This is a genomic window from Streptomyces sp. NPDC048257, assembly GCF_043201855.1.
Classification (GTDB): domain Bacteria; phylum Actinomycetota; class Actinomycetes; order Streptomycetales; family Streptomycetaceae; genus Streptomyces.
On record NZ_JBICZI010000029.1, the window covers coordinates 1 to 57,671 of the forward strand.

Annotated in this window: 44 protein-coding genes and 2 pseudogenes (1 of these 46 running past the window's edge); 33 read left to right on the top strand and 13 right to left on the bottom strand. The window is 73.4% G+C overall.

The window, feature by feature from the left end; translation table 11 throughout:
• Nucleotides 1-335: 335 nt before the first annotated feature.
• Nucleotides 336-659, bottom strand: coding sequence for a hypothetical protein (locus tag ACGFZK_RS33300; protein WP_393852585.1), 324 nt, complete (start codon nucleotides 657-659; stop codon nucleotides 336-338).
• Between ACGFZK_RS33300 and ACGFZK_RS33305 the strand changes: the two are divergent.
• From ACGFZK_RS33305 to ACGFZK_RS33330, 6 genes and pseudogenes are all read left to right on the top strand, one after another.
• Nucleotides 561-761 (top strand): annotated as a pseudogene (locus ACGFZK_RS33305) (hypothetical protein); the annotation flags it as partial. The gene ACGFZK_RS33300 and the pseudogene ACGFZK_RS33305 overlap by 99 nt on opposite strands.
• 82 nt (nucleotides 762-843) lie before the next feature.
• Nucleotides 844-1,260, top strand: a complete 417-nt coding sequence (locus ACGFZK_RS33310; RefSeq protein WP_393852586.1) for an alpha/beta hydrolase fold domain-containing protein — start codon at nucleotides 844-846, stop codon at nucleotides 1,258-1,260.
• 23 nt (nucleotides 1,261-1,283) lie between these two features.
• Entirely contained in the window at nucleotides 1,284-2,054 is a 771-nt protein-coding gene (locus tag ACGFZK_RS33315) for a tyrosine-protein phosphatase (protein WP_393852587.1), read from the top strand.
• 69 nt (nucleotides 2,055-2,123) lie between these two features.
• Nucleotides 2,124-2,402 carry a hypothetical protein gene (locus ACGFZK_RS33320; protein ID WP_393852588.1) on the top strand — a complete coding sequence of 93 codons (279 nt, stop codon included), beginning with the start codon at nucleotides 2,124-2,126 and terminating at the stop codon, nucleotides 2,400-2,402.
• Nucleotides 2,378-2,542 carry a hypothetical protein gene (locus ACGFZK_RS33325; RefSeq protein ID WP_393852589.1) on the top strand — a complete coding sequence of 55 codons (165 nt, stop codon included), beginning with the start codon at nucleotides 2,378-2,380 and terminating at the stop codon, nucleotides 2,540-2,542. Before ACGFZK_RS33320 ends, ACGFZK_RS33325 begins: the two co-directional genes overlap by 25 nt.
• Before the next feature lie 192 nt (nucleotides 2,543-2,734).
• Nucleotides 2,735-3,652: an aminoglycoside phosphotransferase family protein gene (locus tag ACGFZK_RS33330; protein WP_393852590.1), complete on the top strand. Its 918-nt coding sequence runs from the start codon at nucleotides 2,735-2,737 to the stop codon at nucleotides 3,650-3,652.
• 38 nt (nucleotides 3,653-3,690) lie between these two features.
• Here ACGFZK_RS33330 and ACGFZK_RS33335 read toward each other — a convergent pair whose 3' ends face one another.
• Nucleotides 3,691-4,281, bottom strand: coding sequence for an isochorismatase family protein (locus ACGFZK_RS33335; RefSeq protein ID WP_393852591.1), 591 nt, complete (start codon nucleotides 4,279-4,281; stop codon nucleotides 3,691-3,693).
• Nucleotides 4,282-4,480: 199 nt separating this feature from the next.
• On the opposite strand from ACGFZK_RS33335, the gene ACGFZK_RS33340 reads away from it, so the two are divergent.
• Entirely contained in the window at nucleotides 4,481-5,470 is a 990-nt protein-coding gene (locus tag ACGFZK_RS33340; protein ID WP_393852592.1) for a GlxA family transcriptional regulator, read from the top strand.
• Between the two features lie 23 nt (nucleotides 5,471-5,493).
• Here the strand turns inward: ACGFZK_RS33340 and ACGFZK_RS33345 are convergent, their stop codons facing one another.
• Both ACGFZK_RS33345 and ACGFZK_RS33350 read right to left on the bottom strand, forming a co-directional pair.
• A complete protein-coding gene (locus ACGFZK_RS33345; protein WP_393852593.1) occupies nucleotides 5,494-6,249 on the bottom strand; it encodes an anti-sigma factor domain-containing protein in 756 nt (251 codons plus the stop codon).
• Nucleotides 6,246-6,830, bottom strand: coding sequence for a sigma-70 family RNA polymerase sigma factor (locus tag ACGFZK_RS33350; RefSeq protein WP_393852594.1), 585 nt, complete (start codon nucleotides 6,828-6,830; stop codon nucleotides 6,246-6,248). Before ACGFZK_RS33350 ends, ACGFZK_RS33345 begins: the two co-directional genes overlap by 4 nt.
• Before the next feature lie 785 nt (nucleotides 6,831-7,615).
• On the opposite strand from ACGFZK_RS33350, the gene ACGFZK_RS33355 reads away from it, so the two are divergent.
• From ACGFZK_RS33355 to ACGFZK_RS33365, 3 genes are all read left to right on the top strand, one after another.
• On the top strand, nucleotides 7,616-9,205 hold the full coding sequence (locus tag ACGFZK_RS33355; RefSeq protein WP_393852595.1) for an SDR family oxidoreductase: 1,590 nt from the start codon (nucleotides 7,616-7,618) through the stop codon (nucleotides 9,203-9,205).
• Between the two features lie 87 nt (nucleotides 9,206-9,292).
• Nucleotides 9,293-10,672 carry a cryptochrome/photolyase family protein gene (locus ACGFZK_RS33360; RefSeq protein ID WP_393852596.1) on the top strand — a complete coding sequence of 460 codons (1,380 nt, stop codon included), beginning with the start codon at nucleotides 9,293-9,295 and terminating at the stop codon, nucleotides 10,670-10,672.
• 45 nt (nucleotides 10,673-10,717) lie between these two features.
• Complete coding sequence (locus ACGFZK_RS33365) at nucleotides 10,718-11,014, top strand: hypothetical protein (RefSeq protein WP_393852597.1); 297 nt, start codon at nucleotides 10,718-10,720, stop codon at nucleotides 11,012-11,014.
• Here ACGFZK_RS33365 and ACGFZK_RS33370 read toward each other — a convergent pair.
• On the bottom strand, nucleotides 11,002-12,009 hold the full coding sequence (locus ACGFZK_RS33370) for a MerR family transcriptional regulator (protein ID WP_393852598.1): 1,008 nt from the start codon (nucleotides 12,007-12,009) through the stop codon (nucleotides 11,002-11,004). The two genes, ACGFZK_RS33365 and ACGFZK_RS33370, sit on opposite strands and share 13 nt — an antisense overlap.
• 97 nt (nucleotides 12,010-12,106) lie before the next feature.
• On the opposite strand from ACGFZK_RS33370, the pseudogene ACGFZK_RS33375 reads away from it, so the two are divergent.
• The 9 genes and pseudogenes from ACGFZK_RS33375 to ACGFZK_RS33415 form a co-directional block, all read left to right on the top strand.
• Nucleotides 12,107-12,682 (top strand): annotated as a pseudogene (locus tag ACGFZK_RS33375) (sigma-70 family RNA polymerase sigma factor); the annotation flags it as partial.
• A 152-nt stretch (nucleotides 12,683-12,834) separates the two neighbouring features.
• Complete coding sequence (locus ACGFZK_RS33380; RefSeq protein WP_393852599.1) at nucleotides 12,835-14,100, top strand: NAD(P)/FAD-dependent oxidoreductase; 1,266 nt, start codon at nucleotides 12,835-12,837, stop codon at nucleotides 14,098-14,100.
• A complete protein-coding gene (locus ACGFZK_RS33385) occupies nucleotides 14,097-14,873 on the top strand; it encodes a DUF1365 domain-containing protein (protein ID WP_393852600.1) in 777 nt (258 codons plus the stop codon). The genes ACGFZK_RS33380 and ACGFZK_RS33385 overlap by 4 nt, the downstream gene beginning before the upstream one ends.
• On the top strand, nucleotides 14,870-16,219 hold the full coding sequence (locus tag ACGFZK_RS33390) for a class I SAM-dependent methyltransferase (RefSeq protein ID WP_393852601.1): 1,350 nt from the start codon (nucleotides 14,870-14,872) through the stop codon (nucleotides 16,217-16,219). The genes ACGFZK_RS33385 and ACGFZK_RS33390 overlap by 4 nt, the downstream gene beginning before the upstream one ends.
• A complete protein-coding gene (locus ACGFZK_RS33395; RefSeq protein WP_393852602.1) occupies nucleotides 16,216-17,031 on the top strand; it encodes a DUF1295 domain-containing protein in 816 nt (271 codons plus the stop codon). Before ACGFZK_RS33390 ends, ACGFZK_RS33395 begins: the two co-directional genes overlap by 4 nt.
• A complete protein-coding gene (locus tag ACGFZK_RS33400) occupies nucleotides 17,028-17,687 on the top strand; it encodes an alpha/beta fold hydrolase (RefSeq protein WP_393852603.1) in 660 nt (219 codons plus the stop codon). The genes ACGFZK_RS33395 and ACGFZK_RS33400 overlap by 4 nt, the downstream gene beginning before the upstream one ends.
• A gap of 268 nt (nucleotides 17,688-17,955) precedes the next feature.
• A complete protein-coding gene (locus ACGFZK_RS33405; protein ID WP_393852604.1) occupies nucleotides 17,956-19,140 on the top strand; it encodes a sensor histidine kinase in 1,185 nt (394 codons plus the stop codon).
• Entirely contained in the window at nucleotides 19,128-19,802 is a 675-nt protein-coding gene (locus ACGFZK_RS33410; RefSeq protein WP_393852605.1) for a response regulator, read from the top strand. The genes ACGFZK_RS33405 and ACGFZK_RS33410 overlap by 13 nt, the downstream gene beginning before the upstream one ends.
• Nucleotides 19,803-19,909: 107 nt before the next feature.
• Nucleotides 19,910-22,867 (top strand): AAA family ATPase, encoded by a 2,958-nt coding sequence (locus tag ACGFZK_RS33415; RefSeq protein ID WP_393852606.1) that lies wholly within the window; start codon nucleotides 19,910-19,912, stop codon nucleotides 22,865-22,867.
• 15 nt (nucleotides 22,868-22,882) lie between these two features.
• Here the strand turns inward: ACGFZK_RS33415 and ACGFZK_RS33420 are convergent, their stop codons facing one another.
• From ACGFZK_RS33420 to ACGFZK_RS33430, 3 genes are all read right to left on the bottom strand, one after another.
• Nucleotides 22,883-24,454: an ATP-binding cassette domain-containing protein gene (locus tag ACGFZK_RS33420; protein ID WP_393852607.1), complete on the bottom strand. Its 1,572-nt coding sequence runs from the start codon at nucleotides 24,452-24,454 to the stop codon at nucleotides 22,883-22,885.
• Nucleotides 24,451-27,174 carry a class III lanthionine synthetase LanKC gene (gene lanKC, locus ACGFZK_RS33425; RefSeq protein ID WP_393852608.1) on the bottom strand — a complete coding sequence of 908 codons (2,724 nt, stop codon included), beginning with the start codon at nucleotides 27,172-27,174 and terminating at the stop codon, nucleotides 24,451-24,453. The genes ACGFZK_RS33420 and lanKC overlap by 4 nt, the downstream gene beginning before the upstream one ends.
• Nucleotides 27,175-27,279: 105 nt before the next feature.
• Complete coding sequence (locus tag ACGFZK_RS33430) at nucleotides 27,280-27,405, bottom strand: class III lanthipeptide (protein ID WP_199815919.1); 126 nt, start codon at nucleotides 27,403-27,405, stop codon at nucleotides 27,280-27,282.
• Between the two features lie 626 nt (nucleotides 27,406-28,031).
• Here ACGFZK_RS33430 and ACGFZK_RS33435 point away from each other — a divergent pair.
• From ACGFZK_RS33435 to ACGFZK_RS33465, 7 genes are all read left to right on the top strand, one after another.
• Nucleotides 28,032-28,847: a WD40 repeat domain-containing protein gene (locus tag ACGFZK_RS33435; protein ID WP_393852609.1), complete on the top strand. Its 816-nt coding sequence runs from the start codon at nucleotides 28,032-28,034 to the stop codon at nucleotides 28,845-28,847.
• Between the two features lie 143 nt (nucleotides 28,848-28,990).
• Entirely contained in the window at nucleotides 28,991-29,665 is a 675-nt protein-coding gene (locus tag ACGFZK_RS33440) for a hypothetical protein (RefSeq protein WP_393852610.1), read from the top strand.
• A gap of 189 nt (nucleotides 29,666-29,854) precedes the next feature.
• Nucleotides 29,855-29,986, top strand: a complete 132-nt coding sequence (locus tag ACGFZK_RS33445) for a hypothetical protein (protein WP_393852611.1) — start codon at nucleotides 29,855-29,857, stop codon at nucleotides 29,984-29,986.
• A 377-nt stretch (nucleotides 29,987-30,363) separates the two neighbouring features.
• Nucleotides 30,364-30,966, top strand: coding sequence for a hypothetical protein (locus ACGFZK_RS33450; RefSeq protein ID WP_393852612.1), 603 nt, complete (start codon nucleotides 30,364-30,366; stop codon nucleotides 30,964-30,966).
• A gap of 145 nt (nucleotides 30,967-31,111) precedes the next feature.
• On the top strand, nucleotides 31,112-31,588 hold the full coding sequence (locus ACGFZK_RS33455) for a hypothetical protein (protein ID WP_393852613.1): 477 nt from the start codon (nucleotides 31,112-31,114) through the stop codon (nucleotides 31,586-31,588).
• An 86-nt stretch (nucleotides 31,589-31,674) separates the two neighbouring features.
• Nucleotides 31,675-32,229: a hypothetical protein gene (locus ACGFZK_RS33460; RefSeq protein WP_393852614.1), complete on the top strand. Its 555-nt coding sequence runs from the start codon at nucleotides 31,675-31,677 to the stop codon at nucleotides 32,227-32,229.
• Nucleotides 32,230-32,409: 180 nt separating this feature from the next.
• Complete coding sequence (locus ACGFZK_RS33465; protein ID WP_393852615.1) at nucleotides 32,410-33,426, top strand: serine/threonine-protein kinase; 1,017 nt, start codon at nucleotides 32,410-32,412, stop codon at nucleotides 33,424-33,426.
• Nucleotides 33,427-33,466: 40 nt separating this feature from the next.
• Here the strand turns inward: ACGFZK_RS33465 and ACGFZK_RS33470 are convergent, their stop codons facing one another.
• The 5 genes from ACGFZK_RS33470 to ACGFZK_RS33490 form a co-directional block, all read right to left on the bottom strand.
• On the bottom strand, nucleotides 33,467-33,709 hold the full coding sequence (locus ACGFZK_RS33470) for a response regulator transcription factor (protein ID WP_393852616.1): 243 nt from the start codon (nucleotides 33,707-33,709) through the stop codon (nucleotides 33,467-33,469).
• A gap of 191 nt (nucleotides 33,710-33,900) precedes the next feature.
• A complete protein-coding gene (locus ACGFZK_RS33475; protein WP_393852617.1) occupies nucleotides 33,901-36,339 on the bottom strand; it encodes a SpoIIE family protein phosphatase in 2,439 nt (812 codons plus the stop codon).
• Between the two features lie 128 nt (nucleotides 36,340-36,467).
• The gene (locus ACGFZK_RS33480; RefSeq protein WP_393852618.1) at nucleotides 36,468-37,238 is read right to left on the bottom strand and encodes a 4'-phosphopantetheinyl transferase family protein; all 771 of its coding nucleotides are present in this window, start codon (nucleotides 37,236-37,238) and stop codon (nucleotides 36,468-36,470) included.
• On the bottom strand, nucleotides 37,235-41,890 hold the full coding sequence (locus ACGFZK_RS33485) for a type I polyketide synthase (RefSeq protein ID WP_393852619.1): 4,656 nt from the start codon (nucleotides 41,888-41,890) through the stop codon (nucleotides 37,235-37,237). Before ACGFZK_RS33485 ends, ACGFZK_RS33480 begins: the two co-directional genes overlap by 4 nt.
• Nucleotides 41,891-41,954: 64 nt before the next feature.
• On the bottom strand, nucleotides 41,955-44,204 hold the full coding sequence (locus tag ACGFZK_RS33490) for an MMPL family transporter (RefSeq protein WP_393852620.1): 2,250 nt from the start codon (nucleotides 44,202-44,204) through the stop codon (nucleotides 41,955-41,957).
• Between the two features lie 309 nt (nucleotides 44,205-44,513).
• Here ACGFZK_RS33490 and ACGFZK_RS33495 point away from each other — a divergent pair, with 309 nt between their 5' ends.
• From ACGFZK_RS33495 to ACGFZK_RS33525, 7 genes are all read left to right on the top strand, one after another.
• A complete protein-coding gene (locus ACGFZK_RS33495; protein WP_030384091.1) occupies nucleotides 44,514-44,789 on the top strand; it encodes an isoamylase early set domain-containing protein in 276 nt (91 codons plus the stop codon).
• Between the two features lie 257 nt (nucleotides 44,790-45,046).
• Complete coding sequence (locus ACGFZK_RS33500) at nucleotides 45,047-46,105, top strand: FecCD family ABC transporter permease (protein ID WP_393852621.1); 1,059 nt, start codon at nucleotides 45,047-45,049, stop codon at nucleotides 46,103-46,105.
• A complete protein-coding gene (locus ACGFZK_RS33505; RefSeq protein ID WP_393852622.1) occupies nucleotides 46,102-47,217 on the top strand; it encodes a FecCD family ABC transporter permease in 1,116 nt (371 codons plus the stop codon). Before ACGFZK_RS33500 ends, ACGFZK_RS33505 begins: the two co-directional genes overlap by 4 nt.
• Before the next feature lie 38 nt (nucleotides 47,218-47,255).
• The gene (locus ACGFZK_RS33510) at nucleotides 47,256-48,095 is read left to right on the top strand and encodes an ABC transporter ATP-binding protein (RefSeq protein WP_393852623.1); all 840 of its coding nucleotides are present in this window, start codon (nucleotides 47,256-47,258) and stop codon (nucleotides 48,093-48,095) included.
• Between the two features lie 112 nt (nucleotides 48,096-48,207).
• Nucleotides 48,208-49,269, top strand: a complete 1,062-nt coding sequence (locus ACGFZK_RS33515) for an iron-siderophore ABC transporter substrate-binding protein (protein WP_393852624.1) — start codon at nucleotides 48,208-48,210, stop codon at nucleotides 49,267-49,269.
• Entirely contained in the window at nucleotides 49,266-51,059 is a 1,794-nt protein-coding gene (locus ACGFZK_RS33520; protein WP_393852625.1) for an ABC transporter ATP-binding protein, read from the top strand. Before ACGFZK_RS33515 ends, ACGFZK_RS33520 begins: the two co-directional genes overlap by 4 nt.
• Nucleotides 51,060-51,115: 56 nt before the next feature.
• Nucleotides 51,116-57,671 carry the 5' portion of an amino acid adenylation domain-containing protein gene (locus ACGFZK_RS33525; RefSeq protein ID WP_393852626.1) on the top strand. The gene runs 4,412 nt beyond the window's last position, so 6,556 of the gene's 10,968 nt are visible here — the first part of the coding sequence; the start codon lies at nucleotides 51,116-51,118; its stop codon lies off the right edge, out of view.

A 57,671-nucleotide genomic window follows, 5' to 3' on the forward strand; every position in this document is an offset into this window, starting at 1 on the left:
CCCTGCTCCGTCTGAACGTGGAGGCCCGTGACGAGGCCACCCTGGCCAAGATCCGCGACGAGGCCCTCGCTCTCATCCGCGCCTGACGCAGTCCCGCCAGGGCGGCCTTGGAGGCGCGGGGCCGGGTTGTCCGGCCGGCAGTCCGCTCAGGCGGACTGCCGGCCATCGAGCCGCCCGCCGCTCCCGCCGCTCCCGCAGGCCGCGCAGGCCGCGCAGGCCGCGCAGGCCCTGGTACGCGTACGCCGCGGACATCAGCGTCAAGTGATGGTGCCATCCGGGGAAAGACCGCCCCGCCCCGCGCACCAGGTGCAGCAGGTCGTCCATCCGGTGCCGGTTCATATGGGTGAGCCAGACCGGCCCGCCCACCCTCCGCCCCGGCCGTCGTTCGCCGAACAGCCGGTAGCGGTAGATCTGGTGCGCCGCACCGAATGGATGCGCGGAGTCGTGTACGGGTGGCTGGTGTTGCCCAGGCGGGCGAAGTCCGCCGCTGTGGCATCGCCGCCCTGCGCCAGGCCTGCCGCGCGGACCGCGAGGGTCGGCGGTACGAAGACCAGGAAGTCGTGGCGGCGGCGGCCGAGTACGTCGATCAGCGCGGCGGCGGCGCCGAGGCGGCTGAGGTCGGCGACCACCGGCGGATACGCCGACGAGGTGCGGGCCACGATCGAGGGAGCAGGACCGGCCGGCCGGCGCCCCCCGTCCTGGCCGTCGGCGGGGACAGCGCCGGCGGCACCCTCGCCGCCTCGGCCGCCCTCGTCTGCCGCGACCGCGGGATTCCGCTGGCCGCGCAGGTACTGGCGTACCCGCCGCTCGACCCCGGGTGCGCGGCGGCCTCCCTCCTACCTGATGGCGGCCTGGCAGGACTACCGGGACCCGGGGCTGCCGGTCGCCGCCGACGGCACACGGCTCCACAGCACCCCCTGCGAAGCCGCCGACCTGCGCGGCCTCGCACCGGCCGTCCTCCCCACCGGCGACCTCGATCCCGTCGCGGACGACGCGCACCGCTACGGGCGCCAGCTGCGGGCGGCGGCCGGAGTGGAGGTCGCCCTGCGGGAGTTCCGGCAGACGGGCCACGGGGCGTTCCCGGCGACCCCTCCGACCGCCAACGCTCGTACGCCCTCCTGGCCGGGGCCTCCGCCTTCCCCGCGCCCCACCCGCTGCCCGCGGTGGGGGGAAGCGCGTGACCATCCGCCGCCTTCCGCTCGGACTCCCGCCGGACGGTGTGGAGTTCGGGGGCGGGGGTGCGGCATGATCGCGGACTGAGTAGGAAACGAGGGGGAGATCCGATGGACCGGCACGTCGAGTTCGAGCGCCTGCACAACTTCCGGGACCTGGGCGGCTATCGCTCGGCCGACGGCCGGACCGTCCGGTGGGGGAACCTGTACCGGGCCGACTCGCTCGGCAAGCTGCGGGACGCCGACTGGGAGCGGTTCCTGGAACTGGGGATCGGCACCGTCATCGACCTGCGCTATCCGTGGGAGATCGAGGCCAAGGGGCGGGTACCCGAGGCGGGACGGTTCCAGTACCTCAACCTGAGCATCGAGCACCGGCCCTACGACCAGGCCGAGATCGACCCGGACGTCGACCCCTGGCGCTACCTCGCCGACCGGTTCGCCGAGGTGACCGAGGACGGGGTCGAGGAGATCCGGCAGGCCCTGGAGGCGATGGCGCAGGCGCCCGGCCCCGTCGTCTTCCACTGCACCTCGGGCAAGGACCGGACCGGGCTGATCGGGGCGTTCGTACTGACCCTGCTCGGGGTGGAACGGGCCGACGTCCTGGCCGACTTCGCACTCACCGAGCTGGCCACCGGGCGCCTCCTCGCCGACTGGCGGGCCGCCCACCCCGGCCGGGTCATGAAGTGGCCCGGCTACGGCCGCGCCCCCGCCGTGATCATGGAGCTGGTGCTGGCGGACCTGGAGACCCGGTACGGATCCGTACAGGGCTACCTACGGGACCGGGTCGGGCTGTCGGAGCGGACGGCGGAGCGGTTGCGCGCCCGTCTGCTGACCGGCGACGGGGCCCGCGCGGGCGCAGGCGGGGACGACCGCGCGACGTGAAGTCGCTCTGGTGGGGCCACCGGCGCATCTCCTACCATCGGGGCACGGGCGGGGGAGGGGGGTGCGCTCATGGCAGCGCACGTAGGGCGGCTGGAACGCTTCGTTGCCTGGGTGTTGCGGAACGCCGACGTCGTGGTCGCACTCGGCATCGCGATGGCGGTCGGACTCCTGGACGTCTCCGGTGACGTCATCAGTGACGACGTGGCCTCCGGCGCCACCCTCATCGTCCTCGGCCTCCTTGCGACGGGCTCCCTCGTGGAACGGGTGCGCCGCCCCGCGAGCATCCAGGAGGCGATGAGCGGGACCCGTCGGGCCCTAAAAGCATGGCCGGGGGCTGGGCGGCGCTGACACCGGCCGGCGGCTACAAGTACGAGGGCGATGTGGCCGGCGAGTTCTGGCACGTCGTCGGCATGACCCGGTTCACCCCGGGGGAGCTCGACGCGTACCTGCCGGGCATCCAGCGGCTGCCCCTCGGCGAGGAACTGTGACGGCGCACGCCACCGAACCGCTGACCGGACAACCGGACGGCTTCGGCGCTCAGGCCAGGGGGCTGGTGGCCATGTGGCCCGGCACGATGATCGAGGCCGCGGTGTCGAAATCGAGCACCTGCACGTCCACCTGCCCCGCGTGCTCAGGACCACCAACTTCGTCCGGTCCGACACCCCCTAGGGTTGATCCGCATGACCCACACCGAGATCGAGATGACCGCGGAGCTGGTCCGGGACCTGCTGCGCGACCAGCACCCCGACCTGGCGGACCGCCCCGTGCGGCTCGGCGCGCGAGGCTGGGACAACCAGCTGTGGAGGCTCGGCGACGACCTGGCCGTCCGGTTGCCCTGGGCGACGCGGTCCGCGGACGCCCTGCTGCGCAAGGAATACGCCTGGCTGCCCGCCCTCGCCCCAGGCCTTCCGCTGCCGGTTCCCGTACCGCAGCGCCTCGGTGAGCCCTCCGAACGGTTTCCGCGCCCCTGGACCGTCACCACCTGGGTGCCGGGTGCGCCCGCCGACCGAGCCCCCGCCACGAGCGCCACGGAGGCGGCCGACGCCCTGGCCGGATTCCTGACGGCCCTTCACGGCCCGGCGCCCGACGGGGCGCCCGTCGGCGGCCGCGGCCGCGGGGGACCGCTGGCGGAGTGCGCCGAACAGTTCGCCGAGGGACTTGCCGCGGCCACCGGGGCGGGACTGGTCCGTGACCCCGACGCCGTCCGCGCGGTGTGGGAGGACGCCGTCGCCGCGCCCGTCTGGTCCGGCCCGGCGCTGTGGCTCCACGGCGACCTGCATCCGGCCAACGTCCTCACCGAGGGCGGCACCTTCTGCGGTGTGATCGACTTCGGCGATCTCTGCGCGGGCGATCCGGCCTGTGACCTCGCGGCCCCGTGGGTGCTGCTGCCGGACGGTGCCGTCGACCGTTTCCACGCCGCGTACCGGCCGGCCGCGGACGCCGCGACCCTGCGGCGCGCCCGCGGCTGGGCGGTGCTCAGGGCCCTCGGCGGCATCCTCATCGGGGAGGCCGGCGTGCGCGGCCGTCCCGGTGGCAAGCCGACCTGGGGCCCGCCCGCCCACGCCGCACTGCGCCGCCTGGTGGCGACGGCTCGCTGAACGGGCGGCCCGAGCGGCCGGGTCGAACGGGCCGCGGCTCAGCCGAGGGAGGAGACGGACGGGACGACGACCCCGTAGAGGTCGGCGATCGTCGCGAGCGCGGCGTGGTGGAGCTGCTCGGCGGACACCTCGGCGACCGCCGTGCGCAGCGGGCGGGTCGCGCAGGCGTCGGCGACGACCGTGGGCCGGTTGCCCCGCAGGAACGCGCCTTCGGCGGTGAAGGTCACGCACATGTGGGTCATGAACCCGGCGACGATGACGTCCTTGTGGCCGGCCGCGTCGACGTGCTCGCCGAGGCCGGTGTCGACGAACGCGTTGGGGACCGTCTTGACGACCACCGTTTCGCCTTCGACGGGAGCGACCCGGGGGTGGATCCGGCCGATCTCGGCCCGGACGTCGTACGGGCTGCCCTCGCCGCCGTCGTTCACCACGTGGATGACCCTCGCCCCGGCCGCGCGGGCCGCGGTCAGCAGTGCCGCGGCGGCGTCGAGGGCGGGCTCCCACCCCGTCAGCTCCATCACGCCCCGGGTGTAGGTGTTCTGGTAGTCGATCAGGATCAGCGTCGCGTCGGCGGGCGAGGCCGGGGTGCGGTCGAGACCGCTCAGATCGCGCAGGGTCGTCTTGGACATGGAAATACCCTCCTGGGGTGGCGTGGTGGCGTGTGTCGAGAGGCTCCGGTCGCAGAGCGGCGGGCCGTGTTCTCCACGCTATGAGCCACCTCTGATGTCGGCAATGTCATCCAACCTGCAGAAACCGACATACGGTGGGCGGGACAGGGCCGGCCGCCGCCCACGCGCCGCCGCCCCCGCCCGCGCGAACGGAGACCCCTTGAGCACCGTCGAACGGTTCATCGTCGTCGTCCTCTTCGACGGCGTCGACCTGCTGGACGTCACCGGACCGCCCGAGGTGTTCGCCCTGCTCAGGCGCGAGGTGGGCGACGCGGCGGGCTACCGGGTCGCCCTGGCCGCCGAGACCACGGAGCCCGTCACCACCTCCGCCGGAGTCCGGATCCTGCCCGAAGTCACCTTCCGGGAGGTGATGGGGAGGAGCATCGACACCCTCCTGGTACCCGGCTCCGTCGAGGTCGACGGCCGGGGCCGCGTCCGCGCCCTCGCCGACCCCGCCGTGGTCGACCGCGTGCGCACCCTCGCCGCCACGAGCCGGCGCGTCGCATCCGTGTGCGTGGGCGCGCACATCCTCGCGGATGCCGGGCTGCTCGACGGCAAGCGGGCCACGACCCACTGGTCGACCGCGCGGCAACTCGCCGAAGAGCACCCCTCGATCGAGGTCGACGCGGATCCGATCTTCATCCGGGACCAGGGGGTGTGGACCGGCGCCGGGATCAGCGCCTGCCTCGACCTCTCGCTCGCCCTCGTCGCCGAGGACTTCGGCGAGGCCGTCGCCCTGCGCGTGGCCCGGCAACTGGTGATGTACCTGAAACGGCCCGGTGGGCAGAGCCAGTTCAGCGTCCCGCTCGAACCCCTCTCGACCACGCGGCGCATCGAGGACCTGCGCCACTACATCACGCGGAACATCGCCGGGCAGCTGACCGTCGCCGACCTGGCCGAGCAGGCTCATGTCGGCGAACGGCAGCTCACCCGGATCTTCAAGACGGAACTGGGGATGACCCCCGCCGCCTACATCGAATCGGCCCGCGTCGAAGTGGCGCGCAACCGCCTGGAGTCCACGGACGACACCCTCGAACGCGTCGCGACCGTCTGCGGGTTCCACACGACCGACACCCTCGTCCGCGCCTTCCGCCGCAAGCTCGACACGACACCGACGGAGTACCGCAACCGCTTCCGGTCCTCCGTCTGACGGCCCCCGGTCGGGCTGACGGCTCAGGCCGCGGGGAAGGCCAGCAGGGCCACCGGCGCCGAGGTCGGCCGTGGCGAGCCCCCCGCCGGTTCGACGGTGATGCCCATCCCCGACGCCGCGTCGACCGGGCCGGCGAGCAGGGTCGCCGCCGCCGGGGTGCCGGTGTCCAGCAGGCCCGCCGAGCGCATCCTCCCGCCGTCGTTGTACCAGAGCTGGTACACCTTCCCGCTGGGCGGCGCAGGCATACCGGAGGCCGCGAAGACCGCCTGGTTGCGGGAGGCCGAGACGACCACCGTGCCCACGGCGCCGCCCCGCAGCGGCGCGGTGTTCACCCGGGCGTCGGCCGACGCGAGGACCGCGCCGACGGCGTCGTTCGCGATGCGGGCCTGCAGTGCCTGCTGCCGGGCCTCCTCGGCGCGCTCGTACTGCGATACCGCCACACCGCCGAGCGCGACGGCCCCCGCGAGGCAGGCCGCCAGGGCCCAGTTCGACACCGGCCGCCAGCGGGGCCGTACGTGGCCTCCGCGCGCGGCCCTCACCGTCGCGGGCGGTTCCTGGCGGACCGTCGCGATCCGGCGCATCACCTCGTCCCGCAGCGCGGCGCTCGGCGGCGCGGCGACGGCGAGCCCGAGGCGCGTCACGGTCTCGGAGAGCTCCAGGACCTCCTGCGCGCAGGACGGGCAGTCGGCGAGGTGCCGCTCTACGGCGGCCCGTTCGCCCGGCTCCAGGGCGTCGAGCACGTACGCGCCCGTCAAGGTGTGCAGATCCACGGTGTTCACACGCCCACCCCCAGGCAGTCACGGAGCCGGATGAGGCCGTCGCGCAGCCGTGTCTTGACGGTACCCAACGGCAGGGCCAGCAACTCCGCGACCTCCCGGTAGGTCAGGCCGCGGTAGTACGCCAGAGTGACCGACTGGCGCTGCAGTTCGGTGAGGCCGCGCAGACAGCGCCGCACCTGCTCGCGCTCCAGCCGGGTCTCCACCTGCTCCACCACCTCGTCGTAGGCCGCGGTGTGCTCCAGCAGTGCCGCCCGCTTCTCCCGGTTGGACGCCGCCTGCTCGGAACGCACCCGGTCGACGGCCCGGCGGTGGGCCAGCGTCAGGACCCAGTTCATCACCGAGCCCCGCGCGGGCTGGTAGCGGGCGGCGGTCCGCCAGAGCTCGACCAGGACTTCCTGGGCGACCTCCTCCGACTGGGCCGGGTCCCGCAGCACGGTGCGGACGAGACCCAGCACGGGGCCGGAGACGGCCTCGAAGACGGCCGTGAACGCCTGCTGGTCGCCGCGGGCCACCCGGCCCATCAGCTCCGGCAGGTCGGGAGCGGCCGACGGGGGCCGGCCTATGCGCACGTTCTCTCTCACCGGGGAGGTCCTCCAGGAGTTCTCGGTTCCACAGCTCATTCGGAGCCGCGGCTCGGCCGGATGGGTCTCGGCGGACCGTGAGGTCCGGCAGGGGTCGGCAGTTGTCCGGTTGGCCGTACGGGGTGCCACTCCTTCCGGTGGCAGAGCCCTCCGGACGACGGCCCGCGGCGAAGAGGCGGCCCAGGCCGTGTCCACGGACCCAGGAGAGACCATGAGCATGCAGACCTTCCCTTCGCCGCGCCGCCCTCGCCGTGACCGCCGCGGTGCTGCTTCCGCTGGCGCTGTCCGCCTGTTCGGAGGAGAGTACGAGCAAGGAGGGCTCCGCCGCGCCCGGCGCCGTGTCCTCCCCGCGGCCCGTCGGCGACGCCGACGCGGTCGCGGGCGGTCCGTTCGGTCCGTCGTGCGCCTCGGTGCCCCAGGACGACGCGGGCTCCTGTCGACCCTGGTCGCGGCCGGGAAGAAGGCCGGACCGGTGGACACGCTGGACAACGGCCCGGGACATCACGGTGAAGGCGGACCCGGACGAGGTCCTGGCCAGCAGGGAGGCCCTGACCAAGATCCTCACGACCACCTGGCCCGGGCACGGAATACCGGGTGAACAGACTCCGCCGAGGTCGTCTGCGGCCACGTTCCCACGCCACCGTCCACATCGTCGACACGGTCCTCATGCCGCAGTATGCGCACCCCGCACGATCATCTCGTGGGCGGCGGTCCGTGCATCCGGCCGGACCGCGTCCCCGGAAGAACTCCGGGGGACACACCCCGACGGCGGATCGGAGCACTCCATGACGGACGCACAAGGACTCCCGGACCCGGGTGCCGACCAGGCCCCGGCCCCGGATCAGGCCCCGGCCCCGGGTTCGCGGTGCCTGGTCACCGGAGCCACCGGCTACATCGGCGGCCGGCTCGTCCCCGAGCTCCTCACCGCGGGCCACACGGTGCGCTGCCTCGCCCGCACCCCGGCGAAGCTGCGCGACCACCCCTGGGCCGGCCAGGCGGAGATCGTCCGCGGCGACGTCACCGACGCCGACTCGCTCGCCCCCGCCCTGCGCGACGTCGACGTCGCCTACTACCTCGTGCACGCCCTCGGCAGCGGACGCGACTTCGAGCGCACCGACCGCCGGGCTGCACGGAACTTCGCCGAGCAGGCCCGCGCCGCCGGCGTCCGCCGCATCGTCTACCTCGGCGGACTCACCCCGCGCGGCGTGCCCGACCGGGAGCTCTCGCCGCATCTGCGCTCCCGCGCCGAGGTCGGGCGCATTCTCCTGGACTCCGGGGTCCCCACCACCGTGCTCCGGGCCGCCGTCATCATCGGCTCCGGCTCGGCCTCCTTCGAGATGCTCCGCTACCTGACCGAGCGGCTGCCCGTGATGGTCACCCCGAGCTGGGTTCGCACCCGTATCCAGCCCATCGCCGTCCGCGACGTGCTGCGCTACCTGGTCGGCAGCGCCCGTATGCCCGCCGACGTCAGCCGCGCCTTCGACATCGGCGGCCCGGACGTCCTCACGTACCTCGAGATGATGCGCCGCTACGCCCGCGTGGACGGGCTGCCCCAGCGGCTCATCCTCCCGGTGCCGGTCCTCACCCCGCGGCTGTCCAGCCACTGGGTCGGCCTGGTCACCCCGGTGCCCCGGTCCATCGCCCGCCCCCTCGCGGAGTCGCTCAAGTACGAGGTCGTCTGCGACGAGCACGACATCGCCACCTGGGTGCCCGATCCGCCCGGCGCCCCCCTCGACTTCGACACGGCCCTGACCTACGCCCTCCAGAAGGTCCGCGACGCCCAGGTCCTCACCCGCTGGTCCTCCGCCTCCGTCCCCGGAGCACCGAGCGACCCGCTGCCCACCGACCCCGACTGGGCCGGCGGCAGCCTCTACTCCGACGTCCGCGAGTGCACCGTGGACGCCTCACCGCAGGCCCTGTGGCGGGTCGTGGAGGGGATCGGCGGGGAGAACGGCTGGTACTCCTTCCCGCTCGCCTGGGCCGTCCGCGGCTGGTTCGACCGCCTCGTCGGGGGCGTCGGTCTGCGCCGGGGCCGCCGGGACGCCGCACATCTGCGGGTCGGGGACTCGCTGGACTTCTGGCGGGTCGAGGAGATCGAACGCGGCCGGCTGCTCAGGCTCCGCGCCGAGATGCGGCTGCCCGGCCTCGCCTGGCTGGAGATGTCCGCCGACCACGACGAGGAGGGGCGGACGCGCTACCGCCAGCGGGCCATGTTCCACCCGCACGGCCTGGCCGGCCACCTCTACTGGTGGAGCGTCTCGCCGTTCCACGCCGTGGTCTTCGGCGGCATGGCCCGCAACATCGCCCGCACGGCCGAGGCGGACGCGGAAAGCCGCCGCCCCGCTGCATCCGCCGAGGCCGCACGCGCCGAATGACAGGGCAAGGCAAGACAAGGCCAGCCCAGCGACCGCCGCGCGGCACGCCCAGAGTCCGTCCGGTGGCCCGATGCCAGGAGCAGCACCATGAACGTCTCGGTCGTCCTGTTCACCTCGGACCTCCGTGTCCACGACCACCCGCCGCTGCGCGCCGCGCTGGGCCAGGGGAACGAGACCGTCCCGCTCTTCGTCCGGGACCCGGCGGTGGACCGCGCGGGCTTCGCTGCACCCAACCGGCTCGCCTTCCTGGCGGACTGCCTGGCCGGTCTCGACTCCGGACTGCGCGAACGCGGCGGCCGGCTCGTGCTGCGCTCGGGGGACCCCGTCGCCGAAGTGTGCGCCGTCGTACGGGAGACCGACGCCGACGAGGTGCACATGGCGGCCGGGTGCAGCGCCTTCGCCCTGCGCCGCGAGCAGCGGCTGCGCAGCGCCCTCGAGGCCGACGGGCGTCGCCTCTACGTCCACGACGGCGTCGTCACCGCCCTGCCCGCCGGGGCCGTGACACCGAGCGGATCCGATCACTTCGCCGTCTTCACCCCGTACTTCCGGCGCTGGTCGGGGGAGCGGCTGCGCGAACCGCTGGCGGCGCCCCGGGCGGTCCCGGTGCCCGGCGCGATCCGCTCCGAGGAGATCCCGTCGCGCGCGGCGGTTCCCTCCGTCTCCGCGGGCCTGGCCACCGGGGGTGAGCCAGAGGGCCGGCAGCGGCTGACGGACTGGCTGGGGAGGTACGCCGACCAGTACGAGGAGGGCCACGACGACCTTCCCGGCGACGTCACCTCCCGCCTCTCCCCGTACATCCACTTCGGCGCGGTCTCGGCGGCCGAGGCCGTGCACCGGGCGCGGTCCCGGGGCGGAGCGGGCGCCGAGGCCTTCGTACGGCAGCTGTGCTGGCGCGACTTCCAGTACCAGCTCCTCGCCGCCCGCCCCGGCGCGGCCACCCGGGACTACCGCACCCGGGCCGACCGCTGGCGCCGCGGCAAGGCCGCCGAGGCGGACCTGCTGGCCTGGAAGGAGGGCCGCACCGGCTATCCCGTGGTGGACGCGGCCATGCGCCAACTCGCCCACGAGGGCTGGATGCCGGGCCGGGGCCGGCTCCTCGCCGCGTCCTTCCTGACCAAGACCCTCTACATCGACTGGCGCGCCGGAGCCCACCACTTCCTCGACCTGCTGGTCGACGGCGATGTCGCCAACAACCAGCTCAACTGGCAGTGGGTGGCCGGGACCGGCACCGACAGCCGCCCCAACCGGGTGCTCAACCCGGTGATCCAGGGCAGGCGGTACGACCCCGACGGAGCGTACGTGCGGCGCTGGATCCCGGAGCTCGCCGGACTGCCGGGCCCCTCGGTCCACGAGCCGTGGCAGCTGCCCGGGCTGGAGCGGGCCCGGTACGACTACCCGGACCCGGTGATCGGCCTCCCGGAGGGGCTGGCCCGCTTCCGGCAGGCCCGCGGCAAGGACGGCCCGTGACACCACCGGCTGTCGGTGGTCACCGCCCGGTGCCAGACTGGACGGGTGTGCGCAAGCGGTCCGGTCCGGGCCCGGCGCGTGTCCGCCGCCGTTGCCGCCCTCGCCGTGTCGTGTGCGCTGGCCGCCGTGCTCACCTCCGACCACCCGTGGGACCTCGGCGTCGGTGGCGGATCGACCTGGCCGGCCTGGCTGGCCGCCCAGCGGCGCCTGGCCGAAGACCTGCACGCCCGGCACGTCGCCGACACCGACAGCGGCCACGGCATCGCCGTCGAGCGGCCGCAACCGGTCGCCCAGGCGATACGCGACGTGGTCGAACGGGCCCGCGCCGGTCAGGAGCGCTGAGGGGGCGCTGCCGCTCCCGCCGTCGCGGTCCCGGACAGTCCGCGCAGCAGGGCCAGGGCCTCCCGCAGCCCGCCGGGCCGCAGCATGCCCGGGGCGGGCGCGGGGCCCGCCCAGCCGGGGCCCGCGAGGAGGACCGTGGTCCGCGCCCGTGCCCCCTTGACCCCCCACGCGGTGTCCGCGACGTGCCGGGCCAGGGCGTGTTGCGCGGTGGAGCGGGCCTGCGCCCACAGCACGACCGCGGACGGGCCGATCCGGCGTACGGCCTGGACCAGCGCCTCGGGCGGCACGGCCGCCCCGAACATCCGGGCGGGCAGGCCCAGTTCGGCGAGACCCGCGGCGAGGGCCTCCAGGGGGAGCGTGTGCTGCTCGCCCGGAACGCACGCGAGCAGGATCGGGGGAGCGCTTGCCCGGGGCCCGGACAGCGCGCCGATGCTCACGCGGCGCAGTGCCGTCGAGACGTGCCAGGACAGCAGGTGCTCGACCTCGACGTACTGGTCGCCCGAGGTCTCCCACTTGCGCCCCACGGCGTGCAGGGTCGGCACCATCACCTCCTCCCAGGTGGTCACCAGGCCGTACTCGGTGATCAGCGAGCCCAGCATCTCGTCCATGGTCGGTGAATCGAGGCGGACGGCCGCCCGGCCCAGCCCCCGGCACTCCTGGCGCACGTCGCCGAGCGGCAGGCCGTTCCCCGATCCCGGCTGACGGACCGGCGCGGTGGGCGTGCCCGGCGCGGTGGCTCCCGACCCGGTCCGGGAGGCGCGCGCCGCCTCCGCGGGCGGCACCCCCGACGCGGTCAGCCGGCACATCTCCTGCAGGACGGCGACGTCCCCGGGGGTCCACCGCCGGTGCCTGCCGTCCTCGCGGGCGGCCGGCCCGATCCCGTACCGCCGGTCCCAGGAGCGCAGTGTCGTGGGGGCGACCCCCAGCCGACGTGCCACGGCCCCGGTGGTGACACCGTGCACGGCCTCGGCGGGCTGCTCTGCGGACTCGCTCATACCTCCATCATGCGACGCACAACCGATGCGAGTGGAATCGATGCGCGGGCGGGCCGGAATCTGGACGGGCACCGGTCCCCACCGAGGAGCAGTCGCCATGACCGCACAGAGCGTCACCGTCCGGCCGTCGCCCGCAGCCGTGGAGCGGCTGCTCGACCACGAGCTCGCCGAGGGTTTCGTACACGGCGACGAGCGGTGCCTGAGCGCCGCGTACCGCCGGTGGGGCGGGCTCGTCCACGCCCTGGCGGCCCGCACCCTCGGCGACTCCAAGGAGGCCGAGGACGTCCGCCAGCAGGTCTTCCTGGCCGCCTGGCAGGGCCGCGCCGGATACCGGCCGGAGCGCGGGCCGTTTCCCGGCTGGCTGGTCGGGATCACCCGGCGGAAGATCGCCGACGCCCTCACGGCCCGTACCCGGCGGCTCGACCTGGTCGCGGCCGCCGGCGCCGCCCTGCCGCCCCCGGACGAGCCCGTGGCGGGCCCCGAAACCGGCCTGGACCGGCTGCTCGTCACGGGCGAGCTGGCGAAACTGCCCCGCGCGCAGCGGGAGGTGCTGGCCATGGCCTTCTACGCGGACCTCACGCAGGCCCAGATCGCCGAGCGCACCGGCATGCCGCTCGGCACCGTCAAGAGCCACGCCCGGCGGGGTCTGCACCGGATGCGCCACCACCTCGGTGGCGAGGCGGGCGGCGTCGGCGGCGGAAGCGGTGGCGGCGGCCGGCCGGCGGCGCCCGCCGGAAACAAGATTCCCATCCGCGGGCCGTCCGGCACCGAAGTACCCGTGGAACACCCGGCACCGGGCCGTGCGGGGCAGGCGAGCGCGAGGGGTTGAGTGACGTGGACCGACGGAGGATCGCAGTGGTGGGCGGGGGCGTGGCCGGACTGACGGCCGCGCACGTGCTGCAACGCGCGTACGACGTGGTGCTGTACGAGGCGGACGACCGACTCGGGGGCCACGCCCACACCCATGAACTGCCCACCCGGGACGTGGGCACCGTCCACGTGGACAGCGGGTTCATCGTGCACAACGAGCGCACCTACCCGCATCTGCTCCGTCTGTTCCGCGAACTCGGCGTCACCACCCAGGAATCCGAGATGAGCATGTCCGTCCGCTGCGGCGGCTGCGGCCTGGAGTACGCGGGCGCCCGGGGCGCCGCCGGACTGCTCGGCGGAGGCAACCTGCTGCGCGGCCGCCACCTGCGCATGCTCGCCGAGATCCCGCGCTTCCACCGCGCCGCCCGCCGGCTGCTCGACTCCGAGGACGACGGCCGGACCCTGGGGGAGTTCCTCGGCCGGCACCGCTTCTCCCCTTATTTCGTCGGCCACTTCGCCATCCCGCTCGTCGCGGCCGTCTGGTCCTGCGCCGCGGACACGGCCCTCCAGTACCCGGCCCGTTACCTCTTCCGTTTCCTGGACCACCACGGACTGCTGTCCGTCAAAGGGTCCCCGAAGTGGCGTACGGTCACGGGCGGTTCGGCCGCCTACGTGGCCAGAGCGGCCAAGAACCTCACTTCCGTCCGCACCGGGACCCCGGTCCGGGCCGTCGTGCGCGCCGCCGACCACGCGCGCGTGCTGACCCCCGACGGCGACTCGACCCCGTACGCGGCCGTGGTCATCGCCGTCCACCCCGACCAGGCGCTGCGACTGCTGGCCGACCCGACCGAGGACGAGGTCCGGACCCTCGGAGCGTTCACCTACTCCCGCAACCCGACCGTGCTGCACGGCGACACCTCGCTCCTGCCCCGCTCCCCGCACGCGCGCGCCTCGTGGAACTACTGGCTCCCCTCCTGCGACGCCCGGCCCGAGACCGTCCAGGTCAGCTACGACATGAACCGGCTCCAGCGGCTGCCGACCGCCGAGCCGCACATCGTCACCCTCAACGCCCGCGGCCGGGTCGACCCCTTCGACGTGATCGCCCGCATGGTGTACGAACACCCGGTCTACACACCGCGGTCCGTCGCCGCGCAGCGGGAACTGCCCCGGCTGAACACGTCCGTGACCGCCTTCGCCGGCGCCTACCACGGCTGGGGCTTCCACGAGGACGGCTGCCGCTCCGGCGTCGCCGCCGCCGAGGCGCTGGGGGTGCGGTGGTGAACGGCACCCCCGGGCGACCGGCCCTGCCCCCGGCCCTGCCGCGCGTACCGGCCCTGTACGAGTGCACGGTGGCCCATGCGCGCACCTCGCCGGTCCACCACGCCTTCCGTCAGCGCACCTACCTGTGGCTCATCGACATCGACGACCCGCCCCGCATCCCCCGGGCGCTGCGCCCGCTGGCCCGGTTCGACCCCCGCGACCACTTCGGCGGCCGGGCACCCACCCTGCGCGCGGGCCTGGAGGCCCAGCTGTCCGCCCACGGGGTGGAGAACGCGGACGGCCGCGTCCTGATGCTCGCCCACGCCCGCGTCCTCGGACACGTCTTCAACCCGCTCACCCTCTACTGGTGCCACGACCGCGCCGGTACCCCGGTCTGCGTCGTCGCCGAGGTCCACAACACCTACGGCGAGCGCCACTGCTACCTGCTGCGCCCCGGCGCCGACGGACTGGCCGACGTCCCCAAGGACTTCTACGTCTCGCCGTTCTTCGCGGTCGAGGGCTTCTACCGGATGCGGCTGCCCGTCCCCGGCGACCGCCTCGACCTGACCGTGCAGCTGCGCCACGAGGACGGGACCTGCCCCTTCACCGCGACCGTGCGGGGCCGCCACCGCCCGGCGGCCGCCCGCGCCCTGCTCGGCGCCGCCCTGCGGCACCCCTGGTCCACCGCCCGGGTCTCCGCCGGCATCCGCCTCCAGGGCATCCGCCTCTTCCTCCGCGGACTCCCGGTCCGCCCCCGTCCCGTCCATCCCCCGCAGGAAGGCACCGCCCTGTGAGCGTCTCGTACTCCCCGGCCGTCGAGGGCGCGCCCGCGCCCGCACCCGCACCCGCGCCCGTCGACCCGGACCGCTGGCCCGACGTGGCCCGGCCGCCCCGTGCCTCGGCCCTGCGGAGCGCCGTCGCCGAGCGGATCATCGGCCGCGCGCTCGGCCGGCTCCCGCTGCGGGTACGGATCGGGGGCGGGGACCGGCTCGGGGGCGGGGACCGGCTCGGGGGCGGGGAGCTGCCCGGGCACCGTGTTCCCCGGCAGGCCGGAGCGCCGCCCACCCTCACCCTCCACGACCCCGGGGCCTTCCACCGCCGGATCGGCTCGGACGGCCTGATCGGCTTCGGCGAGTCGTACATGGCCGGGGAATGGGACAGCGACGACCTGGTCGGCGCGCTGACCGTGCTCGCCGCCCACGTCGACGACCTGGTGCCGGCGCCGCTGCGCCGGCTGCGCGAGGCCTGGGTGCGCAGGCGGCCGGAGCACCAGCGCAACACCCCCGAGGGCGCGCGGGAGAACATCCACCGCCACTACGACCTGTCCAACGAGCTGTTCACGCTGTTCCTCGACCGCAGCATGACCTACTCCTCGGCGGTGTTCGCCGCGTTCCCCGCCTCGGCCGCGACCTTCACCGCCGCCCAGCACCGCAAGATCGACCGGCTCCTCGACCTCGCGGACGTCGGACCGGGCACCCGTCTGCTGGAGGTCGGCACCGGCTGGGGCGAGCTGGCGGTGCGGGCCGCCTCCCGGGGCGCCCAGGTGCTGACCGTGACCCTCTCCGCCGAACAGCGCGACCTGGCCCGCGAGCGCATCGCCGCGGCCGGTCTCGGCGACCGGATCACCGTCGAACTGCGCGACTACCGGGATGTCGAGGGCTCCTTCGACGCCGTCGTCAGCGTGGAGATGATCGAAGCGGTCGGCGCCGAGTACTGGTCCACCTACTTCGCCGCCCTGCGCCGGCTCCTGGCACCCGGCGGCCGCGTCGCCCTCCAGGCCATCACCATGCCCCACGAGCGCATGCTCCTCACCGCCCGCACGCACACCTGGATCAGCAAGTACGTCTTCCCCGGCGGGCTCATCCCCTCCCGCGAGGCCATCGCCCAGGAGAGCGCGGCGGCCGGGCTGCACACACGGGCGGACGACGGCTTCGGCGCCCACTACGCGGAGACGCTGCGGCTGTGGCGCGAGGAGTTCGACCGCCGGGCCGACTCCGTCGCCGCCCTCGGCTTCGACCACACCTTCCGCCGCATGTGGGAGCTCTACCTCGCCTACTCGGAGGCCGGATTCCGCTCGCGCTACCTGGACGTACGCCAACTGCTGCTCACCGCCGACCCGGTGCCGCCGGAGACCCCATGACCCTCGACCCGTACGCGCTGTTGCCGGGCCTGGCCGTCGCGGCCGGCGCCGCGCTCGCCGTCATGCTGGTCACCTTCGCCGTCGCCACGGTCAGGGGCCTGCACCGGATCGTCGACGTCGCCTGGGGCCTCGCCTTCGCCGCGGTGGCGCTCACCAGCTGGCTGCTGTCGGCGGGGTACGGCGACGACGGCCGGCGTCTCGCTGTCGCCGCGGCGACCGTCGTGTGGGGTCTGCGCCTGGCCCTGCACATCGCCCGGCGCGGCCGCGGACACGGCGAGGACCCGCGCTACGCCCGCATGCTCGCCCGGGCGCCGGGCAGCCCCCGGCTGTACGCCCTGCGCAAGGTCTACCTCCTCCAGGGCGCGCTGGTCTGGCTCGTCTCGCTGCCGGTGCAGGCCGCGTCGTACGTGCCCGTGCCCCTCGGGCCGCTCGCCGCGCTCGGCCTGCTGCTGTGGGCGACCGGACTGCTCTTCGAGGCGGCCGGCGACTTCCAGCTCGCCCGCTTCAGGCAGCGCCCCGAGAACCGAGGAAGGATCATGGACCGCGGTCTGTGGAGCTGGACGCGGCACCCCAACTACTTCGGCGACTTCCTCGTCTGGTGGGGTCTGTACCTGCTGGCCTGCGCGACCTGGCAGACTGCGGCACTCACGCTGGTCTCACCGCTGGTGATGAGCGCGTTGCTGATCTGGGGCAGCGGCAAGAGACTGTTGGAGGCGCACATGGCAGACCGGCCCGGGTACGCCGCCTATGCTGCCCGCACCAGCGGGTTCTTCCCGCGCCCGCCGCGCCGCACGCCCGGGGAGGCGGGATGACGGCCGGAACGGAGCCGGGCACGGCGTCGACCGGCGAGGGCCGGGCGCTCGTGATCCGTAGGTCCCCGGCGATACCGGCGGCGGCGGTCCTGCTGCTGCACGGAGGGCGCGAGGACGGGCCGGAACCGCCGCCCCTTCTCAACCTGCCCGCGCTGCGGATGCGGCCCTTCGCGAGCGCCGTCGCCCGCGCGACGCGGGGGCGCGACGTCCTGGTGGCGGAGGTCCGCTACCGGCACCGGGGATGGAACGGCTCCCGCTGCGACGCGGCCCGGGACGCCGAGGCGGCCCTCGCACGGCTGCGCGGGCTCGCCGGGGACGTGCCCGTGGTCCTCGTCGGCCACTCGATGGGCGGCCGGGCGGCCCTGCGCGCGGCCGGTGCACCCCAGGTCCGCGGCGTGGTGGCCCTCGCCCCCTGGTGCCCGGCCGGCGAGCCGGTGGAGCACCTCGCGGGCCGCGGGCTCCGCCTGCTGCACGACGAGGCGGACCGGGTCACCTCGGCCGCCGAATCCTGGGACTTCGTACGCCGGGCCCGCCTCGCGGGCGCGGACGCCACCGGCATCCCGATGCCCACGGGCGGCCACGCGATGCTCCGCGACGCGAGCACCTGGCACCGCCGCACCGCCGAGCTCGTCACCACCCTGCTCGCCACCCCCTAGGGGGGGGGGGGGGGGGTCCTGCCGGCGATTCGCCGACGCTCCGCGACACAGGGCGCCGGGGCGGGGCCCGGCCGGGCCAGTGGCCGGCATTCCGTCGTCGGCATGGCCGGATAGGGCGGCGGGGCGACACCGGGAAACACCTTTCCGGCCGACCTGTGGTGGCCCCTCGGCCAAGCCCGTGAGCAGGCCGGTACGCGCCTATTTGACGTGCACCTGCTAGGGCAAAATGGCAGATGTCACGGGCAAATCGGTACGGGAAGGTGTGGTCTTGGCGTTGCTGTCCTTACCGGTACGGCGCATACGAGCACTACGGGGGACGAGCGGACTGGGATCGGGCCTGCACCGCGCCCAGTCCTTCATGATCGTGGCCACCCTGCTGTACCGGGCGAGCCATCTGACGGTCGGCGCCCTCGCCGTCACCCAGCGCCGGTCCGAACTCCCCCTGCAGTACGTGGGGTTCGCCGTGGCCCTGGGACTGAGCGCGCTGACCTACGGCGCCGCCCTGCGACGCGGCTGGTTCGACCGCCGGCACATCTGGGCGGACGTCCTGGTGACCGGCTGCGTGCTGCCGCTGGCCCTCTGCGCCTGGGGCGGTGTGCGCGAACCCCCCGCCATCGCCTGGGCCATGCTGCTCGGCGGATCCGCGAGCGCCGTCGCCGCCATCTCCCTCGAGCGGCTCCACGCCCTCACCGTCATCGCCCTCCTCGTGGTCACCCACTTCATCGGCTACCAGGCGGTGGGCGCGAGCCCGGCCGTGATTCTCGGCCATCTCAACTCGATCGTCTCCTCGGCCGTGATGACCTGGCTCTTCCGCTGGTACCTGCTCCGCCAGGGACGCCTCCTCGACGAGGCCAACGCCCGCGCGGTCGCCGCGGAGGCCCACAAGGCGCGCTACGCCGAGCGGCTGGAACACCACCGGGCGCTGCACGACACCGTCCTCGCCACCCTGACCACCCTGGCCTCCGGCTCGGTCGACGCCAACGCCCCCGAGGTGCGCGAACGGTGCGCGCGCGAGGCCGCGTACCTGCGCCGGCTGATCCAGCAGACCGCCGACGAGGTCCACCACCGGGAGATCGGCACGGCCCTGGAGGAGGCCGTCGGATCCGTCGAGAGCCTCCAGCTGCGGGTCACCGCCCAGTACCACGACCTGCCGCAGGTGCCGCCCGAGGTCGCCGCCGCACTCGGCGACGCCGTCCGCGAGGCCCTGAACAACGTACGGCGCCACGCGGGCACCGGACACGCCTATCTGACCGCCACCCGGAACCCGGACGCCCGCGGGGGAGCCGTCGTCACCGTCGTCGACCGGGGCCCCGGATTCGACCCCGACCGGTGCGAGCCCGGCCTCGGCCTGCGCGGCTCGGTCCACGGCCGGATGGCCGAGGTGGGGGGCCGGGCGACGGTGGACACCGCCCCGGGCGAGGGCGTACGGGTGGAGCTGCGATGGCCCGGGTGATCACCGTCTCGGTGGTCGACGACGACCGGATGCTCCTCGACGGCCTGCGGGCCTGGCTGGGCGGCGTACCGGAGCTGCGGCTCGTGGCCACCGCGGCCACCGTCGGGGAGCTCCTCGGCGCACCGGACGCGCAGCTCCCGTACGGCTTCGGCCGGGTGGGGTACGCCCCGCCCGACATCGTCCTGCTCGACCTCGTCCTGCGCGACGGGTCCGCCCCCGCCGACAACATCCGGCGCCTGCTGCGCACCGGGAGCCGGGTCCTGATGATCAGCACGGTGCCGGACCGTTCCCGGATCCTCGACGCCATCCGGGCGGGCGCCGACGGCTACCTGACCAAGGACCACGACCTGCCGACCCTGGTCGCCGCCATCAAGGACCTCGCCTCGGGCAGGGGAGCCCTCTCGGCGGAGCTCGCCTTCGCCTGCGCCTACGACGACAGCCCCGCCCGCCCCCGCCTCTCGCCCCGGGAACGGCAGATCCTGCTCGACTACGCCTCCGGACTCACCCTGAAGTCCGCGGCCCGGCGCGCCGGCATCACCGTCCACACCGCCAAGGACTACCTCGACCGGGTCAAGGCCAAGTACCAGCAGGCGGGCCGCCCCACCTACACCAAGCTCGACCTGGCCCAGCGGGTACGGGAGGACAGTCTCGACGCGGGCTGACCCCCCGCACAAGCCCCCCAAACGGACGGCTACAGGGGGCACCCGCGCCGTCCCTATCGTCATCCCCGGCGGCGCCTCGGAGAGCCCGCCGGAAAGGGGACGAGCCGGTGTCCATCTTCTGGCCGGCGCTGCCGGAGGACTGTACCGTCGCGGTCCGACCCGGCGGCCCGCACCCGAGACGAGGGGAACTCATCGGCCGCGGAACCGAGACGGGGCAGATCATGCTCGCGCTGGCCGCCGCCCGGTCCGGGCGCGGCGGGGCGCTCTTCGTCACCGGCGAGCCCGGCGTCGGCAAGACCCGGCTCGCCACCGAAGCCCTCGCCCTGGCCGCCGAGACCGACATGGTCACCGTACGGGGGCGGGCCAGCGTGGTGGGCCCGACCGTCCCGTACCGGCCCCTGATCGAGGCGCTGCTCCTGCTGGCCCGCGCCGGCCTGCTGCCGGACCCCGGCGAACTCGGCCGCTACGGGCCGGTGCTGGCCCGGCTGCTGACCGGAGCCCGGGACGCGGACGCCGACGCCGCCTCGCACCTCGTGGTCGCCGAGACGATGCTGCGCCTGCTCACCGTCGTCGGCGAACGGCGGGGCTGCCTCCTGGTCCTGGACGATCTGCACGACGCCGATCCCGGCACACTCGCGGTCGTCGAGTACCTCCTCGACCACCTCGGACAGCAACCGGCCGTACTCCTCCTCGTCACCGGATGCGCACCCTGTGCGGCCACCGAACTGACCACGCGGGCCCGCCAGCGCGGAGCCGCCGCGGTCCTCGGCCTCAGCCCCCTGAGCCGTCCCGACGTGCACCTGCTCATCGCGGCCGAGCTGCGCATCTCCCCGTCCGAGGTCTGCCCCGACCTCGTCCACCGCACCGTGGACGGCAGCGCCGGAATCCCCTTCGTCGTCAAGGAACTCGTCCACGACCTCGCCGGCCGCCCAGCCCTGCACGGCCACGACCCGCGGACACCCTCCGTACCGCCCACCGTCGCGGACAACGTCAGACGCCAGGCCGAGCGGCTCGGCCCGCTCGGCGTGGAACTCCTGGGCATGGCGGCCCTGTTCGGCCGGCGCTTCGCGCTGCCCGTCCTGGAGCGCGCGATCGGCCGCGACCACGCCGAGTTCTCCGCGGTCCTGCGTGCCGCCGTCGCCTCGTACCTGATCACCCCGGAGGGGCCGGGCACGCAGTGGTACACCTTCCGCTACCGGCTGGCGGCCGAGGCGCTGCTGGACGACCTCGGGCCGGGCGAGCGGGCCGGGTACCTGCGGCGAGCGGCGCGGGCGCTGACCGACCTCCACCCCGGGCTGCCCGCAGCGTGGTGCGAGCACGCCGCCCGGCTCCACGAGCACGCCGGCGACACCCCGCAGGCCATCCGCCTGTACTGCGAGGCGGCCGGGCGGGCCACGGGCGAGGGCGCCGTGCACCGGGCCGTGGAACTGCTCACCCGGGCCCACCGGCTCGTCGAACCCGGCACCGCACCCGAACTGCACGCCACGGTGCTGGAGCGGCTGCTGGACGCCGTCGCCTGCTCGGCGCGGTTCGACCGCCTGCCCGCGCCCGCCGCCATCCTCGACACGCTCGGCGGAGACGGCGGCGAGCACGACATCCCCGCGCAACGACGTGCCGGACTCCACGCCCGGCTGAGCGACATCGCCACCCTGACGGGCCGTCCCGCCGAGGCCCTGTGGCACCTCGACATCGCCCGCGCACTGCTCGGCAGCCGCCCGGCCGACGAGTACGCCGCCCTCGTGGACCTCTCCGCCGTGCACGTGGAACTGAGCCGGCTCGCCCCCGACCGGCTGCGCACCGCCACCCGGTACGCCCACGGGGCCCTGGAGGCCGCCCAGCGCGTCGACCTGCCGGACGTGGCGTGCAGGGCCCTGCTGCTGCTCGGCCAGCTGGCCCGGGAACAGGACGAGCCCACGGCCGCCGCCCACTTCAGGCGGGCCCGCGCCATCGCCCTCGCACGCCGGCTCCCCGTACCCCGCACGGCCGCCGACGTCCACCTGGCCACCGTCGCCGCGAGCCACGACGGCCTGCCGACCCGCATCGAGGAGGCCCGGCAGGAGGCCCTGCACCTGGGCCTGCTGCCGCTGGCCCACGAGACCGGATTCGTCCTCGCACTGGACCGGATCCAGCACGGCCGGTTCGACGAGGCCCGGGACCGGATCCGCGAGGCCGCGGCCGACGCGTCCCGTCTGGGACTGGGCCGCCCCCTGGCCATGCTGCGCCTCGCCGAGGCCGTACGGTACGCGCACCAGGGCCGCCGGGCCGAGATGCGCGGGGCGCTCGAGCGACTGGCCCCGCTGCTGGACGCGGCGCCCGGCGTGCGCGCGATGTCGTACGGGCTGGCGCGGGCCTTCTGCTCCCTGCTGGAGGAGCAGCACGAGGCAGCAGGGCAGGAGTTCGCGCAGGCCCTCGCCTACGACGCGGAGAACCCCGCCATCGGCGGATTCGGCAAGCACGGCATCATCCTGCTGCTCGGCGTGCTCGCCGGCCGCATGGGCCGGCGCCACCACGCCGAGGTCGCGCGGGCGAGCGCCGCCGGCACCCGCTGGAACCACCAGTTCACCGGCCTGGCGCACGCCGTGCTGCTCGGCCGCGAGGGCCGCCCCGACGAGGCGACGGCCGCCGCGGGCAAGGCACTGGAGGCGGCCGAGCCGTTCCCCATGGCACGCAGGCTCTGTCTGCGCCTGGTCGCGCAGTCGGCGTACGAGGACGGCTGGGGCACGCCGGTCGAGTGGCTGCGCGAGGCTGAGGAGTACTTCCACGGCGCCGGGCTCCACGCGGTCGCCGGAGCGAGCCGCGCCCTGCTGCGCGGAATGGGCGCGTCGGTCCGGCAACGGCGCACGGGCACCGAGCGGGTGCCGCCGGACCTGCGCCGGTGCGGGATCACCGTCCGCGAGTTCGAGGTGGCCCGGCTGGTCGCCGAACGGATCAGCAACAAGGACATCGCCGGGCGGCTGCACATCTCGCTGCGCACGGTCGAGAAACACGTGGCGAGCCTCCTGCAGAAGACCGGCCACCCGAACCGGACGGCCTTCGCCACCGCCGCCCGCGACCTGGTGGCCTAAGGGCTGTCCTGCCGGTCAGGCCGGGCTCGCGGTGCGGCCCGATCGACAAGACGCCCCCTGGGAGAGCCGGGCCAGGGGGTGTCCGGCCGTCAGGGTCACCACCCGGTCGAAGCGGCCGTCGAGATCGGCGTCCCCGTGGTGCACGACGAGCAGGGCGCGCCCCTCGGTCCGCTCGCGGAGCATCCGGAACACCAGCTCCCGGCCGCGGTCGTCGAGGTTCGCGAAGGGCTCGTCGGCGAGGTAGGCGTCCGCGTCCTCGCACAGCAGCGCCGCGACCCCGACGCGCTGGCGCTGGCCGGAGGACAGCTCCGAGGGCAGCCGGCCGGACGCCGCGGCCAGGTCCAGCGCGGCGCGCAGCCGCTCGTCGGGAACGAGGTCGCGCACCGGCAGCGGGGGCAGGTTCACCGGACTGGTCAGGCTCGCCACCCGGCGCGGCAGGGTGACCGACCCGGCGTCGGGGGCGAGCGTTCCGGCGATGATGTGCAGCAGGGTGGTCTTCCCGCAGCCGTTGGGGCCGCGCAGCAGCACGTGCTCGCCGGAACGCAGCTCGAACGCGTCGATCGCCACCCCGGACCCGTCCCCGTACACGACCCGGGCCCCGTGGACCCGTACCAGGGTTCCCTCCTCGTGGTACGGGATCTCCGTCGACTCCCGCAGGGACTCGATCCGTTCGAGGACGGCGGTGCTCCGGCGGGCCTGCGGGATCATGTTGATGAGGTCGAACATCCCGGTCACCGCCCGCCACAGCGAGTTGACGAAGGCGAGGAAGCTGCCGAAGGACATCCGGCCGGAGAAGACGAAGAAGGCACCGACGATCATCGACGCGGTGTCGGAGAGGTTCATCACCAGGTCGCTGAGGGTCCGCTGCCGTTGCCCCAGACGGAAGTTGACGAAGGTGATGCCGAGGAACCCGCGCAGCGCGTCCTGGTTCGCGGCCCGGGTGCCCGGCAGCAGCGACGGCAGTCCGCGCAGGGCCGCGTAGGCCTCCAGCGTCCGGGTCAGCGTGTTGACGTACCGGGCCTCCGCCTCGCGCTCGGGGCCGGTGTTCTCCTCGATCCGCCTGCCGAGCCGGTTGCTCACGAACACCAGCGGCGGCACGATCACCAGCAGGATGAGGCTGGCCTGCCAGGACAGGTACAGCAGCACACCGAGGAAGACGACCGAGGTGACCGCCTGCCGCGCGATGCGCAAGGACACGTCGACGGCCGGCAGGACACCTTGGGAGACGTCGTTGTGGATGCGGCTGACGTACGAGGCGTTCCCCGCCCGCGACACCTTCCGGCCGTCCAGGCCCAGCGTGCGGGCCAGCAGCTCGGTCTCCAGGACCAGCGTGAACGCGTTCTCGAACCGCTTGCGCCGGCAGGCGATCCAGTACCCCGTGGTGTTGAGGGTCAGCCCCAGCGCGAGGTAGGTCAGGCCGAGGACCAGGAAGCGCCGGAGGTCGGCGGTCAGGATCGCCTCGTCGAACAGGGCCTTCAGCAGCAGCGGGTGCAGCAGGGCCTCCAGCCCGCTCGTGGTGACCTCGGCGGCGAGGATCACCACGAACGGCGTCCGGTGGCCCCGCAGGGTGAGCCAGAGCTGCCTCACCGCCCGGCCTCGTCCAGCAGGAAGTCGGCGGAGCCCCCCGTGTTCACCCGGTGGAGCACCCGCAGCACGCCCGCCGAGCCGGTCAGGTAGTCGGTCGAGCAGCGCAGCAGCCCGTCACCCGGGAGACCCAGCAGCGGCGGCCGGCCGTCGGGGTGCGGCAGTCCGAAGCGTGCGGCGGGCTCGAAGAGGAAGACCTTCCGTACGAAGTCCAGCTGGCGCAGCGCCGTGTCCCGGTACGACCGGTCGCCGGTGAACCCGGCCGCGTCCAGCAGCGCGTCGGCGACCCCGGTCATCCCGAAGGCGTACCCCGGCATCACCGAGTACCGGACGTCCAGCCCGCGCAGGACGGTGCGGGCCGCGTCCGTGTCCCCGTAGCGCAGCAGCACCTTCAGCACGCCCGCGGAACCGACCTCGACGTACGGCTCCATCGTCCCCTCGTGCTCGAACATGACCGGGCCGCCGTCGTCGTCGATGGGCCGGGCGTGGGCCATCTCCCAGGCGAGCGCCTCCCGTCCGAGCCGCAGGTGGCGTGCCTCGCCCGTCACCTGGTGCATGCGCAGCAGGAACATCGCCACACCGGCCTGCCCGAAGCCCAGGCCGGTCAACGGCCCCTTCGCGGTGAACTCGTTCAGCCAGTGGGTCCGCCCGCCATCGCGCTGCGCCGTTTCGTGCAGCGCCTGCGCGCACTCCTGCGCCGCGGCGAGGTCGCGGGGGTCGTGGCTGCGCAGGAAGAAGCGCAGGTTCGTCATCCCGACCCCGGAGAGGCCGTAGTAGAAGGTGTGGTCGCCCTTCTCCACCGCGCGACGGTTGGCCTGCGTCAGCAGCTCCCTCGCCTGGATGCCGAGGCCGAGGGAGTCGGCCGCCCAGGCGATGCCCGACAGGCCGTTCATGAGGCCGTCCGGGTACCGGGCCGGATCGATACCGGCCAGCCTGCGGCTCAGCCAGGCGCGCCATTCGGGCCGGACCGGGACGCCGCTGGCGTGCAGCGCCCACAGGACGCCGCTCGCGCCGAAGCCCAGGCTCAGCGGGTTGGTGACGTGGGCGAAGGGGTCCACGGGGAAGAGCGTGTCCCGGGCGGTGTCGGCGGTGGCCAGGACGAAGGAGGCCACCCCCGCCTCCGCGTCCGCCAGCCCCAGCTCCTCCTCGACGACCGGGGGCTCCGGTGCGGCCTCGACCCGGTCGAGCAGGTCGTCGGCCTCGTCCTCCAGGGCCGTCAGCAGGTCCGTGAGGCCGATCCGGTCCCGGGCCAGGTCGGTGATCAGCCCGTGGACGCGCTCCGGCCAGCCCAGTCCCTCGGTGATGAAGATCCGGTACAGGTCGAGGACGTCCTCGCGCAGGTACGACATGGCGGCGATCGGGAAGACGAAGTAGGCCATGGTGGAGGCGAGGGCGTACCGGTCGCCCTCCGGCCCGTACGCCTTGAAGCGGTTGCGGGAGAGGCTGAACCCCGGGGTGTAGAGCTCGACCGGCTTCTCCAGCGCCGCATCGCCGCTCACACCGCTCACACCGTTGTGCTCGACGGTCCCGGCCAGCCGGCAGGCCTCCAGGTCGACGATGGTCACCTCGTGGGTGTCCGGGTCGATGAGCAGGTTCGCGGCGGTGAAGTCGGCGAGGATCACACCGCGCTCGTGCGCGGCCCCGATCGCGCGCGCCAGCCCGCGGAAGACGGCGAGGAAGATCCGCAGGTACTCCCGGGACTGCTCGACGTCGAACCCCGGGCGTGCGAGCGGGTTGCGTTCGAGCAGCACGGAGCGGATGTCGGAGCTGTCGACGAACTCCTCGGCGATGTAGTGGTGTTCCCAGTGCCGGAACTTCGCGATCGGCGCCGGGTACGAGCCGATGCCGTCCAGCCGATTCAGGAACATCCACTCGCGGCCGAGGATGTCCACGGCGTCGTGGTCCTGGCGGGGGTTGATGTTGGTGTGCGGGCGGGCCTCCTTGAGGAGCACCGGGCGGTCGTCGCTCTCGGTGTCCTCGGCCGTGTACACGCCGCCGCTGTTGGAGAACTGGATCGCGCCGGTCACCCGGAAGCGCCCCCCGAGCAGCTCGTTCTCCCCCTCGTCCTCGTCCCCGTCGGGCTTCCAGTCGTCGAACGGCCAGGGCACCCAGTCGGGCTGTGCGTGCCCCGGGCGCCGGTCGTCGGGGACGGGACCGTCGGGTCCGAGGATCCGCGGCCGCCTGCGCCCGAGGACGTCGACGCTGTGGGTGTCGAGGAACTGGCCGTAGCGGAAGTAGAGCGCCTTGCTGTCCCGGTACCGCAGGTCCGACAGGACGTAGGCGCCCTCGACGCCCTCCAGGAGGCGGGCCAGGTCGGCCAGGCACGTCCTGAACTCGTCGTCGTCGCGCGGGTAGACGGTGACGAGCTTGCCGCCGCTGCCCCGGGAGATGGACTTGGAGTTGAGCATCTCGAAGATGTTGAGATCGAGCGCGATCTTGAAGTCGATCTCGCGTTCCGTCAGGTGCCCGATCACCGAGGCGGCGACCTCGCGCACGTGGCGGTGGCTCGACGACACGTGGATCTTCCAGCCCTGCGCAGGAAGGGCCCGGTTGTGCCGGTGGCTCCACCAGATGCCGCTGCGGACGAACCGTGCCCGCGTCCCCTCGTCGAACGCGGCGAGGAAGTGGTCCGCGTTCGGCTCGTAGAAGACGTCGAGCGGGTCGAAGAAGAGGGTGTCGTTCCACGCGAAGAGGAAGCGGTAGACCCAGCGTTCGTTGCGCATGTCAGCTGTCAGCCTCTGTGATCGTCCGCGGGACCGCCGGCGGCGGCCGTGGGGAACGGCGGGTCCGTGCGGGGGCGTGCCGAGCCCCCGCACGGACCCGACGGGTCAGTTCGGGTTCTCCGGCTCGTGCGGAGACTTGCAGCAGTTGCTGTTGCTGCTCGTCAGGCTGACGGTGGCGGCAGCACTCTGCGTGGTGCGGGCCTCCATGTTCTGAAGCTTGAGGACGCTCATCCGGATCACCTCCTCGAAGGTCGAGTGCGCGGGTCGCGCGGCTGATGTCGATTCCTTGCCGGCCGATCGGCAGGACCGACTCAACGCCATCCGCCCCGGCGGCACATGGGCACCCGCCCCGCATAATCTCCGCCCGCGCCCCCCACCGCGGTGCCCGCCCGCACGGCCGGGAATGGTGGTGGTCCGCACGCTCCGGCCGGCGGTGTGCGGTGTGATAGGGATGACGGGACAGCCCTTGGCCTCGGCGGCATGGCCGAGACTTCCACGGGTGCGCTCGACGACGTGCATGCCCTGCTGCCCCCTCCGCGGTGGTCCGTGCAGTGGTCCGACGGGCCCGTGCAGGACCACCGGCGGCTGCGTACCCTCGTCGGCCACAGCCGCACCGCTGCGCGGGACGGGGCGGAGCAGCGGGTGTGGGACCTCGCCACCGGCGAGCCGGTCGAGGTCCCCCCGGCCGCCGCGGCCCTGGCAGACGGTGAGCACCTGCCCGGCGTATCCACCGTGACGGTGGTGCGCGGACGCGTCGTCGCCGTCGGCCTGGGGGAGAGGAGCCCCGGTTCATCGGCCCCCTGGCCCTCGCCCGCCAGAACGGAGCCCTGGTGCGGGGCCGGGCGCGGGAGACCGCGGTGCCGGACGGGCGTACCGTCGCCCTCACCGCCGCGGCGGACGGCACCCTGCGCATCTGGGACCTGGCGGACGACGGGCAGCGCGTAGATGGCATGCGCGTGATCCGGAGCATCGGCGCCACCGGGGCGGCGCCGGCCCTCGCGCCCGGCCCGGAACGGTACGCCGACCTGTGGCACTGCCTCTCCGACCGCGGGAGCAGCCCTTCCTCCGGCGGCGATCCGGTCGCCCTCACCGTGGAGCAGGACGGCACGGTGGTGGTACGGGACCGCACTACCGGGAAGCCGGCCGGCCCGCCGCTGACCGGCCACAGCGGCAAGGTCCTGGACGTGGCCACGACGGCCTTGGACGGGCGGCCGGTGGCCGTGACCGCCGGCGCCGACCGCGCGCTGCGGACCTGGGACCTCACCCACGCCCACGGGGACGGCCCGCCCCGCACCGGCCACACGGAACGGTTTCGGCGATCACCACGGCCCTTCTCGACGGGCGCCCGGTCGCCGTCACGGCAGGGCCGACCGCACCGTGGCCGCCTGTGGGACCTGGCGACCATGCGGCAGATCGGTGGCGTCCGGACCGGAGACACGGACCCGAACGGGCCGATGGCCGTCACCGCCGGAGGCGAGGGTGACGGCGGGAGGCCGGTGGTCGCCATGGGGCAGGGGCAGAGCGCGCGGTTCTGGGACCTCGCCACGGGACGGGAGGCCGGGAACGAGCACGTGATCCCGCTCGCGGTGGGCGCGCTCGGGGCCGCGCCGGGCGGGCGGCTGGTGGTCGGCTTCGGCCCGGAGGTCGCGGTGCTGCGCCCGGCGGCGGGTTGACTCAATCGGACCGTACCCCTCCGGTCGGTCGGGAGAATCTCAGGAGCAACAGGCGGTGATCGAACGTGCGGGCGGCTGCGGGTGAATTCGCCTCCGCCGTACGGCGGTTCACCGATCCCCCCAGCACCGTGAGAGGTACCACGATGACCACACACCGCGTCAGGCGCTCCATAGCCCGCGCGTTGACCATGGCGGTGGCGGCCTGCGCCGTCGCGGCGGCGCAGGCCATCCCTGCATCGGCTGCCGACCAGCCGACACGGCAGCAGCTCCTGGCGGACTGCGCCTCGGGCGAAGGCAAGTGCACGTTCAACTCGCCCCGGCTCGGGGAGGCGTACCTGGGTGAGCTCCGGCAGGTGTCGAACTCGCTGTTCAACTGCAGCACGTCCGACTCCACCCAGTCGATGACGTGGGACGACACGGTGGGCTCCACCGACTCGCTGGGCGTCTCCGTCACGGCGGGAGGCAACATAGCGGGCATCGTCGACCTGAGCGTAACGGCGAGTTACAGCCACAGTTGGTCGAGTAGCCATTCCGAGAGCAGCTCGCTCAATATGACGGTGAAGCCGGGCGAGGTGGGGTGGATCTCACGCGCCCAGGTGATGCAGAAGGTCTCCGGCACCTGGCAGACCCACTACGACAGCCCCAGGTGGAGCCACTACTACTGGTTCTTCCAGGACACGATCACCAGCCCGGCCAAGAACGGTACGGACGGCAAGAGCAACGCGGTGGTGGTGAAGACCCGCAAGATGACGGCCGCCGAGAAGCGCACCTGCACGGCCGAGGGCCACCAGGGCCGCACCTTCGTCCAGACCCGCTGAGCCCTCCCCGGCCCCGGCCCCGGCCCGCACCCCGGGCCGGGGCCGGTTCGGGGCACGGCGCGCGCGGGCGTACTGACGCCGCGAGGCTGTCGCGGTAGCGGACCGGCGGGCCCGGGGGGTGGCCTCCCTGCTCGCCTGCGTCCTGGTGCTCCGCTGCGAGGCGCTTGCGAAGCCGGGGCGGCGGGAGATGTGCCTGCGCTGGCGCCCGTAGCCGCAGCCGTGGCCCTGAGCCGCGGAGAGCAGGCCGACCCGCCCTACGCCGCCCCGTCCTACGCCGCCCCGCTGTGCGCCATCCTGCTCGGCCTCGGCACCGTCCTGTAGGACCCGGCCGTCGGCAGCAGGCCCGTGCCGGACCGCGGGTCTGTGGCCCTGGCCCGCAGCCTCGCCCGCGTGAACCCCACCTACCGCCCGCCGCTCGGCAGGGCCCTCAGACCTGCTCGGCGTCGCCCCGTACCGCCCGCCCACCGGCGCCGCCGGTCGCTTTTAGCCGGTGTTTATGAGGGTGTCAAGTCCCGAGATTCCGGAACATGACCCGGATGTGCCCCCCGGGGCTTACTTGTGGTGCGGGCCTCACCGGAAACAAAACGAGGCAGACGGAAGAGACGGAAATCCTTTCCGAGGATCACTTCTCCCCTATATCCGCACCGCCCCGGAAATCCGGGGAGGTCACATATCCCTCTTCATCAGTAGGAGAAATCATGAACCGCAAGATGCACACCAGCAACGTTGTCCGTCCGACCCGTCGCGGTTTCCGCATTGCGACCCTGGCCGCTGCGGCAGCTGTCGTTACCGGTGGTGTCCTGCTCCCGGCGTCCATGGCCTCGGCGGCCCCCGTGACCTCCCACGTTGCAACGGCTCTCCCGAACGCCGGAGGCGCCGGAGGTGACGGTGGCAAGGGCGGCACCGGCGGGCTCGTCGGTGGCGGTGGCGGCTCCGGCGGCGCCGGTGGCGGCAGCGTCCTGGGCACCGGTGGCAAGGGTGGTAACGGTGGTACCGGTGGAGACGGTCTCCTGCTCGGCGGCGCCGGTGGCGGCGGCGGCGGTGGCGGCGAGGGCCGCATCGGTGGCGCCGGTGGTAACGGTGGCGACGGTGGCTTCGGCATCCTCCAGGGCGGCAACGCCGGTAACGGCGGCGGGGGCGGCGACGGCTTCTTCAAGGGAGGCAAGGGCGGCAACGGCGGTAACGGAGGCTTCGGCGTCTTCAACGGTGGCAATGGCGGCAAGGCCGGAGACGGCGGCCTCGGTGGCCTGATCGGTGGCCTCGGTGGCAACGGTGGCGCCGGTGGCGGCAGCATCTTCTAAACCGCACACCGCACACCGCACACCGCAGTACCCGGCTCAACGGGTGGGGGCCTCCGGGCCCCCGCCCTCCCCACCCCGTCACCACCCCCCATCCCCCCTTTCTCATCCCCCCACCTCGGTATTTGCGGAAACGGAGAACCCCGTCATGTTCACGAAGTCCTGGCAGCGTCCGATCATCCTGGTCACGGCCTCTCTGGCCCTCGTCACCGGTACGGCGTGCGCCGCGCAGGCGTCGCAGCAGTCCCACACCCCCACCGGCGTCAGCGCCTCGGCCCCGGCCGACAAGCCCGAGCACTGCATCGGCTTCGGCGCCGGCGGCAAGGGTGGCGAGGGCGGCAAGGGCGGCCGGGGCGGCGAGCCCGGTCAGCCGGGCGAGCCCGGCCAGCCCGGCGGAGTGGGCTGCCTGAAGTTCGAGGACCTGCCCGACAAGTCGAAGGCCGACCTGTCGGTGGTGGACAAGGTGCGCATCGCACTCATCGTGCTGGCGGCCGACGAGCCGGGCGAGATGACGAAGAAGATCGCCGACAAGTACAAGATCTCGGAAAAGCAGATCGACACCTGGAAGCGGTACTACGTCGACGGTGACTGGTTCGCCCTGATGGGAGACAACCTCCGCCCCTGAGGCCCCCATTTCCGGCGCCCCGGCCTGCAGCAGGCCGGGGCGCCGCGCACCTTCCGGACACACATTCCTAGGCAACGGAGAACCTCATGCGCATCCGATCCACGAAATTTCGTCTCGGTCTCGTCATTTCGGCCACCCTGATCGGTGCCGGTGCGATGGCACCGGTCGCCACGGCGGCTCCCGCCCCGTCGAGTCAGACGGCCCCCGCGTTCGACGCCGGTGACGCACGGCCGGGCGGGGGCCGCTTGGAAGGCAGGAAGCTGCTGAAGAGCGTCAAGGTGGGCAACGGAAGCGTCCGCGTCGGTGATCGGGTCTGTGCGGGCAAGTGCAACGGAGCGGTGAACGGCACCAACGGCGGCAAGGGCGGCATCTGTGCGGGGCTGTGCAACGGAAGCGCCAACGGTGGAACCGGCACCACCGGCGTACCGGGCGGCACCGGCGGCACCGGTGGCAGGGGCGGCATCTGCGCCGGCTCCTGCAGCGGAAGTGCCAACGGAGGCACCGGCGGCACCGGCGGGAACAACCTGCCCGGCGGCGACGGCGGCAAGGGCGGCACGGGTGGCGAGGCCGGCCTCTGCTTCGGCTTCGGCTGTGGCCCCACCGGCGGGGCGGGCGGGGCCGGCGGCTTCGACTTCGACTGACCGCCGTCGGCAGCAGTCGACCGCATCGCCTGTTCGCGACACCGTGACCGGTCCCCTCGGGGCCGGTCACGGTGTGCGTTCGACCGGGCATCCGCGGGGGCCGGTCGATAGACTTCCAGGTATGGAACAGCGGCCTGCCGCGTCCGGCGGCGTCACACGGCCGGGTGAGGGCGGCAGCGGATGAGCGAGGTATCCAACCTCAGCGTCTACGCGGGCCGTGCCTCGGGCCTCATCGGGAAGCGGATCGCCGGCTACCGGGTGGAGCGCATGATCGGCCGCGGTGGCATGGCAGTCGTCTACTGCGCCAAGGACCTGCGCCTGGACCGTACGGTCGCCCTCAAGCTGATCGCCCCGGAGCGCGCCCGCGACGAGACCTTCCGACGCCGCTTCACGCACGAATCGCGGGTGGCCGCGTCGATCGACCACCCGCACATCGTGCCCATCTTCGAAGCCGGTGAGACCGACGGCGTCCTGTACATCGCCATGCGCTACGTCTCCGGCCTGGACCTGCGCGCGCTGCTGGACCGTGACGGTCCGCTGCCCGTCGCGACGGCCCTGCGCATCGCCGCCCAGGTGGCGTCGGCGCTCGACGCGGCCCACGACCACGACCTCGTGCACCGGGACGTCAAGCCCGCCAACATCCTGGTCGCCGCGGGCACCGACAGCGACCACCCCGAGCACATCTACCTCACGGACTTCGGGCTGACGAAGAAGTCGCTGGCGCTGAGCGGGTTCACCACGGACGGGGAGTTCGTCGGAACGCTCGACTACATGGCGCCGGAACAGATCTCCGGCAGGCCCGTGGACGGCAGGTGCGATCTCTACAGCCTGGCGTGCGTCGTCTACGAAACCCTCGCCGGCGGACCGCCGTTCGAGCGCGAGGAGGACGCGGCGCTGCTCTGGGCGCACCAGTACGACCCCCCGCCGCCAGTGACGGAAAGGCGGCCGGGAATCGCTCCCGCCGCCGCAGACGTGCTGACCAAGGCTCTGTCGAAACTCCCCGAGGACCGCTACGGGTCCTGCATCGAATTCGTGGCCGCGCTTCGCGTCGCGACTGAAGGCGGCATCGGCACGAACGCCGATCCGCCTGCGCGGGAGGACTCGCGTCCTCCCGGTGTCCCGGAGGTCTCCGCGCCCCCGCGAGAGCCCCCGGTCTGGGCCCGGCCGGTCTTCTACGGCCTGCCCGGCGGCCCGTAGACCGCCTCGCCCCCTACGTGAGTTTCAGTTCCTACCTGCGTCACAGCCCCATGGAGATGGCCAGTCGGGTCATCTCGGCCGTGGTGTTGATGTTCAGCTTGGCGCGGATGCGGCGCAGGTAGGCGTCGACCGTGTGCTTGGAAAGCCCCATCTGGCGGGCCGTCTGCAGGTAGGTGCAGCCTGCGGCGATGTGTCCCAGCGCCTCCTGCTCGCGCGGGGCGAGCGTGGGAACGGTGGATTCGGTCTGCGCTTCGGTCTGCGGGGCGACGAGGGTGAGGCTCATGATTCCTCCGACGGATCGGGTTGGACATCACTGCTGCTCACGTCCTCGGAAGCAGGGGACGTATACCTGAATGTCGGTGTTTGTCCCTGTTAAAGAGCTTGTCGCCGGGACTTCATGGACGTGTCCGTCGACTGTCACAGGCGCGTCACAGGGGACATTTCCTCGCATACAGCCCAGGCTTGGAGGCGCCCTCAGTACTCGGTCAGGGACTGCTCGGCCCAGATGGTCTTGCCAATGGCCGCATGCCGGGTGCCCCAGCGCTGGGCGAGCTGGGCGACCAGCAGCAGACCCCGGCCGCCCTCGTCGAAGGTCCGGGCCCGCCGCATGTGCGGGGCGGTACTGCTCGCGTCGGAGACTTCGCAGATCAGGGTGCTGTTCTTCTCGTGGATCAGCCGCAGCTGGATGGGCGGCTGGCCGTACCGGATGGCATTGGTGACCAGTTCACTGACCAGCAGCTCGGTGACGAAGGCGGCTTCGTCCAGTCCCCAGGCCGTCAGCTGGTCGGTGGTCTGCCGCCGGGCCGTGGCGACGACGGCGGGGTCGGAGGGCAGGTCCCATACGACGACCTGGTCGGCGTGCAGGCCCCGGGTCCGGGCCACGAGCAGGGCCACGTCGTCGTCCGGGCGGTGCGTCAGCATGGTCGTCAGCACGCGGTCGCAGACCGCTTCCAGCGTGTCCGCCGGTCGCACGAGCGCCGCGAACATGCTGTCCAGCGCCTCGTCGATGTCGTGGTCGCGGGGCTGTAGCAGACCGTCCGTGTAGAGGGCGAGGATGCTGCCCTCGGGCAGTTCGACCTCGATGGTCTCGAACGGCAGGCCCCCCAGGCCCAGCGGCGGACCGGCCGGGACGTCGAGGAGGTACACGGAGCCCTCCGGGGAGACCACCGCGGGCGGCGGGTGGCCCGCCCGGGCGACCGTGCAGCGCCGGATGACCGGGTCGTAGACCACGTAGAGGCAGGTGGTGCCGATGCCCCCGGCGGTCTCCCCGCCGGACTCCGGGTCGGCCTCGTCGGCGGACAGGTGGATGACGAGGTCGTCGAGGTGGGTGAGCAGCTCGTCGGGTCCCAGGTCGACGTCGGCCAGGGTGCGTACCGCGGTGCGCAGGCGGCCCATGGTGGCGGTGGCACGGATGCCGTGGCCGACGACGTCGCCCACGACCAGGGCTACCCGGGCGCCGGACAGCGGGATCACGTCGAACCAGTCGCCACCCACGCCCGCCTCGCCCGCGGCGGGCAGGTAACGGGACGCGATCTCCAGCGCCGCCTGATCGGGCATCGTGTGCGGGAGCAGACTGCGCTGCAGCGTCATGGTGGTGGTGTGCTCGCGGCCGGACCGGTACGCATTGCGGATGCCGGCGGCCGCCCGGGCCGTGAGCTCCCCGGCCAGCCGCAGGTCCTCGGGCTGGAAGGGCTCCTGCCGCCGGTGTCGGCTGAAGACGGCCACGCCGAGCGTGCCACCGCCGGCACGCATCGGCACCACCATGATCGAGTGGGCCCCGTACTCGCCGATCCAGGCGGCCTCCGGGTCCTCGGCCGCCCACCGGGCGAGGGCCGGATCCGCGGGCCCGTACAGGGCGCCACGGCCCGCGACCAGCGCTTCGACCGGCGGCGACAGCGGCGGGTAGCTGGTGGTGTCCCCTACGGCGACCCGGGACTCAGGGGTTCCGTCGAGGACCGACCGGGCCGCGGCACGGCACACGGTGACCGGCCCGCCCTCCGGGACGGAGGACGGCTCGTCGCCCCGCGGGAGCGGCTCCAGCAGGTCGACGACCGCGAAGTCGGCGAGCCGGGGGACCGCGGCGTCGGCCAGCTCGTGCGCGGTGCGGACACTGTCCAGGGTGGTCCCGATGGGTGCGGTGTCCACCTCGTCCGTCAGGAGCATCTGGTGCTGGACGCTCTCCACGCCGGTCCGGTCGTGCGCGGCCAGACAGACGGCGTGCACCCGGCCGTCCGGGTCCCGCAAGGGGGCCAGCGAGGTGGCCCAGCTGTTCTCCGGGCTGCCGCCGGTCGGGTGGACGAAGGCCTCCATGTACTGGGGCTCCCCGGTGTCCAGCGCCAGGCGCATCCTGCGTTCGGTCTCGTCGCTCACGGGATCCGGCGCGATCTCCGGCAGCCGCAGCCCGCGCATCTCGGCCTCCGTGAGGGAGAGCGTCCGCTCCATGCCGGAATTCGCGCGCACCAGCCGCAGGTCCGCGTCGAAGATCGCGAGGAAGCAGGGGGACTGGGTGAACGCCCATTCCTTCAGCGGTTCGTCCCAGGGCGGCCGGGACGCGTTCCCGACGGCGGACACCACGAACCACTTGGTGGTCCCTGCGGTGGAGGTCCAGCGGTGCGCGAGCAGGGGCACTTCCATGCGGTGACCGTCCCGGTGCCGCAGAGCCACCGTGCCGCTCCACCGCTCCTGCCCGGACGGCACCTGCCGCGCCGAGTCGTTGAGGACGTCGGCGAGCCGGTGGGCGGCGGGCAGTCCCACTACCTCGGACGGCACGTAGCCGAGCAGCCGAGTGGCACCCTCGCTCCACTCGGTGACGATGCCCTGCTCGTTGATCGTGGCCGAGGCCGTGTACGTCGACTCGAGGGGGGCGCCCGTCTCCTCGGGCCGCTCACCAGGAGAGGTGGGAAGTTGCTCCATCGCCACTCATCTCGCCCTCGCTCGTTCCGCTGCCGCCGTCCCACGGGACCCGCACGGCCAGGCGCTCCTCTGACCAGGATCATCCAGCCGGGCAAGGAGCACCAACGCAGTGCCCGCACGCGGGGTACTCAATCGGCCGGGCGCGCGAGGACGAGGGCCAAGGCCGCGTCCTGCGCCCGCCACACCATCGCGCGGCGCCGTCCGCCGAGGACGGGCGGCCGCAGGCCCAGGATCGGGATCCCGCGCGGAGCCGCGCCGAAGACACCGCTGCGGTCGGCCTTGACCGCGGCTTCCTTCAGCGCCCAGGCCCCGGCCAGGGCGGCGGGCCGGTCCGTACCGATGAGGGAGAGCTCCCGGGGCGACAGGAAGTGCTCCGCGACCCGGCGTACGGCGTCGGCCGAAGCCTCCTCGCACAGGTCCACCCCGACCGGTTGCGGCGCGAGGGCAGCGGCGACGTGGCGGGAGGTGTGGCTGATGGACACGTTCAGCGCGGTCACCGGGCTGCCGCCGACCAGGACACAGGGGCTGCCGTCGTCTCGCGGGAGGATCTCCACCTCGTCCGCGGGGGCGGAGAGCGCCTCGCCGACCAGGCACTTCGCGAGCAGCCGGCCGGCCGTCCACTCCGCCCGCCGCCAGGCCGGCAGCGCGCCGGCCACGCGCTGCTCGGCCGGTGAGAGCGGCGGTGCCCGCCGGAGGTCGCCGGACAGCGCCACGATGAGGCGAGCCCCGCCCCATCGGTGGATACGGCCCTGAGCGATCGGCCGGAAGAAGGTGCCGGAGTCCATGGCGGCGGTGTCCGTGGCGGCGGTGTCCGTGGCGCCGATGGCCGTGGCGCCGATGGCCGTGGCGGCGGCGTCCGTGGGGTCCGTGGCGTCCGGGGTCACGACTGCGGCGCTCACGCTGCATGGGCCGTGTCGAGGAGCAGCAGCTCACGCGCCAGCGCGGTCACGGCCTGCCGGATCTGGCCGGGCGTGTGGTCGTACGTGACGAAGAAGCGCAGCCGGGCCAGCTCCTCGGGTACGGCCGGATGGAGGATGGGGTTCACGCTGATGCCCGCCCGGAACAGGGCCTCCGCGAGGCGCAGGGTCTTCAGCGAGTCCCCGACGATGCACGGGACGACCGGCGTGTCGTGGCTGTCCCCGGTGTTGACGCCCGCCTCGCGCGCGAGGTGGACGAACAGCGCCGCGTTCTCCGCGAGACGGGTCACGCGCTCCGGCTCGGTCCGCAGCATGCGCAGGGCGGTCAGCGACGCCGCGGTGTCCGCCGGGGTCATCCCGGCGCTGTAGACGAAGCCCGGAACGGTGTAGCGCAGGTACTCCACGACCGCGCGGCTCCCCGCGACGTAACCGCCGCAGCTCGCCAGAGCCTTGGACAGGGTGCCCGACCACAGGTCGACGTCCGGGCGGTCGACGTCGAAGTACTCGCCGATGCCGCGTCCCGTCCTGCCGATGGTCCCGATGCTGTGCGCCTCGTCGATCATCAGCAGCGCGCCGTGCCGGCGCTTGACCTCGACGAGGGCGGGCAGGTCGGCGATGTCCCCGTCCATGCTGTAGACGCCTTCGACGACGACGAGAACCCGCCGGTACTGGTCCCGGACCTGCGTCAGCAGGGCCTCGAGGGCGGCCGCGTCGTTGTGCGGGAAGGGCCGCCGGGTCGCGCCGGAGAGCTTGCACCCCTGCAGGATGCTGTCGTGGGCGAGGGAGTCGTGGACGATGAGGTCCCCGGGTCCGACGAGGTGCCCGATCACGGTGACGTTGGTGGCGTGGCCGTTGGCCAGGGTGATCGCCGCCTCGCACCCGAGCAGGTCGGCGATCTCGCTCTCGAGTTCCAGGTGGAGCGGCCGGCTGCCGGACAGCAGGCGGCTGGCGGACACCGAGGTACCACAGCGTTCGATCGCCTCCTGGGCCGCCCGGTTCACCTGCCGGTGGGTCGCCATGCCCAGATAGTTGTAGCTGGAGAAGGAGAGGAGCTTGCGGCCGTCGACGACGGTCGTGTCCGTCATGCCGCCCTCGTGGACGAGGAAGTACGGATTGGGCAGCCCCAGCTCGGAGAGCACAGCGAAGCGCTCGCTGTGGGCGGTGACCTCCGGGAAGCACTCGATCCGCGTGTGCTCCTCGGGCAGCTCGGTGGCGGCCGTAGCCGGGGCCGGGGCCGGGGCCGGGTCGGCGGGCGGCGCCGCCGGGGTTTCCGGGGCTTCCGGGACTGCGGGGACGTCGTCGCCTCCGGAGCGCTGCCCGGGGACGGCCGCCGGTACGGCGTCCGGGCAGCCGCCGGCGATCATCGCGGCGATCCCTCCGACGGTGGGCCGCTCGGCGGCCGTCTCGTCGAACGTCCACCGCGGCCACTCCCGCTGGAGGGCGGTGAACAGGTCGGTGAGCATCAGCGAGTCGAAACCGAGGTCGTCGACCAGCAGCTGGTCACGATGCAGGTGAGCCTCCGGGAACGCGCTGACCCGGGCCACGTGCGCGAGCACGGACTCGGTGACCCCGGTGATGTCCCCGGTCGGCGGCGGCTCCTCGTCGGCGGGGGCGTCCGCCCCGGCCGGGGCGGACGGGGCCTGCGCGGCGGGGGCCTGCTTCGGGAGCGCCTCGGTGAGGTGGGCGATCAGCGCGCTCTGCTGCTGCATCAGCCGGAACAGTTCCTTCATCGGGTCGTGGAGCGAGTCGTTCATCGCGTTCTCCTCGGGCGGTACGGGCCGGGGCCCGGCATGGGCGTGGGGCTGCTGGAAGGCGGCGGAGGCGTCCGTCATCCCCGGGCGCCGCCGGGGCACCCAGTAGGACCGGGTGGCGAGCCGCGCCACCGGCAGGTCGAGCACACGGCGCTCCTCCCGGGGCACCAGGGCCCGCGGGTCGAGCGGCGCGCCCAGGACCGCGAGCCGGGCGAGGGCCCGTACGAAGCTCCGGGCGCCGTCCGGCCCGGCCCCGGTGACGGGGACGACGTGCACGTCGTCGTGGTCGGTGAGGCTGCGCCGGACCGAGGTCAGGAGCGAGTTGCCGCCGGTCACCTGGAGGAACACGCGGGCCCCCTGGTCGTAGGCGGTGCGGACGGCGTCGGCGAACCGGACCGGGGCGGACGCGTGCCGTGCCCACAGCTCGCGCAGCCGCTCGGGGTCGGTGCACGGGGCCGCGTCCACGGACGAGACGAACGACAGGACGGGGCTCCTGACGGGGCGCTCGGCGAGGTCCGCGCGCATCCTCTTGTCGGCGGCCGCGAGCCGGGGCGAGTGGAAGGCGTTCGACACGTCGAGGTCCACCGTGACGACCCCCGCCTCGGCACAGGCCCGCCGCATGGCCACGAGCCCGTGCGGGGTACCGCTGACCACGACCTGGCGCGGCTGGTTGAAGCAGGCGAGCCACACGTCGTCGATGCCGGTCATCAGCCGGCGGCAGGTTTCCTTGTCGGTCTGTACGGCGAGCATTCCGCCGCGCAGGCCGGACTCGACCTCCCGGATCGTCGCGCCCCGGTGGACCAGCAGGCGCACGGTGTCCTCGTCGGTGAGGGCGCCGGCCGCCGCGGCCGCGGCGAACTCCCCGACGCTGTGGCCGAGGACGAGGCCGGGAGCGATGCCGAAGCCGGTGAGCAGCCGGGTGGCGGCGATCTGGACGGTACCGAGCAGCGGCTGGCACACCTCGGTCGAGGCGAGCCGGCGACCGGTCTCCCCGTCGTCGCCGGCCGTCGCCGCCTCGCCGTACAGCAGGTCGCCGGGGTCGAAGCCGGTCTCCTGGCGGACCGTGGCGCCGAGGCCGTCGACGGCCGCCCGGAAGACGGGGAACCTCTCGTACAGGTCCCGCATCATGCCCGGCCGCTGGCTGCCCTGGCCGGGGAAGAGGAAAGCGAGACGGCGCCGTTCGGCCGGCAGCGGGGCGTCGGCGGCGTAGGCGCCGTTGCCGAGTTCGCCCCGGTCGCCGTCGGCGAGCTGCCGTCGGGCGTGGCGCAGGCGCTGCACGAAGCCCTCGGTGTCGTCGGCCACGACGGCCAGCCGGGCCGTCAGCGGCCGACGGGAGCCGAGGGTGTGGGCCACGGCGGCCAGCGGGGCGGGGTCCGCCGTGTCGAGTGCGTCGAGAACGTCGCCGATGTGCTGGTCCAGCAGTTCGGTGTCGCCGGCCGAGAGCAGGACGAGCTGCGGTCCGGCGGCCCCGGCGCGGTCCGGGAGGTGCCCGGGTACGGGGCCGGGGGAGGGCCGCTCTTCCAGAACCACGTGGACGTTCGTCCCGCCGAATCCGAACGAGCTGACGGCGGCCCGGCGCGGAGCGCCGGAGTCCGGAAAGGGCCGCGGGGTGTCCGCGAGCCTCAGGCCCGCCGCGTCGATGCCCAGCTCCGCGCGCGGGGCGGTCTGCGGCTGCGGAACGATCGTGCGGTGGTGGACGACCAGGGCCGTCTTGATCAGTCCGGCGATGCCCGCGGCGGACAGGGAGTGCCCGATGAGCGCCTTGCCGGCGCCGAGGTAGCACAGCGAGGGGTCGTCGTCGGGGTACTCGGTGCGCAGCCGGCGCAACGCCTCCACCTCGACGCGGTCGCCGGTGGTGGTGCCGGTGCCGTGGGCCTCCAGGAAACTCACCGTGGACGGGGAGACCCCCGCGTCGTCGTAGGCCCGGCGCAAGGCGCGCAGCTGGCCTTCGGGGGCCGGCGCCAGCGGCCCGGGGGACGCGCCGTCGTTGGCGGAGCCGATGCCCCTGATCACCGCGTAGACGCGGTCGCCGTCCGCGAGCGCGTCGGCGAGCGGCCGTACGACGACGGCGCCGGCGCCCTCGCCGAGGACGAAGCCGTCCGCGCCCTCGTCGAAGGGGCGGCACACCCCGGTGGCGGACAGCGCCCGGAGCGTGGAGAAGCCGATCAGGCTGTCGGGCGTGAGGCTGAGGTACACGCCGCCGACGACGGCGATCCGGCAGCTGCCCTGGCGCAGGTGCGCCACGGCCTGGTCCAGGGCGACCAGCGAACCGGAGCAGGCGGCGTCGACGGCGAAGCTGGGCCCGCCGAGGTCGAAGTGCCGGCTGACGGTGCCGGGCGCCATGTTGAGCAGGCTCCCGGGCAGGCTGAAGGCCTGGACGGTGCCGAGCGCGCCCGCGTGGTCCTTGAGGGCGTCGAGGAGTCCGCCGTGATCGGCCGAGGCCTGCCGCGCGTCGTCGGCCAGGGCGATGGCCCGGATGGGGGCCGTCATGAGGTCCTTGTAGTCGGACACCGACAGGGCGCAGAAGACCCCGGTGTTCTCCCGGTCGAAGTTCCCCCGGCCCAGCCCGGCGTCGTCGAGGGCCTCGCGCGTGACGTCCAGCAGCAGCCGGTGCTGCGGGTCCATGGCCCGGGCGCGGGCGGGCGGTACGCCGTAGTGCACGGCGTCGAAGCGGTCCACGCCGTCCAGGAAGGCGACCTGGTCGGTGTAGGCGGCATGGGGGGCGGACGGATTGCCGGGTTCGTGGAAGGTCTCGTGGTTCCAGCGCTCCTTCGGGACGGCGGAGAACTGCCGTTCCCCGCTCAGCAGGAGCTTCCAGTAGGCGCTGATGTCGGGAGCGCCGGGGAAGCGGCAGCCGAGTCCGGTGATGGCGATGTCGGTCATGAGAGGTCTTCCTTGTCGTGAGCGGGACGGGCGACGGAGGGGGTGGGGGTGTGCGCGCCCGTGGTCAGTGGCGTGCGCGGGCCGGGGTGCGCGGGGCGGGCCGGGCCGCGGGACACCTCCTGACGGGGGCCGGGGGAGGCCGGGAGGCCGGACTCGGCTCCTTGGGCCGCAGCAGGGGCGGCGCCCACCAGTTCAGGCCGCCCGCCAGGCGCATGAGCGCGGGTACGAGGACACCCCGTACGAGCGTGGCGTCGAGGAGCACGCCGAGGCCCGCGCCGATCCCGAAGAACTGGAGGAGGGAGACCTGCGAAGTGCCGAAGCTCAGGAGGGTGAAGGCCAGCAGGGCGCCGGCGGTGGTGACGATGCCGCCCGTGCGGGCCATGCCGGAGACGATCGAGGTGGCGTTGTCCTGCCCGGTGTCGTGCGCCTCCTTGATACGGGCGAGGACGAACACCTCGTAGTCCACCGAGAGCCCGAAGACGATGCAGAACAGCAGGACCGGCATGGTCGTGCTCAGCGGTCCCGGCGTGAAGCCGAGCAGCTGGTGCAGATGACCCGACTGGAAGACCCACACCATCGCGCCGAGGACGGCCGCCAGGCTCAGCGCGTTCAGTGCGATGGCCTTCAGCGGCAGGAGCAGGCTGCGCGTGAAGCCCAGCAGCAGCACGAAGGTGGTGGCGCTGATCAGGGCGAGCGCCAGCGGGATCCGGTCTCCCACCGTGGCTTTGGCGTCGACCAGGACCGCGCTCGGTCCGCCGACGAGCACCTCGGTGCCCGCCGGGGCGGGGGTCGCGCGGATCTCACGGACGAGCTGCTGGGCGGCGTGCGACTGAGGGTCGGCCAGCGGCACCACGGAGAGCCGGACCGGTCCGTCGGCGGCGGCCCGGGCCGTGGATCCGGCCGCGGCCGGCTCGCCGTTCCGGAAGCCTCCGTCGGGCCCCGTGACCTGGGCGACCTGCGCGAACGCCGACAGGCGACGGGCGTACTCGGCCCGCTCCTGCGGGGCGGCACTGCCCGTGCCGACGATGGTCAGCGCGCTGGAACCCTTGCTGTCGAACCGGTCGCGCACCAGGTCACCGGCCTGGCGGCTGGACGCGCTCACCGGCAGCGCCCGGTCGTCGGGGGTGGCGAAGTCGGCGTGCGCGAAGGGTGCGGCGAGCAGGACCAGCAGACCGATCACCGGCAGCGCCGCGATCAGCGGGCGGCGCACGACGATCCGCGCCAGCTTCTCCCAGAAGCCGGAGCGGGACCCGGACCGGGCCCGGCGGCGCCACGGCACGGCCCAGGCGTTCACCCGCTGTCCGAGCAGCGCGAGCAGGGCGGGCAGTACGGTCACGGCGCTCACGGCGGCGATCACCACGACCGCGATGCCCGCGTAGGCGAAGGAGCGCAGGAAGTACGGCGGGAAGACCAGCAGGGTGGCGAGCGCGGCGGAGACCGTCGCGGCGCTGAAGGCGATGGTGTGGCCCGCGGTGCGCACGGTCCGTACGGCGGCCGTGCGCGGGAGGAATCCGGCGGCGAGCTCCTCCCGGAACCGCGAGACGATCAGCAGCCCGTAGTCGATGCCCAGCCCGAGGCCGAGGGCCGTGGTGAGGTTCAGCGCGAACACGGACACGTCGGTGACACTGCCGAGAACGCTCAGGACCAGCAGCGTCCCGGCGATGGCCAGGACCCCGATCAGCAGGGGCAGGGCTGCGGCGACCACGCTGCCGAACACCAGGACCAGCAGGATCAGCGTGCCCGGCAGGACGACGGCCTCGGCCCGCTTCAGATCGGACTCGGAGAGGTCCTGGAGCTCGGCGTCCACGAGCGCCCTGCCCCCGACGTGCACCGTCAGGGCCGCCTCGGCGGCGGTCGCAGTGCCGGTCGCAGTGCCGGTCGCGGTCGCGGCCGGGGTGGCCAGCTCCTCGCGCAGCCGCTCGGCCCGTTCCCCGAGCTCCTCCCCCTCGCCCGCCACGTGCGCGACCAGCATCGCCGCGTGGCCGTCCCGGCCGCGCAGCTCCGCCGCGCCCCCGGTCCAGTACGAGCTCACGGCGCTCACGTGCGGCTGCGCGGTGAGCCTTTCGGTCAGCTCCCCGCCCGCGTCGCGGGCCGCCGGATCGTCCACGGAACCGCTGCGGGGCTGTGCGACGACGACCAGGTTGGGGGAGGCGCCCGTGCGCTCGGTGGACAGGTGCGCGGCGCGGCTGGAATCGGACCGCGGGTCGTCGTACCCCTGCGACTTCAGCCGGCCGGCCGCATCCGAACCGAACAGGACGGACAGGACGAGGAACGCGAGGGCGGCGACGAGGACGAGTCGGGGACGACGGGTCACGAAGGCCCCTGCGCGGCGGAACATGGATGCCTCCGGTGCGGATGGCGTTCCCCTCCTGCTTGGGCGCAGGAAGGTCGATGTCCACCGTGCCCGGGGGCGGGACGGGGCCGTAGTCCCGGCCATTCGTACCTTGACAGGGGCGGCAGGGGCGTTCCCGGGCCCCGCACACGCAGGGTGACATCGCGTGGCCGCGGGTCACTCGATCCGGTGGGGTCCGGGGTGGGAGTGGCGGCGCCGGGGTGCGGCCGGTGCGTCCGCCGCCGACTATGGGCGGCGTACCACCCCCACTGCCCCTGTCAGGAGCTCACCATGCTGGAGCGCAAACTGCGCAAGGACCGCACCGAGGTCACCTTCATCCTGCCCGTCGACACCCCGCCCGGACCGGTCAGCGTGGTGGGCGACTTCAACGACTGGCAGCCCGGCGTCCACACCCTGGCCCGGCGCAAGGACGGCAAGCGCGCCGTGACCGTCGAGCTGCCCAGCAAGAGCACCCACTCGTTCCGGTACCTGGCGGCGGGGGACTACTGGTTCAACGACGAGAGCGCCGGTGACCAGGACGGGCCGAACAGCCGTCTGCACACCTGACGGCGCGGACTCCCCGCGGACTGGAGCGCGCCCCGGCCGTCGCCGGGGCGCGTTTTGCACAGCGTGGGCAAATTGAGTAAGGTTAGGCTTCCCTAATCGCTCAACAGTACATATTTACGGGCGAGTTGGCGGTCTCTCGCTCTCGACCGCCCGATTTGTCTATCGACAGTGCGCCATGGAATCAGCTTAGCTTTGCCTAAGTTACGCCCTGCCGGCCCTCCTTCCCCCGGCTGATCGAAGGGACGACGTAGAGCGACATGGGCACGATCGCAGTGGAACGCCCCGTGCCCAGGGGCGTATCGGAGGTCCGTCGGCGGCGGGTCGTGGGCTCGGTCACCCTGGTGCTGGTCCTGCTGGCCGTCATGGTGGTGTCGCTGGCCGTCGGCGCGCGTGCGCTGACACCCGCCGAGGTCTGGCGGGGCTTGTCGGCGGCTCCGGACCCCGACCAGCGGCTCACCGAGATACGGCTCATCGTGCGGACCGTACGGGTGCCCCGCACGGTCCTCGGGCTGGTGGCGGGCGTGGCCCTCGGGGTGGGCGGGGCACTGATCCAGGGGTACACGCGCAATCCGATCGCCGACACGGGCCTGCTGGGGGTGAACTCCGGCGCCTCGTTCGCCGTGGTGCTGGTGATCGCACTGTTCGGCTTCGCCAACCCCTTCCAGTACGTCTGGTTCGCCTTCCTGGGCGCCGCGGTCGCCGGTGTCATCGTCTTCGGGCTGGCGAGCATCGGCCGGGGGGCCGGTAACCCCTTGACCCTCGCACTGGCCGGACAGGGGATCACGGTGTTCCTGGCCGCGATGACCACGGCGGTCGCACTGTCGGACAAGGCCTCGCTGAACGCCCTGCGGTTCTGGAACGCGGGCTCGGTGGCCGGGGTCGGCTTCGACACCATCTGGCCGGTGATCGCGTTCGTCGCCGTCGGGCTGGTGCTGGCGCTGGTCACACTGCCCGCCCTGAACCTGCTCAACCTGGGCGACGACGTCGCGCGGGGGCTGGGGGTGAACATCGTGCTGAGCCGGACCGTCGGCATCATCGCCATCACCCTGCTGGCCGGAGCGGTCACGGCGGCGTGCGGCCCCATCGCCTTCCTCGGTCTGATGGTGGCCCACATGGCCCGGTACCTGACCGGGCCGGACTACCGCTGGCTGGTGCCGTACGCGGGTCTGCTCGGTGCCATCGTCCTGTTGGTCTGCGACATAGCCGGACGTCTGCTGGTGCGTCCGGGGGAGTTGGACGCGGGGATCGTCGTGGCCCTGCTCGGAGCCCCGTTCTTCGCGGCTCTGGTGTGGCGCGGAAAGTTCAAGAGCGCATGACCGGGACGACCGACGCGAAGGCATCCGACGTGAGCACATCCGGCGTGAGGGCATCCGGAGTGAAGGCCCCGGTGAGTGTGACGCCGGGCGTGCGGCTCGGGCCCGTCTCGTTCGTGTGGCGGCCGTGGGTCGTGAGCGTCACGCTGCTGCTGGCGGCGGCGACGTTCCTCGTGTTCTGCCTGTCCATCGGTGTCGGGGACTTCCCCATCGGCCTGTCCCAGGTGATCACCACGATCCTGGGCGGGGGCGAGCAGGTCGACAAGTTCGTGATCATGGACCTGCGGATGCCGCGGGCCCTGGCCGGGCTCGTCGTGGGCGTCGCACTGGGGGTGTCCGGGGCGATCACCCAGTCCATCGCGCGCAATCCGCTGGCCAGTCCGGACATCCTGGGGATCACCGGGGGCGCCGGCGCGGTCGCGGTGTTCCTGGTGACCGTGTCGGGCGGCGCCGCCGCGGCGGTCGTCAACTCCGTGGGCCTGTCCGGGGCGGCGCTCGCGGGCGGCCTCGGCACGGGTCTCCTCGTGTACTTCCTGGCATGGCGGCGCGGGATCGACGGCTTCCGGCTCGTCCTCATCGGCATCTCGGTCAGCGCCGTGATGGAGGCCGTCACGACCTGGCTGCTGGTCACGGCCGACATCAGGGACGTGGCCCGGGCCCAGGCATGGCTGATCGGCTCGCTGGACAACCGGTCGTGGGGCGACGTGGGCGTGGCGCTGTGGTGCACCATCGCCCTGATGGTCGTCGTGACCGGTGTCGCGTTCCAGTTCAAGCCGCTGCACCTCGGCGACGACGTGGCCGCGGGCCTCGGCGTCCGGTACACGAGGGTGCGGGCGGTGCTGCTGCTGTGCGCGGTCCTGCTGGCCGGGGTGGCGGTGAGCGCGGCCGGCCCGGTCCCGTTCGTCGCGCTCGTGGCGCCGCAGGTGGCGATGCGGCTGGCCAAGTGTCCGACGCCGCCGATGGCGGCCTCCGGGATGGTGGGGGCCCTGCTGCTGATCGGCGCGGACCTGGTCGCCCGTACGGCACTGCCGATCACCCTGCCGGTGGGCGTGGTGACCGCCGTGATCGGCGGCCCCTTCCTCGTCTACCTGCTGGTGCGGGCCAACCTCCGCTAGCCGGTATCTCTTCAGACATGCCTACTTCAGGGGGAGTTGTGGCCGTATCGCAGATCGCCGGGATCGCGTCCCAGGGGGACGAGGCCGCACGGCTGGCAGCCAGGGGGGTCACGGTCGGGTACGGCGGGCGGGTCGTCATCGACGATCTCCACGTGTCGATCCCGCCGCGGGTGATCACCACGATCATCGGGTCCAACGGATGCGGGAAATCGACCCTGCTGCGGACCCTGTCGCGGCTGCTCAGGCCGACCAGCGGAACGGTCGTCCTGGACGGCGAGGACATCGGCAGGCTCAGGACCAGGGAGGTGGCGAAGAAGCTCGGCCTGCTGCCGCAGGCGCCGGTCGCCCCGGAAGGGCTCACGGTGGCCGACCTCGTCGCCAGGGGCCGCCACCCGCACCAGAGCTGGCTGCGGCAGTGGTCCTCGGACGACGCCGACGTCGTGGCGCACGCCCTGGAGATGACCGGGGTGTCCGACCTGGCCGACCGCCCCGTGGACGCGCTATCGGGCGGGCAGCGCCAGCGCGTCTGGATCTCGATGACGCTCGCTCAGGGCACTGACCTGCTGCTGCTGGACGAGCCGACCACCTATCTGGACCTGGCGCACGCGATCGACGTGCTCGACCTGGTGGACGACCTGCACGAGTCGGGCTGCACCGTGGTCCTGGTGCTGCACGACCTCAATCTGGCCACGCGCTACAGCGACAACCTCATCGTGATGAAGGACGGTTCGATCCTCGCCCAGGGGCACCCGCGTGACGTGATCACCGCGGAGCTGTTGTACGAGGCGTTCGGGCTCCGCGCCCGGGTGATCGACGACCCGGTGGGGGACCGCCCCCTCATCGTGCCCATCGGCCGCGCCCATGTGCGGCTCCAATAGATCAAACATAGTTACGGCGCAAGTAAGGCTAGGCTAGCCTCACTTGACCGCGATAGGGTTTGGCTGACCTCGGGCGGGACCGCAACGGACGGCACGAAAGCAAGGGATTCGGATGCTTCTCCAGCGAACGACACGTAGGAAGCCCTGGCAGCGGCTGACGGCGGTACTGTCCGCCGCGACCCTCGGCGTCGGGCTCCTCGCCGGATGCGGTTCCGACTCGGCGGACCAGGCGGACGAGAAGAGCGACAACGGCCCGGCCGCCGGGGGCACGTTCCCCGTCACCGTGGAGCACGCCTTCGGGTCCACCGAGGTCGAGAAGGCCCCTCAGCGGGTCGTCTCGGTCGGGTACACCGACGACCAGGCCATCCTGGCGCTCGGCATCAAGCCGGTCGGCATGGTCGACCAGTACCCGAACCCGCCCGGCACGTCCCCCGACATCAACACCCAGTGGCCCTGGGTGAAGGACAAGTGGGGCGACGCGCGCCCCGAAGTCATCATGAACAACGGCGATGCCGGACCGAACTACGAGAAGATCGCGGCCCTGCGGCCGGACCTGATCATCGCGGTCTACTCCGAGGTCGACCAGGCCGGCTACGAGAAGCTCTCCAAGATCGCCCCGACCGTGGGCCGCACCAAGGCCGAGAAGGAGCCCTTCAGCGCTCCCTGGCAGGACAACGCCGTCCACATCGCCAAGGCGCTCGGTCAGGAGAGCAAGGGCACCGAGCTGGTCAAGGGCATCCAGGACAAGCTCGACGCGGCCAAGAAGGCGCACCCCGAGTTCGCGAACCAGACCGCCGTCCCGCTGTCCTGGTACAAGGACTCGGTGGCCCCGTTCACCACCACCGACGTGCGCGGACGGCTCGTGACCGGCATCGGTTACAAGGGCCAGACCGAGATCGACAAGATCGCGGACGGCAAGTTCTACACCACGCTCTCCCCCGAGCGCATGGACCTCGTCGACGTCGACCGCATCTTCGTCATCGCCGACAAGGCGGACCAGGAGGCACTGAAGAAGTTCCAGCTCTTCACCAACCTGAACGCGGTCAAGAACGGCAAGGTCTCGTACCTCCTCGACAGCGAGGGCCCGGCCGTCGGCGCGGCCATGTCCCAGGGCACCCTGCTGTCCCTGCCGTACGCGATCGACGAACTCGTCAAGTCGGTCGGCCAGGTGTGAGCATCACCGCCACGCGCGTCGCCCCGCCGACCCTGCGCACGACGACCGGACGCGAGGCCACCCGCTGGGTCGCGGCGCACTGCCGCGAGGTGCCGTGGCTGACCTTCGCCACCCTGTTCACGACGGTGGCGGGGGCAGCCCTCCAGGTACTCCCGCTGCTCCTGCTCGGCCGGGTCGTCGACGGGGTGGTCGAGGGCGGACCGCGCTCGATCCTGGTCACGACCGGGGTGTTGATGGTGGCCGCCGCGCTGCTCGGCGCGGCGGCCACCGCCCTGTCCACGTACCTCATCGGGCGCCTCGGCGCGGACCTGCTCGCCCGGCTGCGCGAAGGCGCCGTCCGGGCGGTGCTGGGGATGCCCAGCGCGCGGATCGAGCAGGTCGGCCGGGGAGACGTGCTCTCCCGGGTCGGCGACGACGTGGCCGTCCTGTCCAAGGGCATCAGAACGGCCGTCCCCACCGTGTTCTCGGCCGGCGTGCTGGTGGTGATCGCCACGCTCGGCATGTTCGGCCTGGACTGGCGGCTCGGTCTGGCCGGTGCCTGCGCGCTGCCCGCCTACGGGCTGGCCCTGCGCTGGTACCTCCCCCGCTCCGCCCCGCTCTACCGCACGCAGCGCGCGGCCCAGGCCGACCGTGCGCAGGCCCTGATCAGCGGACTGAACGGGATCGACACGGTCCGGGCGTACCGCCTCGAGGGGGCCGTCCGCGAGAAGGTCACCCACGAGTCGTGGCGGGTACGCGACCTCGGCATCGAGGTGTTCCGGCTCTTCGGCCGGTTCGTCGGCCGGGAGAACCGGGCCGAGTTCATCGGACTGGTCCTGATCATCGTGGTGGGGTACGCCCTCCTGGAGGCCGACGCCGCGACCCTCGGCGAGGTGTCGGCGGCCCCGCTGCTGTTCCACCGCCTCTTCACCCCGCTCGGCTCCATCATGTTCACCTTCGACGAGGCGCAGAAGTCTGGTGCGAGCCTGACCCGCCTCGTCGGAGTCCTGGAGGAGGACGCGGAGGACCGGCTGGTGGGCGCACTGACCGTGGGGCAGGCGGTGCAGGCGCCGCACCCGGTGGCCGTCGAGGTGGAGGGGCTGACCTTCCGCTATCCCGACTCCGAGGAGCCGGTCGTCCGGGACGTCCACCTGACGATCCCGGCCGGCGGTTCGCTCGCGCTGGTCGGGGCAACGGGCGCGGGCAAGTCCACCCTGGCGGCACTGATCGCGGGCATCGGCACCCCGCAGGCCGGCTCGGTGCGCGTAGGGTCCACCGACCTCGCCGGTCTGGACGAGGCCGGGGCGCGGGCCCTGGTCAGCATCCTGACGCAGGAGACCCACGTGTTCTCCGGTTCGCTGGCCGAGGACCTGCGGCTGGCCGCGCCGGGGGCGACCGACGCCGAGCTGACGGAGGCCCTGCGTACGGTCGGCGCCGACGGATGGGTGGACGCACTGCCCGACGGACTGAACACCCTGGTCGGCGAGGGCGGCGAACGCCTCGACGTCACCAAGGTCGCCCATGTCGCGCTGGCCCGGCTGGTGCTCGGCCGGGCCCCGGTGGTGGTGCTCGACGAGTCCACGGCAGAGGCGGGCAGTGAGGGCGCCGCCGAGCTCGAGCGGGCCGTGCGGGCCGCGTGCGCGGGCCGGACCACGCTGTTCGTGGCACACCGGCTGACCCAGGCGATGGCGGCGGACCGGATCGCCGTACTGGACGCGGGACGCGTCGTGGAGCAGGGGACGCACGAGGAACTGGTCGCCCTGGGCGGCCGCTACGCGCGACTGTGGCGGGCCTGGCGCGAAGGCAGCTAGGGCGCCCTTTTCGACCTAGGCCAACTTATCGATCTGGAAGGGGCGTTGAGCCTTCGATGAGGGAATCGACCGCTCGTCTCGTGCTGCTTTCTCCCACCCGCCTGGCCGACGTGCGCCGACGGGCCGGTGACTACTGCGACACCACCATCGCCCGGGCGTGTGCCATCGGGCTGGCGTACTGGGCGACGGGCCACCACCCCGCCGGGCTGGAGCTCACCCCCGGCACGCTGTTCGCCGACGTCCTCGGATGGGCCGACAGCGGCGGCGCCGGACCGGTCGGTTGGGAGGTCGCAGCGCAGAGCGCGGACGGCACGGACGGCGCGGCCGGGCGGAGCATCACCGTCCCGGAAGGCGTCGTACCAGCCGATGCGCAGCTCGCCCTGGACGACCTGGCCGACTTCCCGGACCGGCCGCTCTCCACCATCGGCCCGTCCGGTGTCGCTTCGAGGCTCGCGACCCTGGCCGAGTGGAACGACACGGGGGCGGACCGGGTCCGCCCGACCATCGTCGAGATGTTCCGTGAGCAGGCACGCCTGCGGCCCGAAGCCGTCGCCGTCGTCGACGAGCACCGTTCGCTGACCTACCGTCAGGCTGCCGAGCTCTCCAGCCAGCTGGCCCACCACCTGATCGAACGCGGACTCGCGGCCGAACAGCTCGTCGCCGTCTCCCTGGACCGCTCCGCCGCCATGGTGATCGGCCTCCTCGGCGTCCTCCAGGCGGGAGCCGCCTTCGTACCGCTCGACCCCCAGTGGCCCGCCGCGCGCCGTATCGCCGTCATCGCCGACGCCCGTGTCGTCCTCCAGCTGAACGACTCGGGCGAACACGCCCCGGACGAACCGGAAGCCGTGCCCGTCGACCTCGGCGACTGGCGGTTCGGCTCCTACCCGGGTGAGGGGACCGGGGTCACCGTCCCCGGCGGCGCCCTGGCCTATGTGATCTTCACGTCCGGCTCGACCGGCCGGCCCAAGGGCGCGATGATCCGCCACGAGGCGATCAGCGAGCGCCTGCTGTGGCAGGTCGAGGAGATCCTGGGCTTCGGCCACGACGACGCGTCGCTGTTCAAGGCGCCGCTGTCGTTCGACATCTCCGTCAACGAGATCTTCCTGCCCCTGGTGTGCGGCGGCAGGCTCGTGGTCCTGCGACCCGGCGGCGAACGCGACCCGCACCACCTGCTGAGCGTGATCGCCGAGCACCGCGTCACCTTCACCTACCTGGTGTCGTCCATGCTGGACGTACTGCTGGAGATCGCGGGGGACTCCGGGCGGCTGGACAGCCTGCGCCACGTGTGGTGCGGCGGCGAGGTGCTCACCCCGGAGCTCTACGAACGCTTCCGCGCCCGCCTCGACATACCCATGTACCACGGCTACGGCCCCGCCGAGACGACGATCGGCGTCTCGCACGTCGTCTACCGCGGCGCGGCGGAACGCCTGTCGACGTCGATCGGCCGGCCCAACCCCAACACCCAGCTCTACGTACTGGACGGGGAACTGCGCCCGGTCCCGGTCGGCGTCGGCGGCGAGCTGTACGTCGGAGGCTTCCTGCTCGGCCGCGGATACGTGGGCGCGCCCGGCCTGACGGCCTCCCGCTTCGTCGCGAACCCCTTCGCCGCGGACGGCTCCCGGCTGTACCGCACCGGCGACCTCGCCCGCTTCGCCCCCGACGGGTCGCTGGACTTCCTCGGCCGCGCCGACAACCAGATCAAGATCCGCGGGATGCGGCTGGAGATCGAGGACGTCGAGGTCGGACTCGCCGAGCACCCCGCGGTACGGCACACCTGCGTCGTCGCCAGGAAGAACGCGGCCGGCGGCACCTACCTCGTGGGCTACGTGATCCCCGCCGGCGGGAGCGAGGACCTGCGCGCGGACGAGGTCAGGGCCTGGGCCGCCGCGCACATGGTGGAGTACATGGTGCCCGCCCACATCGTCGTGCTGAAGGAGTTCCCGCTCACCGCGAACGGCAAGCTCGACCGGGCCGCACTGCCCGGGCCCGAGCCGGTGACCGGCGCCGGCGTGGCGGCCCCGCCCGTCACCGAGAACGAGCGCCTGGTGTGCGCGGCCGTCGCGGCGGTGCTGCGGCGGGACGCGGTCGGCGTCGACCAGGACTTCTTCCGGCTCGGCGGGGACAGCATCCTGGCGATTTCCCTCCTGAGCGCCCTGCGCGAAGCGGGCCTCCACGTCACGGCCCGCCAGATCTTCACCAACAGCGTCGTCGGCGCGCTCGCGGCGGTCGCGGACCGCGAGGCCGCCGCCGTGGACCACGGCGACGTCGCCACCGGAACCGTCGTGGGATCACCCATCGTGCAGTGGCTCGGCGAAACCACCGACGCCGTCGACGGCTTCGTACAGTCGGTCGTGCTGAACACCCCGGCCGACCTGACGGCCGACGCGCTCGACGCGATCCTCACCGCCCTGGTCGCACGGCACGACATGCTGCGCGCCAGGCTGGTACGCGGCGAGCGCTGGAGCTTCGAGATCCCGGAGCCCGACCGCGCCGTGGCGCGATGGCAGGAGAGCGACCGGCCGGTCGAGGAGTGCGTCGCGCTCGCCACCGACGGGCTGGACCCGGCGGGCGGGGTGATGCTCAGTGCCGTCTGGCGCCGTGAGGCGCGCCGACTGGTCCTGGTCGCCCACCACGTGGTGATCGACGGCGTGTCCTGGCGGATCCTGATGGAGGACCTCTCCACCGCCTGGCGCTGGTACGTCTCCGGCGCGCCCATCGACCTGCCCCCGGTGGGCACCTCGTTCCGGCGCTGGACCCAGCTGCTGGGGCGCGCGGAGTTCGACGCGGACCGCGCCTGGTTCCAGCGCCCCCTGCCCGGCGCCGACGCGCCGCTGGGCCGCCGCGCGCTGTCCGAGGCCGACACCGTCGCGAACGAGCGGACGACGACCCTCTCGGTCGGCCCCGACGTCACGGCCGCGCTGCTCGGTGAGATCCCCGCGAGGTTCCACGCCGGCGTCAACGACGTACTGCTGACCGCGCTCGCCGTCACCCTCACCCGGTGGCGCCGCGACCTCGGACACGGCCAGACGTTCGCGCACATCGAGCTGGAGGGCCACGGCCGCGAAGGCCGGTACGTGGCGGACTCCGCCGGCTTCGAGCCGGAACTCTCCCGGACCGTGGGCTGGTTCACCACCCTCTTCCCGGTGACCGTCGACCCCGGCGCGGCCACCGACCTCACGGACCCCGCGTACCTGGTCACCGCCCTCAAGGCGGTCAAGGAGGACCTCGCCCGGGTGCCGAGCAACGGCGTCTCCTACGGCGCCCTGCGGTACCTGGCGGACGCCGCCTTCGCCGCGCCCGCACCGCAGGTGCTGTTCAACTACCTGGGCCGCTTCGACGCGGGCGCGTCCGGCGACTGGGAACTCGCCGGCACCACGGGACAGCTGGGGGAGAAGCGCGACCCGAGGATGCGCCTGCCGCGCGCCCTGGAGTTCAACGCGATCGCCGAACCCGCCGCGATCGCCGAGCCCGCCGCGGCCGGCGGCACGTACGCGTACGAACTGGTCACCACTCTCTCCTGGCCCGACGGGCTGTTCACCGACGAGGACGTCGAGACCATCGGCCGGTACTTCCGGGAGGCCCTGACCGGCCTGGCCGCACTGGCCGCACTCGACCCGGGCGGCCACTCGCCCAGCGACTTCGGCCTGTCGGCGCTCACCCAGGCCGACGTCGACGAGCTGGACGGCCCGGCCCTGCGGGACGTCCTGCCGCTGACCCCGCTCCAGGAGGGGCTGTACTTCCACTCGGTCTTCGACGACGACTCCCCGGGCAGCTACGTCGAACAGCAGCTGCTGACCCTGGACGGGGAGGTGGACGCCGACCGGCTCGCGGCGGCGGCCACCCGGCTGCTCACCCTCTTCCCCAACCTCGCCGCGCGGTTCGTGGCCCTCGCCGACGGCCGCGTCGTCTCCGTACTGGAGGGCGGGGTGGAGGCCCCCTTCACCACGCTGGACCGCCCCGGCATCACCGACGAGGAGATCCGCGAGCACGCCGAGCGGGACCGCCGCGCAGGCTTCGACCTGGCGAGCGGCCCGCTGATGCGGTACACGCTCATCCGCGCCGGCTCCGGCCGCAGCGTCCTGGTGCAGACCGTGCACCACGTCATCGCCGACGGCTGGTCCGTGCCGCCGATGCTCCGCGCGCTGCTGAGCGAGTACCACGCGCCGGGGACCGTGTACCCGCTCGGCGGCTTCACCGACTACGTGCGCTGGCTCGCCGAGCGCGACGAGGACGAGAGCGACCGGGTGTGGCGCGAGGAGCTCGCCGGGCTGCCCGGCCCCTCACTGGTCGCCGAGGGGCACACCCCTTCCGACCGGTTCGACGACACGGCCGCCCCGCCGGAGGGCGACATCGACGAGGCCGCCCGGTCCGCCGGCGTACCGCTCAGCGTGGCCGTGCACAGCGCCTGGGCGGCGACCCTGGGCGGTCTCCTGCACGGCAGGGACGTCGTCTTCGGCTCCACGGTGTCCGGGCGCGACGCGGACGTGCCCGGCATCGGGGACATGGTGGGTCTGTTCATCAACACGATCCCCGTGCGGGCCCGTTGGGCCGCCACCAGCACCGCCCGCGAGCTGCTCGCCTCGGTGCGCGAACACCAGAGCGCGGTACTGGCGCACCAGCACGTCTCGCTGGCGCGCATCAGCCGCCAGAGCGGCGCCGGCCCCCTCTTCGACACCCTGGTGGTGTTCGACGTGGCGACCGACGTCGCAGCGCTGCGCGGGCCCGGGCACACCCTCGTCGTCACCGACATCGTGAACGAGGGCGCCCCGCACTACCCGTTGACACTCGTGGTGGAGCGGGCACTCGACGGCAGCCCGCGGTTCAACCTGATCTACGACGGCGCGCTGCTGCGGGAGGCGGCCGCCCGGACGATCCTGGACACGTTCACCCGCACCCTCACCGGCCTGCTCACCCGGCCCGACGCCCTCGTCGACGACCTGGCGGCCACCGGCGCCCGGACCCCCGCGCGGATCACCCCGACGACCTTGGGCGCGCTGTTCGACGCCGCCGCACACCGCGACCCGGCCGCCACCGCCGTCACCCAGTGCGCCCTCGACGGCGGTGCCCGGTCCCTGACCTACGGCGAACTGGCCGCCGCCAAGGACGAACTGGCCTCGGCCCTGCGCGCCGCCGGTGTCCGGCCGGGCGAACGGGTCGCCGTCGCCGTCCCGCGCTCCCTGGAACAGGTCGTCGCCCTGGTCGCGGTCGTCACCGCGGGCGGTGCGTACGTACCGCTGGACCTCGCGTACCCGGACGAGCGGCTGGAGTACGTCCTCGCCGACGCGGCCCCGCAGGTCGTCCTCGTGGACCGGGAGCACCGGAACCGCTTCACGCGCCTGCTGGCGCAGGCGGGCGTACCGGCCCGGGTGCTCGTACAGGGCGACCCGATGCCCCAGGCGGAGGTGCGCGATTCCCCCGACGCCGACTGGCACGATCCCGCGTACGTGATCTACACATCCGGATCGACCGGCAGGCCCAAGGGCGTCGTCGTCCCGCACTCCAGCGTGGTGACCCTCCTCGCGAACACCCGGCCCGACATGGACTTCGGCCCCCACGACGTGTGGGTCCAGTTCCACTCCTACTCCTTCGACTTCGCGGTGTGGGAGCTGTGGGGCGCGCTCGCGCACGGAGCCGAACTGCTCGTACCGGAGTACGGGCTCACCCGCTCCCCGGCCGACTTCCACCGCCTGGTGCGCGAGCGCCGGGTGACCGTCCTCAACCAGACCCCGTCGGCCTTCTACCAGTTCATCGAGGCCGACCGGCACGCCGACGAGCCGGTCACCGCCCTGCGCCGGATCATCTTCGGGGGCGAGGCGCTGGACCTCGGGCGGCTGCGCGGCTGGGTCGAGAGGCACGGCGCCGCCTCACCCGAGCTCGTCAACATGTACGGCATCACCGAGACCACCGTGCACGTCACCCACCGGGTCCTGACCGACGAGGACTTTCGCCCCGGCGACGACGTCAGCCCGATCGGAGGCCCGATCCCCGGCCTGGTCACCCACCTGCTCGACGAGCGGCTCCGACCGGTGCCGCCGGGCCGGGTGGGCGCCATCTACGTCGCCGGCGACCAGGTCTCCCTCGGCTACCTGGGCCGGCCGTCCCTCACCGCGGGCCGGTTCGTGGCGGACCCCTTCGCGGGCGACGGCTCCCGCATGTACCACACGGGCGACCTCGCCCGCCGGACGCTCGACGGCGAGCTGGAGTTCACCGGCCGCGCCGACGACCAGGTGCAGCTCAAGGGCTTCCGCATCGAGCCCGGCGAGGTGGAGTCCGCGATCCGGGAACTCGACGGTGTGGTCGACGTGGCCGTCACCGTGGCCGGCAGCGGCGACCACCTGGTCGCGCACCTCGTGGGCCGGGTGCCCGGCGACCTCGCCGACCTGCTCGCCTCGAAGCTGCCCGTCCACATGGTGCCCGGCCTCGTCCTGCCCGTCGACGCGCTGCCACTGACCGTCAACGGCAAACTGGACCGCAAGGCCCTGACCGAACGCGCCGCGGCCCCCGCCACTCCCGCAGCCGCTGCCGGCTCCGCCCTCACCGCCCTGGTCGGCATCTTCACCGAGACCCTGCCCGGCACCGCGGTGGACGGTGACAGCGACTTCTTCCGGGCCG

Bases quoted from the DNA above. Each gene is read 5' to 3' on its own strand.
- ACGFZK_RS33315 (WP_393852587.1), top strand. From the start codon at position 1,284: ATGGACCGGCACGTCGAGTTCGAGCGCCTGCACAACTTCCGGGACCTG.
- ACGFZK_RS33475 (WP_393852617.1), bottom strand. From the start codon at position 36,339: ATGGAGCAACTTCCCACCTCTCCTGGTGAGCGGCCCGAGGAGACGGGC.
- ACGFZK_RS33360 (WP_393852596.1), top strand. From the start codon at position 9,293: ATGAACGTCTCGGTCGTCCTGTTCACCTCGGACCTCCGTGTCCACGAC.
- ACGFZK_RS33450 (WP_393852612.1), top strand. From the start codon at position 30,364: ATGAACCGCAAGATGCACACCAGCAACGTTGTCCGTCCGACCCGTCGC.
- ACGFZK_RS33310 (WP_393852586.1), top strand. From the start codon at position 844: ATGGCGGCCTGGCAGGACTACCGGGACCCGGGGCTGCCGGTCGCCGCC.
- ACGFZK_RS33395 (WP_393852602.1), top strand. From the start codon at position 16,216: ATGACCCTCGACCCGTACGCGCTGTTGCCGGGCCTGGCCGTCGCGGCC.
- ACGFZK_RS33330 (WP_393852590.1), top strand. From the start codon at position 2,735: ATGACCCACACCGAGATCGAGATGACCGCGGAGCTGGTCCGGGACCTG.
- ACGFZK_RS33410 (WP_393852605.1), top strand. From the start codon at position 19,128: ATGGCCCGGGTGATCACCGTCTCGGTGGTCGACGACGACCGGATGCTC.
- ACGFZK_RS33400 (WP_393852603.1), top strand. From the start codon at position 17,028: ATGACGGCCGGAACGGAGCCGGGCACGGCGTCGACCGGCGAGGGCCGG.
- lanKC (WP_393852608.1), bottom strand. From the start codon at position 27,174: ATGCGCAACGAACGCTGGGTCTACCGCTTCCTCTTCGCGTGGAACGAC.
- ACGFZK_RS33495 (WP_030384091.1), top strand. From the start codon at position 44,514: ATGCTGGAGCGCAAACTGCGCAAGGACCGCACCGAGGTCACCTTCATC.
- ACGFZK_RS33505 (WP_393852622.1), top strand. From the start codon at position 46,102: ATGACCGGGACGACCGACGCGAAGGCATCCGACGTGAGCACATCCGGC.
- ACGFZK_RS33470 (WP_393852616.1), bottom strand. From the start codon at position 33,709: ATGAGCCTCACCCTCGTCGCCCCGCAGACCGAAGCGCAGACCGAATCC.
- ACGFZK_RS33500 (WP_393852621.1), top strand. From the start codon at position 45,047: ATGGGCACGATCGCAGTGGAACGCCCCGTGCCCAGGGGCGTATCGGAG.
- ACGFZK_RS33320 (WP_393852588.1), top strand. From the start codon at position 2,124: ATGGCAGCGCACGTAGGGCGGCTGGAACGCTTCGTTGCCTGGGTGTTG.
- ACGFZK_RS33455 (WP_393852613.1), top strand. From the start codon at position 31,112: ATGTTCACGAAGTCCTGGCAGCGTCCGATCATCCTGGTCACGGCCTCT.
- ACGFZK_RS33325 (WP_393852589.1), top strand. From the start codon at position 2,378: ATGGCCGGGGGCTGGGCGGCGCTGACACCGGCCGGCGGCTACAAGTAC.
- ACGFZK_RS33335 (WP_393852591.1), bottom strand. From the start codon at position 4,281: ATGTCCAAGACGACCCTGCGCGATCTGAGCGGTCTCGACCGCACCCCG.
- ACGFZK_RS33460 (WP_393852614.1), top strand. From the start codon at position 31,675: ATGCGCATCCGATCCACGAAATTTCGTCTCGGTCTCGTCATTTCGGCC.
- ACGFZK_RS33430 (WP_199815919.1), bottom strand. From the start codon at position 27,405: ATGAGCGTCCTCAAGCTTCAGAACATGGAGGCCCGCACCACGCAGAGT.
- ACGFZK_RS33355 (WP_393852595.1), top strand. From the start codon at position 7,616: ATGACGGACGCACAAGGACTCCCGGACCCGGGTGCCGACCAGGCCCCG.
- ACGFZK_RS33440 (WP_393852610.1), top strand. From the start codon at position 28,991: ATGACCACACACCGCGTCAGGCGCTCCATAGCCCGCGCGTTGACCATG.
- ACGFZK_RS33465 (WP_393852615.1), top strand. From the start codon at position 32,410: ATGAGCGAGGTATCCAACCTCAGCGTCTACGCGGGCCGTGCCTCGGGC.
- ACGFZK_RS33370 (WP_393852598.1), bottom strand. From the start codon at position 12,009: ATGAGCGAGTCCGCAGAGCAGCCCGCCGAGGCCGTGCACGGTGTCACC.
- ACGFZK_RS33485 (WP_393852619.1), bottom strand. From the start codon at position 41,890: ATGACCGACATCGCCATCACCGGACTCGGCTGCCGCTTCCCCGGCGCT.
- ACGFZK_RS33515 (WP_393852624.1), top strand. From the start codon at position 48,208: ATGCTTCTCCAGCGAACGACACGTAGGAAGCCCTGGCAGCGGCTGACG.